Raw genomic sequence first — 57,671 nt, 5'->3', positions numbered from 1 at the left:
CAAGAAGAATGGTTACATCTACTGTAAGAGTAGAAAACGGATTTTTGGCTTTAGTTCCTGTAAAGACAGCAGAGCCAATTCCTAAAAACTTGATATTTGATGTTATGACTCAAATCAATTCTGTAGTAGTAGAAGCTCCAGTACTTTTAGGCGATGTTATAGTTAAGGATGTAGCTGGGACAGGGATAGATATAGTTGCAACTAGAGATATGCCCAAGAGCATCTAAGTAAAAAAAAGAGATAGTATAGTTCAAAACCATAAAATTTAGTATGGAATTTGAATTGATTAAGGATAATTTAAAAATAAAAAAGATAAAGATACAAAATAAAAGATAAAAAATATCAAAAGAAAATGATTATCATTTCTCTAAATGGATATCTATATTAACAGATAACAAAAAAACTTTATATATAAAATATTAGATATTTTGAGGAGAGATGAATTATGATTTTTAAATTACCTGAACTAAACTATTCTTATGATGCACTTGAGCCACATATCGATAAACAAACTATGGAAATTCACCATACTAAACATCATCAAGCTTATGTAGATAAACTAAATCAAGCTTTGGAAAAGTATCCAGAATTTCAAAATATGGATATAGAAGAGATATTAAAATCTTTAGATAAGCTTCCAGAGGATATAAAAGCAGCTGTTAGAAATAATGGTGGAGGGCACTATAATCATGATTTATTTTGGAAGATTATGTCACCAGAGGGAGAGAGAAAGCCTGTAGGAGAGCTTGCTAAGAAGATAGATGAAAAATTTGGAGATTTTGAAAGCTTTAAAGCAAAGTTTAAAGATGCTTCAGTAGGTAGATTTGGTAGTGGCTGGGGCTGGCTAGTTCTAAATTCTGATAACAGCATAGATATAGTATCTACTCCTAATCAAGATAATCCTATATCAGAAGGCAAGAAAGTTATTTTTGGATTGGATGTTTGGGAGCATGCATATTATCTTAAATATATGAACAAAAGACCAGATTATATTGATGCTTGGTGGAATGTTGTAAACTGGAGCATAATCGAAAAGAGATACCAGTCTTTAAAGTAAAATTGAATAAATTTGATTAAAAAATCAGAGTGTAATATCAAAAATAACCCCACAAAAAAGCTATACTAATGTTTGATGGGGTTATTGTTGAATTCACAATAAAAAGTGTAGATGAAGGATGCCTTATTTTTGGCCTTTTGTTTACACTTGTTTTTTGTGTAATAATATTGTTAATCATAAACTTATATTTTGTTATAATATATATAAAACTAAATCGTATATAAAACGGGAGATGAGTTATATGGGTAATAGGATTTATCGTTCAAATTCAGACAAAATATTAGGAGGAGTATGTGCTGGACTGGCTGAGTATCTAGACATAGACCCAACTATCATAAGAATTATTTGGGCAGTTTCATTTTTTTCAGGATTCGGTTTTTTAGCCTATATTATAGCATGGATTGTTATTCCGCAAAAACCATATGGAATGGAAACCTATCATAATCAAACATATCATGCGCCGAGTTATCCTAAAGAACCGCAAAGTGAAGGTGAAGAAATACCAGCTGAAGAAATAGATTACAATCAAAGCGAGGAATATACAGCCTCAAGTAAAGCAGAGCCAAACTACACCAAAGCTCGGGACTATAATAATGATAGAAGCGATAAAAGCGCAAAGGTTATAGGCATAGGACTGATAATAATCGGAGGAGGCTATCTTGCCAAGAAGCTTCTTGGCTTTATAAATATCGATGATAAATTGGTATTTAGTGCGCTTCTTATAGTAGTAGGACTATTTCTGATAAGTAAGAAAAATAAATAAAAAAAAGTAATAATTCTACACAATACTATAATCAAAGCTTGCAAATGAGTTCTATAAATCTTGTTGATTACAAAATATTTATTACAATTAAAAGCCTAGATATATCATATTAAGATTTGTATATGATGATAATCTAGGCTTATTTTTATCTTAAAATAACAGGACTACTGAAAAACATGATTAGCTTTAATACAAAAGGTTATTAATTTTCTTTGAGTTTTTTTTCTAAATCTTTAGCATATTTACTCATACTTTGGTTTATATGAGGAAGGTTTAATATTGAAAGAGGTTCATTTGCTTGCTCCATAAGAGCAAAGTTAGGAGCTAGCCTAAATCCTTTATTAAAGCAAAAGGCTGATATTATCTGGCCTGCAACCATATCGAAACCTGAGTTTGCAGATACGATAATAGCGTAGAGGTATTTATCAGAAAAATCCTTTTGCCTATAAATATATGTCATTCTGTTAATCATGGCAAAATAGTTTGCTGGCATAGAGTCGTTATAGTTTGGACAGGCAACAAGCAGAGCTTGTGATGAATCAAGAGATTTGAATATATCCTTTAGCTTATCCCCTTCGTAATAGCATACTCCATGATTAGAAAAATTCATACACTGCTCGAAGTCACAGCCTCTGCAGTCCATTATTCTTTCCTCAGCTAATGAAAATATGCTTTTTTCAATAGATAGGTTATCTAGTATCAGCTTCATAAGAGCATAGGTGTTTGACCTGTCTATGTGACTAGCATGAACTGCAGTTATTTTAGGATTTTGCTGTAATTCATGCTTGTCATTTTTTAGCCTTTTGCCTAGATTCATGCATTCTTCAAGGCATAGCTGTTTTAGAGATATATTGTTCAGCCTTTGTTTGTTTTTGAAATTGTTGTAGCTTTCTACAGCTTCTACCATTGGTTTTCCTATGAATTCTAGACCCATATTATTTGTTAGAAATGCTATATGGCTTGAAAAATATTTTGTGTAAAAAATTGTCTTGCTAAAGCATAGGATAGAGCCTTTGCAGCCACTAAAAAATTTAGGTGAGCTTAGATATGCTTTGTGAATGAGCTTTAAAATACTGGTATCAACACCACAGATATCAGCTTCCCAAGCAAATAGGACTTTGTCATTTGGCTTCAGGGAAGGAAGATTATCTAAAGTTACAAATTTAAAGTCAGAATAAGAATGACAAAAAGCATTAATCATTTCTGAGAGCTGGATTGAAGGTGAATCCGATGAAAATATATATAGCATTGTTCTATTCCCCCTAGGTTAACCAGTTGTCTATATTATAAATCAGAAAAAGTAACAGCTAGTTTGTTTATTAGCTTTTCAGGCAAAGCTAAAGCTTCTATTTGGACACCGCTTTTAGTGAGTCTATTTTTACATCCTAAGAATTTTCCATCTATAAACACTGAGCTATAATGCCAGTCACCTCTTATTGTGGCTAGGAGGCTAAGACAGCCTGAAGACAGAGCAGGTGCAATATAAGGCTTGAAGCCTGTGGCTCTTACATCTAAATTTGAGTGCAGAGCAAGCTGAGTAAGCTCCTCACTTATTTCTTCATCGTAATTATCTATGCTATTTGCTATGATTAGACCTTTTCCGTGAGGGCCATAGGCTCTTCCCTCTTCCAAGTATGAAGCTAAAGCAGGATTTCTTTTAGCGTGATATACAGCTCTTGCATGCATAACTCCAAGCCCATAGCCTTTGATTTGGTCGCTTGCAAGGCCTAAGTAATCTTTGGTTCCAGAATCATCAGTGTTGCTTTGTTCATAGGCAACCCTACATAGCTGGTCTACTGGATCAGAAAGAATAGCAAAAAGACCTTTGAACTTAGCTTCTCTAGCTTTTTTTGCATATATTTTTAGTATTTTAGAGTTTTGTTCTAGCTGAGCCATTCTCACATCCTTTATTTCACTACCAACTGGAGGAATAAAAGTAGCTACTGTAAATGCCAGCACATCACAATCAAAGATGTCATTTTCATCTAGGCGAATAACCTTTGGCATATTTAGACCGTCAAAGTGGATTTGCTCCATCTCTTGCTCATAGCGAAGCATTTTGTTTTCATCCTTATCGTAGATGCCTATAGTTGAGATATGGTTACCACCTGTAAGCTTCAGTCCTGTAAGGAGCGTTCCGCCTACATCTCCTAGACCTACTATGTTAAGGTGTATAGGTTTAGATGTTGGAAGAGGATTATTCCCTAAGCAATCTTTCCAATTTGGATGAGATAAATTAATGCTCATCACTCTTTGAGCTTTTATTAAGCTCAGAAAATTTGGATCTATATTATTTTGAATATCACCAGCTTCTTGCTGATAAAGAAGAGAAATATCTTCTTTATCAGCATTCATTAAGCCTATGCTATCTAGTAGGAATGAACGTCTAAAATCACCTTTAGGCTGAATAGTAAAATAATAGATGCTATCAGACTCCTCGATATCCTGAAATTCAATTAACTTAGAATCTGACAATAAACCTTGAACCTCTTTTTCTATGGCTTCATTTTGAATGCATAACACTTTGCTATTAGTTTTGAAATATTTCATAGGTCACCTACTTTAGTATCATTTTTTTAAGTCGTTTAAGCCTTTCTATATCATCGAGTACATATGATGACGGAGTTTGATTTTTTGAATATTCCAAGTTGTTGCCATAGTCTACTACTCTAGGGTAGACCAAAACCTCATTTAATGCAGAAACTGTGAATCTTCTCTCAAACAGCTCTTCATAAACTTCTTCTAAGCTCTTTAATATGGCATAAGCATTTTCAAGGCAAGTCATAGAGAAGTTATATAAATCATGAGCATTTGTATCTTTAATATAGTGTGGAGAGGTGTATGGAAGTATGAGGTTAATAGATGGAATCATTGAACCTATTAAGTTAGCATCCTCAATTCCATCTCCGCTAATAAACGGATAAAGGATTCCCTCGTTAAACCATACGTTTAATTTTGGAATAAAATACGCACTGTCCACATCTCTGCCTTGGATTTCCATAAGCTCTTTGCCTTTGCCTGTTAATATGCCTACAATTACTTTAGACACTTTGACATTCTGTCTTTTTAGTATTGGATCTAGAGCGTTGATTCTATATCCTTTGTTCAAAATATCATCCACAAGGATTACTTCTTTAGCAAAAGATTTGATGGTTTTTACCTGTTTATCTAGAGATAGATAAAATGGATAAGCTCTAATAGTAAAGCCACTCAAATCTTTGTTGAATATTTTTTCTGTGTGAAGCGATTTTGATACGGTATTAGGAATAATTAGCTTTGAAAGTATGTGTCCAAAAGGTACACAGATTTTTTCACCTAATTTTCTTGGTACAGTAGGTGTGTGTGGAACTTGATTTTCCTCACAAATCTTGGCAATTAATTTTTCCTTGAACATCTTATTGTCAAAAGGAATAATTAGATTTGCTGGATAGAGCTTTGCAATGGCAGTCTGAAGATTTGTTCTAGTGATTTCAATAGTAGACTGTATTTTATCGTTATTTAGAAACGGCTCTTTAATAAAGTTTTCAAGGTCCAAGTTTAAAGTACACGGGTTGCTCATATTGACATAGTAGATAGATTTTCGACTCTGAATATGAGTAAAGCCACTGAGCGTTATAATTTCTTCTAAAGTTTTATTTTCGCTAGACATTGTTTCATTTGAGTAAATCATGAAGGTGTAGTCCTTGCCTAGTGAATATGTCAGAGTTTCTGTAAATAGTATAGTCATTGTTTCTTTATTTCCAAATATTCCGCCTAGATGCACAATTCTACCTACATATACATTTCTAATAAAGTCACAGACAGTTTTATCTTCAAATCTTGAATATATGCTAGTTGATGGAAGCCACTTGAATACTGAAAAACCTAGCACTTCACTAGATTGATCATTTAGAAGCGCTATGCATCTTGTATTCTCATCATCTATGAAAGCGAAAAGCTTATCCAAATCTACATCTGTAAAGCTCTGAGCTAGCTTGGCTATTATAGTTTTAGGCGGATGCTTGTAGATTTCAACTCTTCTATTTATTTCTTTAGCATCAGATTTAAATAGAGGCTCTTTTTTGTATAATCCTTTGTCGTAGATATACTTTTCGCAAAGAGGGTCTACCATGTTTGAAATGTCTTTGTCTTGGTCTATACAGCTTCTTATAAGAGTTGAGCTAATATGAGTAAATGCATCATCTAGCTGAACATAGGTATATGGTTTCTTTAGATATTGCTTGAAATCCTCTTGTTCATTTGCATCTTTTGGAAGTTGCATGTCTTCTCTTTCAAAAACGATGTGAGGAAGCTCCCTGATTTTATAATCTCCTCTATAAGCTGAAGCATTGTAGATTACGTCTTTTCCAGTGACCATGTGAACGGATTTATGAGGGAAATTATTTACGAGATGATCTACATCCTTGTCATTAGCAATATTTACAGGCATACTGCTAGGATAAAGATAGATATCAAATTCATCAGCAACAGCCATTCTAGCTATTTCTCTTCTTATCATGTGAGGCTGAGTTCTTTTTGACCATGAAAATTCATCTACAGAAAGATAGACTTCGAGTCCCATATCTCTAATAGTTTTTGCTATGCTTTTATGACCTAGCGTAAACGGATCAAAGGTTCCAGGGAAGAATGCAATATTTTTTTTGTTTTCATACTCCACAGCTCCATTTTCAAGCTCGTACTCGCAGATATATCTATATATTCTATTCATACTGGAGCCGATGCTTAGCTGACCTATATCGTCAGTTTTTGGTGGAAGAAGGGTTAGCATTTTTTTAGCCATTTTTTTAAATATAGATGCTTTTAGGGTTTCGTCTATAGTCAAGCAATCGAAAATATCTTTTGAAATTACTTCTAAAGCAGCTCTTCTTACTTTCTTTTCATAGTGAACTAAAGCACACATAAGGATTCCTACTATACGGAATAAGCTTTTGTAATTTTTACTCTCTTGAGGATAGTTTTCATAATATCTGCTATACAAAGAAATATATCTTCCTAGAGTTTTTAAGATTAAAAATACAATGTTCGACTCTGAAGTTTTGATTTTCATTTCAAAATCATCTAAAATTTCATCAAACTCTTTTGGCGAGATGTAAAGCAGTATTTCTCCAAGATAATGAGGAATAAACTTTGCAAACTTATAGTCTTGCATCTCAAGTGAACGTATAAGCTCTATAGCTATATCGTTTCTTTGCTCAATGTTCAAGTGAGGGAAAATCTCTATAAGTGAATGACCTGCTTTTGTTCTTACTATTTCTATTTCGCTGACTTTTAAAATATTGCAAAAATGCATAGCTGTATACGCACCCATATAATTGATATTTTCTAGGGCGTTTTTTCTTAAAATATCAATGTGTACGATTTTTTGAATAAATGAAGTAGCGCTTTTTAGATTACTTAAAAATATCTCTGAAAGTCTACTTTTAGTGCTTTGCATAGCTTGTTCATAACGATATTCTAAATCATTGATTCCAAGAGCTTTAGAAAGCTCTAGAGAAAGATAATTAAATGAGATATTGTCAAGAACGTCGGCATTTTTTTGAAGACTTTCTTCTATTGTTGAGTAAAGCACACTTTCCTTTGTGATTTTATGTCTATAGCCGATTAATAGGAGCAAGGCTAGAGCTTTTATGTCTTCGTTTTCGCTTCTTATAGAATGTAGTGCTAAGAATAAAGCATCATTAAGGGTATTTTCATTTCTTAGCTCTATGCTGATAAGTGCAAGCAATAAATATTTGATTTGATTTTCTTCACCTGCGTGATTAGTTAGCAGTTTTGCACAGGAATTCTCGAAGTCAGGCCTTAGTGTTTCTGGTATATAGATTGATATTGTTTTGATGAAGTATGCAAAAGAAAGTCCAAGCCATTTTTTGTGAATAGGAATAGTCTTTATGTTGGGTTCTATCATCTTTGTTGCATACTGAGAAAATAATTCTAGAGCATTGGTTTCTGGGTTATCTATAACAGCATTTTTAGGAAGTTCTTTTCTATATTCTTCATCAAAATTCGATATGAGCTTACCGAGAAAGGTAGCTGACTCTATTCGAATATCCTCTTCATGATGAACTGTCATATCAAACAAGAATTTCATCATAAGTAGCTTTTGCTTTTGTGAAAGATGAGTAGAGTATTCCTTGAAGACATCTATATACTCTCTGAGCCTAAGAGGATTGCGCTCTGTCCTTGCGTATTCTAGCAAATGAGTTAGTGAAGCTTCACTTCTAAGCAGGTGCATTATGGTTATATTTTTGGATATTGAATAAAATTTGAGGTTATCAGTGATTTCCTGGTCAAATAATAAAGCGTAAGGCTTAGGCTTGGAACTTATTTTAGGCTTTGATTCGTCTAGGATATCTATATTTAATGATAATAAATAGTTTTCAAAGTCTTTGAGTTTTCCATAGGCCCTTTTATATCTGATAGTTTTTTGCTCGTCGACATTATCTAGTTTTTCTAGAATAACATTGAATGATTCATCTAAAGAAAAAATATTCATTTTGCCTTTTGCATCATTTTTTACTCTAAAATCGGAATAGATAAGAACTAAGGATTCTATAGGAAGATTTTCAAGTTCAATATCCCAAACAGAATGATTTGTAGCGATATGACCTATCATAGGCATAGCGTTATCCTTAAACCATTTATCAGTGTAGTAATAGTGAAGATAAGGAACTCTAGAAACCTCGTCTCCGATGCAGCCAAACTTACCTATATCATGTCCCATTGAGGCAGCTGAAACCTTCCCTAAATCTATTTCTACATGCTTTGAAGTCATTTGCTTACCTATAAAAGTGGCTAAGTGATGAATCATGATTACATGGTCAATTGTATTAAAACCCTTGAACTCAAGGCCAAGTCTCATAGCTTCATATACATATAGATTGTAGTAGGACTGTATAAAAGTAGAGTATTCTAAAGCAGATTCGTGATGAGAAAACACATCTTCATCCAAAAGCTCTACTTTGTATTTTGAAAGATTTGACTCTGAATCTAAATCTTTTTCTTGAGAATAAAGCTCTCTGAGAGTTAACATGAAAAATTTATACAGATTAAGAAATTTGCTATCATAGGAAAATTTGTCAGGAAATGACAGGGCAAGTACATACTCATACAAATCCTTTTCAAAATTTGAAGATTCAGGATAATTGTACGAATTTAACAAAGGGTTAAATAGATTTTTTAGCTTTGAGTATGAAAACTCAAGATTTTTTTCCATTTCTATCAAAGTTGTCTTATATTCTTCAGATTGAGCTATAGTTTTTAATATCTCATGATGAGAATCAAGTAGTGAAATGACATCTTGTGAATATATCAATCCCTTTATTTTATTTAGCAGGCTTTTCATAGCATGATACCTCCTTTATAATAGGAATATATAGAAAAATATATTGATGTACTTTGATTATATCAAAACTAACTATTTTAGGGGGAAAATATGTTTAAAAATGTTTTGAAAGCTGGATTTTCAGACATTACTTTAGAAGAGACTTTTATGGTATATCTGCTAGCAAAGGCTCAAGCAGATGAAGAAGTTTGTGAACTTGCTTTAATTATGAATCAACTTTTGAAAAAAGAAACAGTTTCAGATGAGTTATACGGTAAGGTTAGTGAGAAAGCGAAGAAGCTTATAGAAGAAGTATTAAAAAATAAACAAAAGCTACTTGAGATTAATACTACAGAATATTTTAATTGGATAAGGAATTTCAGAAATGATTCAATAAAATATGTGATTTGTGCAAAAGCACTTGCTAACTTGGAGCTTTATCCAGATAATATGCAAAAAAATGATTTATTTAATCTTGTAGCTGCTTTAAATATGGATAGAAGGCATATTATATATGATCATCTTTGCTGCGCTGTTGAGAAAGAATATAAAGATGTTCCGCTGTGCTATTTTTTACAGGATAAGAATATTGATGAAATCTCTGAGGCTTTTGATATTGATAAGGCTATGAACAAACAAAAAGATATAAATAAAGTTCATTGTGGTATTATTAGAGTGCTAGAGAATTTGGAAAGTGATTATCAAGAGCTTTTTAGTTTTGGAATGAAAGCTTTGTTTGAAGAATTTCATAATACCAAGGTATCAATAGATTATGATAGAGACAGTGTAAAAGTTATTTTGACAATGTTCTATCTTTTAGAGGAATATTTTATGTTTAAGTGGGAATATATAAGAGAGCAAGGCCTAGAGGGTTTTGTTGAAAAATACATATGTTTTGACAGTTAATTATTTAAGGAGAGTGAACGTACTTGGATACGATTGATTATTGGCAGGCGTTATTTTTAATTGTTTTAATTTTTTGGTTCAGCTTTTTTTTCTGCTTCAGAAACTGCTTTGCTATCGCTTAGTAAAATTAGACTTAAGCACATGGTTAAGGAAAATGTGAAAAATGCTAGAAGAATTGAAAAACTTTTAGATGACCCAAACAGATTAATAGGAACTATATTGATTGGAAATAATGTTGTTAACATAGGAGCATCGTCTATTGCTACAGCTCTTGCTATTAAGCTTTACCCTAACGGAGGAGTAGGAATAGCTACTGCAATAATGACTATTTTAGTCCTTATTTTTGGGGAAGTAACACCAAAAAATTTAGCGCTTCAGCATTCTGAAAAATTTTCGCTTAGAATTACTCCTATTATAGATTTTTTAGTTAAATTACTTTCTCCTCTAGTATTTGTACTTACTAGAATAACTAATCTAATAATAAAAATTTTAGGTGGAAAGCCTGACGATAAAAAGCCGTTTATTACAGAAGAAGAACTGAAGACCTTAGTAGATGTGTCTAGTAAGGAAGGGGTACTAGAACACGAAGAAAAAGAAATGATTTATAATATTTTTGAGTTTGGAGACCTAAGGGTAGCTGATGTAATGATCCAGAGAATGGATATAAAAGCAATATCTGTTGAGGATACTTACGATGAAATTATCCAGGTATTTAAAAATGAGAAATTCTCTAGACTACCTATTTATGAAGACACGATAGATAATATTATTGGAGTTCTTTACGCAAAGGATTTGTTCTTTTTAGATAGGGAAGCAGACAGACTTAACTTTGATGTGAGAGACTATATGAGAGCTCCGTTTAATACTTTTGAATTTATAATGATATCTGATTTTTTCAAACAGATGCAAGGTAATAAAATCCATATGGCTACTGTTCTGGATGAATACGGAGGAGTGGCAGGAATAATTACTATGGAGGATATTGTAGAAAGTATTTTCGGTGAAATAGACGATGAGTACGATGATACTGAAGAGGAAATTGAAGTTATAAAAGAAGATGAGTATGTTGTAAATGGAGCAGCAAGACTTTCTGATTTAAATGACATGCTAGGTATAAATCTAGAGTCGGAGGATTTTGAATCTGTAGGAGGCTTTATTATTGGAGAAATAGGAAGACTTCCAAAAACAGGAGAAATAATACAACATAAAAACATAAAATTTATCATAGAAAATGTGGATAAAAATAGAATTAAAAAGGTAAGAATTTTTACCTAATTGAATAACAGCAAAGCTTATAGGGAAATGTGACTATAGACAATTTTGGATATTTATGTAAGAATTATGATAGTATGACAAAAAACAAATCTAAAGAGGTGTAAAAATGAAAAGAATATCATTAGTTATGGCAGTTTTAATGATTATGCTTTCAACTATGGGATTTACTAGCGTTGAAAAAGCATATTGGGAAGAAAACAAAAAAATAATGCAGTGGGAAGGCGTAGAGTCTGAACAAGATCTTAGCCTTAATTTTAAAACTACTGATGGGTTTGCAATCAATTACAAAATGGATATTAAATCAAAAGGTATCATGAAAGATATGGTAACATATATTGAGGTAAACACAGAAGCTCTAGAAAATTCTCCAGCTATTCCTCAAATTAAAATGTATACTAAAGGCGCAGATTTATATATCAATAAAGAAGCTTTTGTTGCTTTTGTAAAGTTGGTTAGCCAAAAAGATATTGAAATTGCTGAAGATTATGTGAAAATCACAAACGAGCAAAATGTAGAAATAAGTGCTTCACTTATGGACGAAATCATGAAATTTGTGGAAGAAATCGACTTAGGAATGGACATGGGTATGGTACAAGATGGAAATAAATATACCCTTAACTTAGATTCTGATAAAATGATTGACTTATTAGATGCATACATGAGATATATCTTCAACAACATGGATAAAATGCCTTCTAGCTTAATGCCAGCAGACTTTAAAATGACTGAAGAAGAAAAGCAAGAGATGCTAGCAATGTACGATGCTTTTGTTACTCCATACAAGGATACTGCAAAAGCAGCAATCAAAGGAAGCCGTTACTACCAAGTTGATACTTTTGAAGATTCAAAATACGCTCAAGAAGCAGTTCTAGATATCAAAACTCCTATGGGAAATGGAACGCTTGCTATGAACAGCGTATCAAATAGAATAAGCGATTTAAAAATTTCTCTACCTTCATCTGTTAAAGTAGTTAATCAAGAAGAATTAAATGAAATGATGATGCCTGAAATGCCACCAATGCCGTTGTCAATTAGTCTTGATGGTTCATATGTAAATTTTAAAGGGAATGATTTTACTGAAGGAAAAATTGAAGTTAAAAATGTTAATGGAACAACATATCTAAATGTAAATCAATTATCTAAATTATTATCTACTATAATTGAAACTAAAGAAGATTATATTAGAACTACTGATTTGGCAGACCTTGGATTTGATGTACAGTGGAATGTAGAGTCAAAAACTATAGATATTTATTAAGATATGAAGTAATATAAATTCAACATGAGGGTACAAAGCAGAAGAACAATCTTTTGAATTGTACCTTTTTTTTGCTATAAATTATCTGATTATAAAAATAATTTTAAGGGTATATATCCCTAGTAGCTTTATAATGAAAAGATATGGGGTGTAGATATGACTTTTGACTTAGATACTGCGCTTAAAGATAGCTTCTATATGATTGCTTCGTTTGCTGAATCTGGAGATATTATTTATAAAAATAATAAATTTAATATGTACTTTCCTGATGTTAAGTCGAAAGATGATTTTATGGATATAACCTATGAGCAGGAAGTTTTTGGCAGAAACAGGAAAAGAATTATTGTGGAATCACCAGATATGGATGGGATAATTAAATTTGAGGTGAATTACTCAAAGGGCATAAGCTCTTATATAGGAACGAAAATTAATTATGATGAAATAATTGAACTGGGTCATTACACAGGAATACCTGTAAAAAAAGATAAAGCTAGGCATAACTCCAAAATATCGGTATCAAAAACTAAAATGAACGCTTATGCTACTATGCTGGTAGGTAAGGATGAAAAAATAAAGTATATAACTGATAACATATACGAGATTTTAGGCTCAAATATCTACCTAGATAAAACGCTTACTGAAGTTTTTGGAAATGATATAGCCTTAGAAATAAAAAATAGAATCAATTATCTAAGAGTATTTGACGATACTACTTTGGAAATAGATGGAAAACTAATCGTTCTGTCAGAAATGAACTCGAAGTACTTAGTTGTTAATATCTATCCTTATTCTGCTAATGTTATGAATAAATTTGAAGAGGTATCATATTTAAGATATAAAATAAAGAATCTAGAATCCGAGATTAGCTCTAGAGATAAATTTATTAAGGCTCAAAAGGAAGTCTACAAAAATATATCAACAGTAGACAGTCTTACTAAGCTATATACTAGACGTTATCTTATAGAAAGATACAATGAAGCTTTAAATAAATCTAAGAATTATGGGTATAAGTTCTCCCTTATAAATTTCCATATAGAAAATTTCAAAAAAATAAATTCTGATATAGGTTATGATAAAGCTGATGATTTACTGAAAAAGCTATCAATGCTTATTAGAAAAACCATGGATCATAAGCATGATTTAGCTTTTAGAGTTTCAAGCGCTGAGTTTGTAGTTTTATCTTCATTTACAACCAAGGAATTAGCCAAGGATAAATATGAGCTGATAAGAAATCAATTTCAGGAACAAACAGGATTTGAGTTGAAGATGAGGGTTATAGATTCTGAGGATGAAGTTGCTATGACTGAAAATACTGCACTTACCAATATAGAAGAATAAGAATTCGCCAATAAAACTATATGTATTGCTAATTGCTCCTAAAAACCTTGTTTTATTTAAAATTAGAAACTTGTTGTAGTGACAATAAGAACTTTATTGTATTAATAAAATATTAAAGGATTGCTGATGAATTATGTCTTCAGCAATCCTTTTTAAATTGTGATTTTTAATTAAATCAAGTGGTGTATTTTGATATAGAAGTTATTTAATGCACAGCTCGTTCAGAATATTTCCATTGTTTTCTATATCGATTAGAACTATTTTATCTGAATCTATAATAGCAACTGACCTTGAGCCATCTTTTGGGATAGAAGTGCTTCCAGGGTTTAATACTATTAAGGAGTCGTATTTTGCAAGCTCCTTTTTGTGAGTGTGTCCATATATTAAAATATCGGCTTTAAACTTTTTAGCCTCTTGAATCATATCCTCTTTTGATTTAGTATAGCCATGGGTAATCAATATATTTAGATTATCCGCATCAAGTACTGTATAAGGGCTCTGGATAGGATGATTTATAACCATCTGATCAACATCGCTATCGCAATTACCTTTTGCAAATACAATATTATCTAGTGCATTTATTTTTTCAGCAAGCTCTTTTGGATTGTATCCTCCAGGGATATCATTTCTAGGACCGTGATATAATATGTCGCCTGCATGAATTATTTTATCGCAATCTTTAAGATAATTCATAGCCATTTCAAAAAAATAAAGACTTCCATGGGTATCGCTTATTACACCTATTTTCATTTTTATCATCCTTTCTGATTACTTACAGAAACTTTTCTGTTACCTTGCTCCAAAATTCATATCCTCCAAGTCTAAGTAGCTTAATATTTATAGTAGAGGTCTGAAAGGTAAGGTCTACTATCTGATCATATCTATGCTCTATTCCGTCTGTAACAAATACCAAAGAGTCCTCGAATCTATATTCAGGGCTGATTTTTACTATTGCGTCAGAGGGGAGGATTATGCTAGAGGTAAAGGATCTATATGCATTTGTATTTATAGGAGATAAAGGTGTCACTTGTATTAGCTTCAAGCTAGGGTCAACTATACTTCCTCCTGAAGAATAATTATATGCAGTAGAGCCTGTGGGAGTAGATAAAATAACTCCATCTCCACTAAAACACTCTATGAAGTTGGTATTTACGCTGAGGTTTAAATGAATAGTTCTACTTTTGTCACCTTTGACTACGAATTCATTGATAGCCTGTAGCTCAACACAGCTGGTTCTAGTGCAGATTAATGCCTCTATAGGATGAATCTCTTGGATAGTATATCTTTTGTTTATATAGGCATCTATAAAGTTGTCTATTTGGGGAGGCATAATCTCTTGGAAAAAGCCTAAGTGACCTGTATTTATACCGATAATCGGAACTTCTGGAAAATCGTAGTCGTGAAGGGTTTTTAAAAATGATCCATCTCCTCCTATGGCTATAAATAGCTCAGCTTCAGGGTCAGGCTTTTCCAAAACCTCAAAGCCAGCAGAGGCTAGTTTGGTACGCAGTATTTTAGCTGTTCTTATAGAACGATCATATGAGTTATACGTAATAATTATTTTTCGCTTCAATCGTATCGCTCCTGTCTCAAATTTAGATATTGCGATGGAAAATTAGGTTTAAGTAAATGTCCAGTTAATATATAATAATTGTAATTACATATACATCATATTATAATTTGACTTTGTATGCAAAGCCAATTATAATGTTTAGAGTTTTACTATAAATATATAAAGAATCTCTATACATAATAACAAGCAGTGATTTAGCTAAAGAATAGAATTAATATATGAATGATAAAGGAGTTTAAATATGTGGTTTAATGACCAGCAATATAATAAATTAGTATGGAAAAATGAATCGAGAAACGACACCCTAAAGCAAATACTCCTAAATGATATGAGAATATCTCTTAGATTACTATACTCTTTGAAAAAAGATAAGCAGATATTTGTAAATAAAAAATTTTACAAAATGCATGAGATTGTAAATATAGGAGATATAATAGAAGTTAATTTGCCAGATGAAGCAAATGAGTATGATGCTGAAGACATGGATATAAAGCTGCTTTATGAAGATGCAGATTTGATGGTTATAGAAAAAGAGCCTTTTATAGTAGTTCATCCGACGAAAGGACATCAAAGAAATACTCTTGCCAATGGACTTATTAAGCTATTTAAGGATAAGTCTATAAACTCTAAGATTAGATTCGTAAATAGGCTAGATAGGGATACGTCTGGAATTCTAATAGTAGCAAAGAATAGCTATTGCCATAGTATACTTACTAAAAATGATGCAATGCACGAAATGGAAAAAAAATATTATGCTGTTGTAAGTGGACATTTAGATAAGGCAAGCGGAGTAATTGACCTTCCGATAGATAAGAGTGAAGACGGTATAAGAAGAATAGTTTCAGATAAAGGACAACGAGCAGTAACAAGATATAAGGTTATAGACAAACTAAAGTATGCAACACTACTTGAAATATCATTGGAAACAGGTAGAACGCATCAGATAAGAGTGCATTTTTCTCATATAGGGCATCCACTTTTGGGAGATGAGCTATATGGTGGAGATATGAGCTTATTAAATCGACAAGCTCTTCATTGCTTTGAGCTAGGATTTTATTCACCTAGAAAATCTGAAATTACATATATAAAATCAGAGCTCCCTCATGACATGAGAGAGCTAGTTGAAAAATTGTCGCTTGCTTATTGATGCGATTCTACATATTCTACCATTTCTCTAACTGTAGTAAATTGCTCTATAGCTTCTTCGTCTACTTCGATAGAGAATGCATCTTCAATGGCCATAATGATTTCAACAGCATCTAGAGAATCTATTTCGAGATCTTCATTAATAGATGTATCAAGTGATATCTTACTTTCATTTATACCAAGATGCTCTGCAATGATAGTTCTTATTGTTTCATAAATCATAAATTCAATCCTCCTAAATCAACACTATGAGTTCTTCGAAGATAGTTTATTATAAAGTAGCCGATTTTGCAATAAAAATATTGTTATAATATAGAGGAGGCCAATCTTGAGATATAGGAAAGCTAAAAATTACAAAGAAAAAATGTCAGTATTTGAAGGAAAAACCTATATTGATTTAAGCTTGATTACAAAGCTAGATATAAAAGAAGCGTACGCTAATAATCAGCCTTTAATGCTTGAAATAGGTTGTGGTAAAGGTGGATTTTTATTAGAATTAGCGAGGAGAAATCCTGAAGTAAATTACTTAGGAATTGAAAAAAATGATGCACTTTTGTTAGAGGCAGTAACAAAGGCATTCGAAGAAAATCTAGATAATATAAAATTTGTAAGCTTTGATGCTAGTAAAATAGAGGATTATTTTACTAAGGGAGATGTCTGCAGAATATATCTTAATTTTTCAGATCCTTGGCCCAAAGCTAGACATCATAGGAGAAGATTGACTAGCAGATGTTTTTTAAGTAAATATACTGAGGTTTTAAATGAAAGCAAAAGCTTGATATTTAAAACAGATAACAGAAATCTTTTTGAATTTACTTTACTTGAGCTAAGCGCAAGGAAAGACAGCTTGATATCAGTAGATTTGGATTTGCACTCTAAGGATTTTGAATCAGATGATGAGAGGCTTATATTAACTGAATATGAAAAAAGATTTATGGCACAAAAATTACCGATTTATCGTCTAGAGGCTCAGCTTTTGGGTAATAATAGGTTGTAAATTATTAATCGATACGATTGGGGGCGGGAAAAAATGGCAGTAACAATTAAAGATGTCGCAAAGATGGCGGGTGTTTCTATTTCTACAGTGTCTAGAGTAATTAATAATTCTAAGCCTGTAAGCAGTGACATTAGAGATCAGGTACTTAAAGTGATAAAAGAAACTGGATATGTTCCAAATCCAGTAGCAAGAAGCTTGGTTACAAAAAGAAGCAATATTATAGGAGTTATAGTTCCTGATATATCGAGCTTGTTTGTAGGAGATTTACTTAGCGGAATTGAAGAAATAGGAAGAATGTATGAATATGATATATTTCTTTGTAATACCTATGGAGAATCAGAAAGGGAGCTTAAATATATCAACCTTCTTAAATCTAAAGCAGTTGCAGGTATTATATTTGTAAGTGAAAAGCTAGAAAAGCCACAAATCGACTTGATTAAGGAGAGTCAGATTCCATCAGTCTATATTAGCAAAAATGCTAAAGATTTTGATGTATATTCGATTGGAATCGACCATAAGCAAGCTTCTTATGATATGACTAACTACTTTATAAACAAAGGAAAGAAAAAAATTGCTTTTCTAAGAGCATCAGTGGAAGATAATATTGAGGATTCAGAAAGATATAAAGGCTACAAAAGAGCTCTCGAGGATTCTGGAATTGATTTAGACAAAAGCTTGGTGCTTCAGGGTGATTCCACAAATGAATCTGGATATAGGATAGTAGAGATGCTGATAGAAAAAGGAAATATACCAGAGGCTATATTTGCATCGAGTGATGAATTAGCTGTGGGCGCCCTTAATGCTCTTCTTGACAATAGGATTAATGTGCCAAAGGACGTTTCTATAGCTGGTTATGACGACACTAGAATAGCATCTATGATTAGACCTTCGCTAACTGTTATAAAACAGCCTATTTATGATATGGGAGCAGTAGCTGCAAGAATCATTGTAAAATTAATCGATAATCAAGATGTAGAGGAAAAATATATCATTTTACCACATACATTAATTGAAAGACAAAGCTCTTAATTATTTGTATTTAACACAAACGTAATTTGTAGTATAATAATATATATAGAACCTGGGGTGTTCGTTTATCAGCTTTAAATTCAACCGACATATTTTATACGGGAACTTTATAGTTTGGTAGTGGAAGAAATGCCTGAAGAAGGACTTCGGAAATTAACAACAAAGTACCCACCTGGGTTGATCTCGGGTATTGAATTTGGGCAATGACGGCATCCTGGGTTTTGTATTCATACTTTTAGAAATTAAATTTAGATATACTCCAAACTCAACTAGAAACATAATTGAGATTTGGAGTATTTTTTATGTCAAAAAATCCTGTAAAATGCAATTTTAAAAATGAAATTTTCATAACTTCGTATTTAATTATTGCAAAAAAACATGCAAAATATCTTGAAAACGTTGAAATATAAAAGAAAAAACAGAGATGAATATTTCGAGAAAATGTTTTTAAAAACACAAAAATGATTTTGTGAATGTTAGATTATGCATTGACAGATATAAATACAAATGATATTATAGGATTATGAAATTGCAAATATATTATTTTATTATGGAGGTGCATAGCATGACAATGCAAAATAAAGTAGGTAAAACAACTGATAAAAAAGAAATTAAGGGATTTGTTTCGCAAAGAAAGTGCGGATTTATTACTTGCATTCATTGCATAAATGAAAGATGCACTACTAATAAATGCGATATGTTTGAAAGAGAGTATATCCAAGAAGGTTAATAATCATAGTATTTAAGCTTGCCTCGTAAAATGATGGCAGGCTTTTTTAATTTCGTACTGAATTTATTTTATGATAGAGATAATTTATGGCTAACTTAGCAATCTTTGATTATTTTTTTTATTTATCATATAATGTAAGCTATATTAGTTAAGAAAAATACTATGGATATATATAAAGAGGTAGCTATGGAAAAATTTAGAATTGATTTTAAGAAGGAAAATGGACCAAAGTATATCCAGCTTTATAAGCATATTAAAAATCTGATAGAGAATAGTAAGATAGAAGCTTCTGAGAAGCTTCCACCTCTAAGAGAAATGAGTGCTTTTTTAAACATTAATATATCTACATCTGTAAAAGCTTATGATTTGCTTGAAAAAGAGAAATATATATATAAAAAAGAAGGCAGCGGATCTTATATTTATCCTCAAGCTTCCGCCTCAAAGGAAGTAATAAAAGCTGTTAGATTTGATCTTGCAAATCCTCAAGCTAATATGTTTCCAGTCGATAAATTTAAAGAGGCTGTGGCTATTGCTATTGAAAAAGAGGGAGAGACTTTATTTGATTATCACGAAGGCTTAGGATATGAGCTACTTAGGATTAGTCTTTGTGATTATATGAAGAGTTTATCTATAGAAAGCGAGCCGGATAGGATACAGATTATATCTGGAGCCCAGCAAGGAATAAATATAATTGTAAATTCTATACTTAATTATGGGGATGTTGTGTTTATTGAAGAACCCAGTTATCCAGGAGCAATTGATGTATTCAAAGAGCATGGAGTAAAGGTCGTAGGGATTCCTGTACTTGACGATGGGATTGATATAGGCATTCTAAAAATGAAACTGGAAAAAATTAAACCTTCGATATTATACACTATGCCCAATTATCAAAACCCTACAGGTGTATGTTATAGTGAAAAAAAGAAAAAAGAGATACTAAATCTTGCTAGACAGTTTGACTTTATGATAATAGAAGATGATTATATGAGTGATTTTGATTTTAATAATACTAAAATAAAACCGCTTAGAGCTTATGACGAAGAAAACAGGGTAATATATATTAAGAGTTTTTCAAAAATTTTAATGCCCGGGCTTAGGATAGGTTTTATGGAAATGCCTATTCACGTTAGAAATGTAATAAGTAGAATAAAATATTCTATGGATATATCTACATCAAGTTTTACTCAGCTTTCATTATATTATTACATGACTTTTTTCGGTTGGAGAAATCATTTGGATATCATAAAAAAGGTTTATGAATCTAGATTTAAAATTGCGAAGAAGTATATTGATAGCAATTTTTCTGATATATTAACTTTTAGAAAGGCTTCAGGGGGTGTGAATTTCTTTGCGGCACTTCCAAAGGACTACAGCTCAATTGACTTAAAAATTTTCTTGGAGTCAAAAGGAGTTAAGGTTCTTGAGGGACCATTATTTTATTATAATATTAAAGCTGAAAATGAATTTCGAATAAGTATTGCACATATGCAAGAAAATGACATAGAAATCAATTTAAATACGCTTAAAAATGGTATAATAGAGTTCTTAAGTGATGAAAAAAATAAAATGAAGTATAAAATTCCAAATTAATAAATAAGAGGTGAACCATGTCGGAAGAAGAATTGGTAAAAAGAATAAACTTTCTTTCAAAGAAATCTAAGCAAGAAGGTTTGAATGACATAGAAAAGCAAGAGCAGAAAAATTTAAGGCAAGAATACGTAAATAGATTTAAGAATAATCTAAGACAACAGCTAGATAGTATTAAAATCCAAAAAAATTAAGGAGGGCTTAGGATGGCTGAAAGAAAATATGTAGTTTTTAAGCTTGACGAAGAGGAATATGGCATTGATATTATGAGAGTGAAAGAAGTAACTGAATTGGTTGAGGTGACAAAGGTTCCCAATACTCCTCACTTTGTAGAAGGAATAATAAATCTTAGAGGAGAAATTACTCCTATCATAAACCTTAAAAAAAGATTTTCAAAACCTGAGGAAACTGCTAATATAGCTCATAGAGTTTTGGTTCTTAATCTTGAGGATAAGCTTGTTGGTTTTATGGTGGACGATGCTTCTCAAGTTATAACAATGGATGATAATCAGATTCAGGAAACTCCAGCTATTATTACTGGAGATGATAAAAAATATATTGAAGGTATAGGAAAACTAGAAGAAAGAATGGTTATAATATTAGACTTATTACAAGTTCTAGACGAAACTGAGAAAAAAGAACTACTCGACATGTAAAAAATAAAGGGCTATATGCTCTTTTTTTGTAATTTAACTAAATTCTATATAGCAATTTGTAGAAAAAACTGTATATTATATTTATAATAATTTAAGGGGCTATAAGGTTATGAATGAGTCGGGGTTTTCTCCTAAGAGTCTGGACAAAGTAATAAATGATGTAATTTTATCTATTCAAAGTGGACAGGAAGAGATATTCAATATTTCTGAAAACGTTTTAAAGGAATGCGAACTAATCCTGCAAGAAATTGAAAAATTTAAACTAAAGGTTCTAGTTGTAATAAAAGAAGCGGAGAAACTCACTAAGGAAGAAAAGGAAAGTAGGCAAAAACTTTTTTTAGTGAGCAAAAACATAGGAGAATACTCTGAAAGTGATATTAGAAAAGCCTATAATGAAGCTAAAGATAAGCAGGTTCAGCTTCTTTTAAAAAGGGAAGAGGAACAAAATCTAATTAGAGAACGGAATCAGCTAGAAATCAGGCTTAAAAAAAATTATGAAATAGTGGAACAAGCTGAAAGTCTAATGTCTAAAATGAAATCGGTAATGGATTTTTTGGTATCAGATTTAATGGATTTAGGAAAAACAATAAGCAATTTAGAGGATAAAACTCAAATTGGAATGAAGATTATCAAGGCTCAAGAAGAAGAACGAAGGAGAATTGCAAGAGATGTTCACGATGGTCCTGCTCAAAATATTGCGTCTTTAGTTATCAAAACAGAGATAGTTGAAAAACTTTTAAAAAGAGGCAATATACATATAGAGGATGAACTTAAAGATATAAAGTCTCAGCTTAGAGCAGTTTTAAAGGAAATAAGAGGAATAATGTATGATTTGAGACCAATATCGCTAGATGAGGTTGGACTTATTCCTACGATTGAGCGTATGGCTGCTGATATGAGCTATGAAAAGAATATTGCAATTGAAGTAAAAAATATTTCGGATTATCCTATTATAAATTCATTGAATAAGTTAATAGTATATCGAATAGTTCAAGAGTCTCTAAATAATATAATAAAGCATTCTGGAGCTAAAAATGTTATTATTCGGATGGATATAAGAAAAAACTCTATAAATGGAAGTGTTTCTGACGATGGAAAAGGCTTTAATACTGAAAGCTTTACTGAAGCTAAAGATAAGTCTTTTGGACTTTCTTCTATGAAAGAAAGAGCAGAAATAGCGCATGGTTCAATAACAATAAAATCTGTAGTAGGAAAAGGTACTAAAGTTATGTTTAGTATACCTAATGAGGAGGAGCCAAATGAACACAGTAAAAATTATGATAGTTGATGATCATGCCCTAATGAGAGAGGGTTTGACAAAAATTCTTGAGATGGAAGACAACTTCGAAGTAGTTTTTAAAGCGGCAGACGGATATGAAGCTTTGGATTATATAGAGCAAAATCCAGTAGATATCGTACTATTAGATATTAATATGCCAAACATGAACGGTATAGAAACGCTTAAGAAAATGAAGCAATTGGACTTTGAAACTAAGATAATCATGCTTACGGTATATGATACTAGAGAGTATTTAATTGAAACTTTGAACCTCGGAGCAAATGGATATATGCTTAAGGATGCGGAAACTGATTCGCTTGTAAAAGCTATTGAAGCCGTTTATAACGGAGGTAGCTATATCCATCCAAATCTTGCAGGGGAGCTATTCAAAGAAATCAACAGACAAAGAGTCAGCAGAAATATAAAATCAGGAGTAGATTCTCTTACTAGAAGAGAGTATGAAGTTCTTCTTCTGATAGCTGAAGGTATGAGTAATAAAGATATTTCTGATCACTTGGTAATAAGTGAAAAGACAGTTAAAAATCATGTGTCAAGTATTCTTAGAAAGCTAGATCTTCAAGATAGAACTCAAGCAGCGATTTTTGCAATCAAACAAAAACTTACAAACTCCTAGTCGAATGACTAGGAGTTTTTCGTTAAAATGGATAGAAGCTTTGTGAAAACCAAGTAGATTGCATAGCATTTTTAACTTCCTCTTCAAATGAATCTCTGTGCTCTCTTTCCCATTTGGCAAGAGTACTGAGTAAATATTTTGCCTGTTCATCTTCAGTTTGCTCCAATGCTTTTTCGTAGAAAATAGCAAAATCATTTTCCATAGCATAAGCCATTCTAAGTATTGGTAAGTCAGATAAATCATATTCAAAATCAACGTGCTCTAAATCTTTAGTTTTATTTTGAATTATATTTTCACCATCTGCTTCTTTTAAATTGATTTCAGTAAAACTGTTATTTTTCTCAAGTGATTCTAATTGCCTTTCTAAAATGCTGTAATGCTCTTCTTCCATTGATGCTAGCCCTTCAAAAATCTCCTTGATTTTTTTGCTAGAAACCTTGTCTTTGTAGAAGTTATAAAATTCCTGAGCCTTTTTTTCCATATTCATTGCATATTTTAGAATTTCTGTTGCATTTTTCATAGTTTTAGCCTCCATTGAAAAATATAATTATTTAAAATAATGTTACTTAATCTATTTACCCTCAATATGATTTTGAAAACAGCCATGAAGTATTTATTTTATGAAGATATTAAAACAATATGGTTAATAATACTCCTAATGGGGTAATTTCTTTATGTAGGTTAATAGATAAAGCTTAAGAACAGGAGTGATAAAAATGCCAATTGAGAAACAGGTTATGTCAGGTAATGCTGCTATAGCAAGAGGTTTTTATGAAGCAGGTGGAAAAGTCGCAGCAAGCTACCCAGGTTCCCCTACGGTGGAATTACTAGAGCATGTTAGAGAATTTCCTGAAATCTATGCGGAGTTTTCCACTAATGAGAAGGTGGCCCTAGAAGTTGCTATAGGAAGCTCTATGGGTGGAGTGAGAAGTATGGTGTCCATGAAGCATGTAGGTGTAAATATCGCCATGGATCCACTTATGACTTTTACTCAAACTCATTTAAATGGAGGATTTTTATTAGTTACTGGAGATGATCCAGGAATGGCTAGTTCCCAAAATGAACAAGATAATCGTATACTTGGCAAATTTGCGAATATGGCTATTTTGGATCCTAGTAATTCTCAGGAAGCGAAAGATTTTACAAAGCTAGCTTTTGAGTTAAGTGAAGAATATAATTTGCCTATGATGCTTAGAATTACTAGTAGACTCTGTCACAGCAGAAGCATAGTTGAGCTAGAGGATAGAAAAGAAGTTCCAAGCAACAAATTTGAAGAAGATCCTGCAAAATACTGTATGCTTCCTCCGTATACCTTTAAAGCTCAATTTAATATGCAAGAAAGAATAGAAAAGTTATCAAAATGGGCAGATGAGGCAAACGTTAACAAATTAAATCATGTAAGTGATGATGTACTTATTATTACATCAGGATTGGCTTATGAAAACCTGATGGAAGTAACAGATAAGCTTAGCGTGCTTAAGCTTGGTATGGTTTATCCTTTACCTATGGATAAAATAAAAGAGCTTTCAAAAAAATATGCTCGTATAGTAATTATTGAAGAAATGATGCCTTTTATAGAGAATGAATTGAAAATTGAAGGCATATCTTGTGAAGGTAAAAAATGGTTCTCGTTTACAGGTGAATTGAATATAGATGTAATTGAAAAAGGACTTAAAGATGCTGGGCTTATTAATGAAACGAAATATGAGGTAGCTAAGGTGGAAGAAACAATTTCTAGAGGTCCACTTTTCTGCTCTGGATGTCCACACAGACCAGTATTTGACATACTTAAAAAAGCTAAGGCTTTAGTAGTAGGGGATATTGGATGTTATTCCATGGGTATTTTATATCCTTTTGAAGTTTTAAAAACCAACATAAGCATGGGAGCTTCTCTTGGAATGATTAAAGGCATGAGGCTTGCCATGGACAAAATAGGAGATGAAAGACCTGTAGTTGGAGTTATAGGAGATGGAACTTTCTTTCACAGTGGGCTTACAGGATTTGCAAATCTTAGATACCAGCTTAAAGGCGATGAAAATATAACTATGTTAGTGCTTGATAACGGAACAACTGCTATGACTGGTGGACAGCCTACAGCAAGTTCAAAGCATAGAGATAATGTTGGTCAAGATATAAGCATAGATGATTTATTGAAAACCATGGGTTATGAAGATATTCAAAGAATAGATCAGTTTGATTATCCTAAGGCCAAGGAAGTTATTAATGCAGCTATAAAAAGACCTGGAATTTCTATAGTTATTACATCTAGACCTTGCGCACTTAAATTTAAAATCAAAGAGCCTCATTTTTATGTGGACCCTAATATTTGTATAGGATGTAAAACTTGTATAAAAACTAACTGTCCTCCACTTAGAATGAAAAAATATGAGGGAATTGAAAAACTCAAATCATCTATAGATAAAAACCAATGCGTAGGATGTTCTATTTGTGCTCAAGTATGTCCAGTAAATGCAATAAAAAGAAGCGAAGTAGAGCAAGGAGGTAGCCATGAAAAATAAAAACTTAATCTTAGCTGGAGTAGGTGGACAAGGGCTTGTTCTAACTACTCAAATAATATCACAAGCTGCTTTTTTATCAGGACTTGATGTCAAAACAAATGACGTAATTGGCCTATCTCAAAGAGGTGGTACTATATGGGGAAGTGTTAAGATGGGCGATAAAATCCACTCTCCAAACATCGCTCCAGGAGATGCAGATATACTCATTGCTTTTGAAAAACTAGAATCTAAAAGATGGAAGCATATGCTAAAGCAAAATAATTCCATAGCAATTATAAATGAGTATGAAATAGCTCCGACTTTAGTTCAGCAAGGAGATAAAGACTATCCTGATGATGTGCTAGAAAATATGAAGCAAAACTCTGAGGTGATATCTCTTGATGCTACTGCAACAGGAGCAAAGATGGGAAATCCAGCAATAGCAAATATATTGCTTTTAGGAATTGCTGCTAGGTATATGGATATTTCTGTTGAAACTTGGTTTAAAACATTTGAACAATATCTACCGGCTAAATTTGTCGAGCTAAATAAAAAAGCTTTTATGTATGGATATGAGCAGGAATATTTAAAATAATTGACTAAGCTATGGTATAATTTAATAAATAAAAAGCGATTGCTTAGCAGATAATTTCTGTAGTATTTACTATACGAGGAGCGTTTATTATGAAAAAGAAGATATCCTTGATACTGATAATATTAGGACTGATTTTGATTTTGATTCCTATTGGAGGAAATATCTACAATAAAAATAAACAAGATGAGATGATAAGGGATTTTGAAGAGACCTTTCAGACTGTTTCCTCGACGGATGAGGGAGAGCCTCTAAAAGAAGGCGAGTTTGTAATTGTAGATATAAACTCAAATGACAATAGTAAAATCGATATAGGTTCTGTTATAGGGATAATCCATATCCCGAGGATTGAACTAACGCTCCCGTTAATGGAAGGAACTACCGAAAAGGTTTTGCTTCAGGCAATAGGACATATGAAAGAAACTCCTATGCCTGGGCAAACTGGAAATGCAGCATTTGCAGGTCATAGAAGCCATACCTTTTCAAGATTTTTTAATAGGCTAGGAGAGCTTGGACTGCTAGATGAAGTTTATATAAAGACAAAGACAACTCAGCAAAAATATGAGGTATATGACATTCTGATTGTAAAGCCAACTGATATTCACGTTCTAGAACCAGATTTGGATGTGCCTACAATTACACTTATAACATGCCATCCAATGTATTCGAATAAACAAAGATTAATAGTAAAAGCAAAGCTGATAGAGGAAAAACCACTATCGGAAATTAAATAGCAAACAAAAAACAGGACTACGCAGTCCTGTTTTTTGTTTGCATTATATTAGTGTACTGAGTTCCGAATACGCCTACCAATATCATGAGTGAACCAATTATTTGGTTAATTGAGAAACTTTCCTTTAGAAAAACTGTACCCATTATTATAGAGACAACAGTTGCTAAGTTTGCAAAAACTGATGCTTTTGATGCTTCTAGGTACGTGAGGCTATAGTTGGATAGGAAAAAAGCGATTATCGAAGATACTATTCCGAGATATAGCAAAGCTGTAACAAATGCTGGATCTGACCATGGAGTAAAATATTGATTTAGATTACCGTTATTTATGTGTGTAGCTAGGTTTATAGCATTAAATACTAAAGCACCATATAGCATCATAGAATAGGTTCGCTCTGATGAGGTAAATTCCCCAGAGATTTTTCTTGAAATAATGCTATAAACAGAAGACGAAATTACAGCTCCTAAAAGTAATATAATGCCTATAGGACTTGAGCTTTCATCAACCTGTTTTCCGTAAGCTATATATACAACACCAGCTACAGATAAAAGTATGAAGAAAATTTCCTGCTTTGTATTTTTTTCTCCAAGAAATATAGTTCCTAGAATAGCTACGCAAACTGGAATAAGCGCAATCATAATACCAGCTTGAGAGGATGCGGAATACTTTATACCATAGCTTTCAAAAATAAAATACAAGATTGGTTGAGCAAAGCTTAACAAAAATAAATTTTTCATATTTTTTCCCTTTAGGTCGATTTTTATAACCTTAAAAAGTACCAGTATACTCATAATAACAAAGGCTAGTAAAAAACGATGAGCAATTAGCTCTATGGGTGTGTGATTTGCAAGTGCTAATTTTGAAAACATAAAGCTCATACCGAAAATAGTTGCCATTAAAGTTGCTGCAATCTCTGGAAGATAACTACGTTTTTCCAATATCAAATTCCTCCTTTAGATGCTGTATCTAAGCTACAATCTAATCTGCTACATTGTTTTATAAAATCATTCATAATCTTTGCTGTTATACCCCAGATTACGTAACCGTTGTAATTATAAAAAAATATTTTATAATTTCCAGTTTTAAAATCATAGTTTTCTCCCTTAGTGATTAAGTTAAAAGGAAAGTCTTCGTCTGGGATAATAGATACTTTGGAATTGTAAATAGCGGGTTTTGTTTCAAAAAAGTAAGATAATGGAACTAAAAAAATATGGTCGACTTCATCTTCGTTTATATTAATTTTCGAAAAATCTTTGATTATGCCAAGATAAGGATGAATTATTATATTAAAAGGAGCAACAAAGGTATTCAGTTCTGCAATTATCTCTATGTCCCTATCTTCTATACCTAGCTCCTCACAGGTTTCTCTTATAGCAGTTTGCATAAAATTAATGTCAGAGAGTTCCTTTTTCCCTCCAGGAAAGGAGATTTCTCCCGGCTGGGCAGATATATTTTTTGATCTGACCTGAAAGAGCACATATACAGTATCATCGATATTGAGAAGGGGAATCAAAACTGATGATTCCAATGAGCTGTCATGGTCTATTATATTTGTCTCGAAGTTCTTAAAATGGTGTTTTATTTGCTTAAAATAATCATGCATTTTAAAGTCTCCTTAAATTTATTTTGAAAATATATTATTAAGTTTTTCTATAAGAAGTTTATTTTCCTCTGGTTTAAGTACACAAACTCTAAAATAGCTATCGTCTAATCCAGGAAAATTAGAACAATTTCTTATTATTATTTTATAAGGAAGCAGAGCCTGATATAACTCGTAAGCTGTTAGCTTTGGATTTAAAATTTTTGATAAAATGAAGTTCCCTTTCGAAGGGTATGCCTTTAGCTGATTTATTTTAGATAATTCATTAAAAATAAAGTTTCTTTCAGCTTCAATAAGCTCAAATGTTTCAGCTTGATATTGTTCGTCTAAGAACATAAGCTGTCCCATTCTATCTGCAAATATATTTATACTCCATAAATTCATATCGCTCTGAAGATATGATTTTATATTGGAATCACTCGATAATGCATATCCAAGTCTTATGCCAGGAGTAGAAAAAAACTTGCTTGTACCTCTTATGACAAATAGCTTTGAAAACTCATCAACTAGAAATCCGCTAGAGTAGATGCTTTGATCTGTAAATTCAATATAGGTTTCATCCACTAAAATGTAAGCGTCTGTACTTCGAAGAATTTGTTTTATTTCATCAGAAGTTAAGATACTTCCAGTAGGGTTATTTGGATTACAAATAACTATTAGGTCACATTTATTTGAATTTGCATAATCTATTATTGAAGTAATATCGGGCTTAAACTCATTGCTTTCAGATAAAAAAAGCTCGAAAATATTTGAGTTTATTTTTGTTAGCTCTCGCTTATATTCTGAGTAGGCAGGTGATAAAATCATAGAATTTTTAGGATGTACATATTTTATAAAGCCTGAAATTAGACCTGTAGCTCCACTGCCAAGCAGAATATTGTCTTCTGCTGCATGAGTATAAGTGCTAATAGCTTGTTTTAACTCAGTATAAGAAGGATCTGGATAAATAGAAACTAGATTTGGATTATTAGAAATTTCCCTAAGCGCACTTGGACTAGCACCAAAAGGATTGATATTTGAACTGAAATCCATAATTTCATCTATATTAAAACCATATTTCGATGCAAGCTCAAATAGATTAGCACCATGTTCGACTTTTGACATGATATAACCTCCAAATAATTTATTTTTAAAAAGAATATTTTGGATATATATAATATAAATCTTATTATACTTCATATTTGGAAAAATAATATAGCTTAGGAGGCTGGAAAATGAAAATTTATACGAAAACTGGAGATAAAGGTGAAACATCACTATATGACGGTACTAGAGTAAAGAAAAATTCTATTAGAGTAGAATCCTATGGTACTATTGATGAACTAAACTCTCATCTGGGATTTGCTAGAAATTTTATTGAAGATAAGGATGTAAGTGAAAAGATATTCAAAATTCAAAAGAAGCTTTTTTTTGTAGCGGGAGAGCTTGCAACTACAAATGGAGAAAATTTTAAAAACAGAATAACTCTTGAGCATGTAACTGCCCTAGAGGGATGGATAGATGAATATTTAAAGAAAATAGACAAAGTAGATGCATTTATAGTTCCAGGTACTTCTCATGCTTCTGCTGCGTTACATGTGGCTAGAACTGTATGTAGAAGAGCAGAGAGAAGAATTCTTGATTTAGCGCATGAAGAAGAGATTAGCCCAGATTTAATTAAATTTGTAAACAGACTTTCTGATACTATCTATACTTTTGCAAGGTATTTAGAAAGTGAAATTATACTGATGAATTTTGAAGAAATGGGAAAAGAAAAATTATAAAAGTGTTAAATATAATATTACCTCTTTAAATTAAATATTAATGTGTGCTAGAATTAATTTACAAAGCTCTGCACGTGCAGAATATAATGCTACGTGACAGAGCTTTTTTTATGGATAAGTCAATCTAGTGAGAATTATAGATAATCTTTGTTATTGAAATGGTTATAATTTCAATATTTTATCTTATAATTAAATTATTTATTAGAGTAGTATACTAATTTTGGAGGTTTTAATAATGAATGTTTCAAAGGTTATGATATCAAAGGAAGAAATTGAATTAAAGGTAAAGGAAATAGCAAGCAAAATTGAAAAAGATTATGAAGGTCAAGAACTTTTCGTTATAGGAGTGCTAAAAGGAGCTTGTGTTTTTGTATCAGATTTAATCAGGGAAATAAATCTTCCTGTGACGCTTGATTTTATGGCTGTATCAAGTTATGGAATGTCTACTGAAAGCTCTGGAATAGTTAGGATAATAAAAGATTTAGATATGGATATAACTGGGATGAATGTTCTGATTGTTGAGGATATTATAGACACAGGACTTACTCTTAATTATCTTAGAGAATACTTAGCGGCAAGACACGTAAAATCACTTAAGATATGTACTCTGCTAGATAAACCTCAAAGAAGAAAATGCGATGTTTTAGCTGATTATGTAGGGTTCAGCATAGAAGATAAATTCATAGTCGGGTATGGAATAGACTGTAAAGAGCAGTATAGAAATCTACCTTACATAGCAGCGGTTGAAGATTAATAAAATTTTTCTAGAATAGATATAAATTTAAATTATTTTAATAATAATAAAACAATAATTGTTACAATTAAACAATTGGTATAAAATAGAGTTAGCTAACAATTAATAAACAAAAAACTTTAGATATATATAAAAATTTAAAACTTGTTGAAGATTTGAGATTTAATTGAAAAATAATATTTTTTATTGTGAATACAGCAAGATTTCTTGTGAACATTAGCGAGTTTTCATTTATTGGAAAGAGTTTTTATTTTTTAATTAGAATTATAGAAAAATTTTATAAATAATGAAAAGAGATATTCATGAAGACATTAAACTATATTATTTTAGTTTTATCTATCATTTTTGTACTTTTATTTACATCTATAGAGATAGTATCCGTGCTCAAACCTCTATATGAAGGTCAGTATAAATCAAATAAAGTATATGATGTAGCTTATGTGAAGGATTATCCAGTAGCTCAGGTTACTGACGATATTATACTGTATTTATCTGACATGATAGATGATATGAATCAAAGAGGGTTTTTTAAAGATAGAGAACATGTACATATGATAGATGTAAAATTCCTCTTTGACCTTGGAAAAATTGTTAGGCTTATTAATATTATTATAATCGCTTATCTCGTTTCAAGATTATCTAGAGAAGAGGATTTTGTAAAAAAATATCGAATTAGTTATATAGGCGTAATAGGAATGATTGTTGTCGTGGCAACAATTATAAGCAAGAATTTTAGCGCTTCATTTGTAAAGTTTCATCATATATTTTTTAATAATGATTACTGGATTTTATATCCTTCAGAGAGTATCATTATAAACTTAATGCCTGAAAGATTTTTTATGAGTTTTACTGTTTATATAGGGTTAATTTTTTCAGCACTAAGCATAATATTTTATTTAGTGGTGTCAAAATTATACTGGAGAAGCGTTGACTAAGAGACAATTTTAATTCGAGCTACCATGTCTGAACTGATAGGAGGAGAGATTTTGGGGGAAAATGACTTAAGTATAAAATTAAATACCATAGTAGAAATTTCGCAGTTAGTTACATCTTCCAAAAGCTTTTATAGTATCAAGGATAAAGTTGTAGATAAGATGCTAAACGTTATATCTCCAAAGAAAGCTTGCGTAAATATATTCGACAGGTACGAATATAAATATGCATATTTAGTATGCAAAGATACTTTGGATTACATACCAAAACTGTTTGAAAAAGACCAAACGCCTCAAGGACCTAAAATACATATAGATATATATCCACCATATATTAAAGAAGCAATAGAAGCAAAAAAACCTATTTATATTAAAAGGTTAAGTGATGATCCAAGAGCCTCTGGAGAGCTTGAGATTGCGAATAAAGAAGGTTATATAGGAAGAGCTGTATTTCCTCTTATATCAAGCAACTCAGTTGTAGGCTTTATGACTTGCTTTTTAGAAGAGGGTGAAGAGCTCTCATCAACAGATGTAGATTTTATTGATTCTGTAGCGCTTTTACTTGGACTTTCAATGGAAATCACACGTTATAACGGAGACATAGATAGAATTGTAAAGAAGCTTAGAGAAGCTATAGCTTCAATAGCGAAAGCAACTGATGAGCTTTATAAAAACAAAGGAATAGATTCGTTCTTTACAATGATAAGTGAGCAAGTATGTAAGCTTACTAATAGTGAAGCTTCTCTTATTGTGGTAGAAGATCATGACATAAGAGTCAACACCATGGCGAAGTTTGGAAAAATTGAGGATTTTTCTCATATAGTTGAATTTGTTTTTAAAGAAGAGAATAAACAAAGAGATGTTAAGCTGTTCAGCAAAAAAGATTTACCAAAGCATATAGTAGACATGGGAATAACGTCACTGATTTTTGAACCTCTAAAAAAAGAAAATGATGTAATTGGACATTTAATTGCCATTAATAGTAAAAAGTACTACAATGACGACCTAAAAATTCTGGCAATTTATGCTTCACAAATTGTTTTATCATTAATTATGTACATCAATAGTAGAAGAATTTTTGACAATAAGCTTATGGAAAGAGACTTAGAGATTGTAGGCAAGCAACAAGATCTTATAATGAGTGATAAGCACATGAGATTAGATGGATGTGTAGCTATTGATTACTATTACAGTCCCTCTAGACAAATTGGAGGAGATTTTTGTAAATTGGTTAGAATGGATGATAGCAGAGCAATAGTATTTATTGCAGATGTTATGGGTCATGGCATCTTATCGAACTATTTTGTTGCTATGATGAAGGGTGTACTTAAAACATTATTGTCAGAGGAGCTAACTCCGAGCAATCTATTAAATAGAATGAACCGTATATTGTACAATGATTTAGATGCACTTAATTTATTTATCACAGCTAGAATAATGTATCTAGATTTTGATAAGAACATAGCAATATCTTCAAATGCTGGACATTTGTTTCCACTGTCATTTTTTAGAGATGAAGCAGGAAACTTGAAATATTCAGCTATGCAGACAGACGAAGGAATACCTTTAGGGGTTATGGAAGATGCTGAGTATGAACAGCATACATATGACATCTCGGATGTAGAGATGATAGCACTTTATACTGATGGAATAATAGAGGCCGGAAATATTGATGAATTAGAGTATGGAACAGAAGGATTAGCTGAGTTTTTAATTACTAATTCGGATAAAACAGGTGAAGAAATATGCGATATGATTTCTGATGAAATGCATAGGTTTACAGGAACTCAATATATGGAAGACGATGTTATGCTAGTTATTGTAAAGCGTGAGATGAAAGAGTGTGATTAATATGGATATCATTATAATAAATGCAAGCCCTAGAAAATCAGGAAACACTTCATATTTAGCTGATGAAGCGCTTAAAATTTTAAATAGACATGGCATACAGCCTACATATATTAACCTTAGGACTTTGGATTTTGAGCCTTGCATTGCTTGCGGATACTGTGATAAAACAGGAAAGTGTTTTATGAAGGATGACATGACGCCGCTTTATGAAAAAATTAACAAATCTTGTGGGACTATAGTATTATCTCCGGTTTTTTTTGATGGAGTACCAGCAAAATTAAAAGCTTTTGTAGACAGAACTCAGGCTTTTTATGCAAGTAAATATATTCTTAATGAGCCGTCTATAGACAGGTACAAAAAAAGATTTGGCTTGCTTGTGTCTCTTGGAGGGGCAAAACCCTATGAAACTCAGTTTATAGGGAATAAAGCAATCATGGAGTTTTATTTTAGATGCATAAATACGAAGCTTTTAAATCATCTTCAAATTTCTGATATTGACAATTCTCCAGTTTGGGATAGAGAAGATTTCTTAAAAAATTTTGAAAATGAAATTGAGCAACTTGTCAAAAATATGAAAGTATCAATGTGTTAAAAAATTATTTTATTGATAATTCTAATATGTAGCAAAATAAAATAAATAAGATTTGATTTACTATAACCATATACAGTATAATTAAGCTGATAGGTTTATTCTTATTATATATTATAGGAGGGCATTTGATGAAATTACCAATAGCACTATCTAATAGACATCTTCATTTAAGTCAAGAGCATATAGAAATTCTATTTGGAAAAGGTTATGAACTTACTCCATCTAAAGATTTATCTCAGCCAGGACAATATGCTTGTGAGGAAAAAGTTGATTTAGTAGGACCAAAAGGAACTCTAAAAGGAGTTAGGGTACTTGGACCAGCTAGAAAGCAAACTCAAGTAGAGGTATCACTTGCTGATGCTAGAGCACTTGGAGTAAAAGCTCCTGTCAGAGATTCTGGAGATATAGATAACAGCCCTGGTGCAAAGCTTGTGGGACCAGCTGGAGAAGTTGAGTTAGAAAAAGGAATAATCGTTGCTTCTAGACATATACATATGAATATGGAAGATGCTGAAAAATTCGGCGTAAAGGATATGGATATTGTAGATGTTGAAACTGGTGGCGAAAGAGCAGTTGTATTCAAGAACGTACTTGTAAGAGCAAACCCAAGCTACGCACTTGAAATGCACGTTGACCTTGAAGAAGGAAATGCCGCAGGAGTAGCAAATGGAGATTTAGTAGAACTTATTAAGATTGGATAATTTGGAGGCAAAACATAAATGAAAAATCTTTCTAGATATATCGATCACACACTTTTAAAAGCTGATGCAACGGAAAATGAAGTTATTAAGCTTTGCAATGAAGCCAAAGAGTATGACTTTTTTTCAGTGTGCATAAATCCTGGATTTGTGGAGCTAGCGACAAAAGAGCTAAGTGAAAGCAATGTAGCTGTATGTACAGTTATAGGATTTCCTTTAGGAGCAAGTACTCCAGAAACAAAAGCTTTCGAAACAAAGGATGCTATTCAAAAGGGAGCAGCAGAAGTAGATATGGTGATTAATATCTCTAAATTAAAAGATAAAAAAAATGATGAAGTGCTTGAGGATATAAAGGCTGTGGTTAATGCGGCTGACAAAAAAGCTCTAGTTAAGGTTATTATTGAAACTTGTCTTTTAACAGATGAAGAAAAAGAAAGAGCATGCAAACTAGCTAAAGATGCAGGAGCTGATTTTGTAAAGACATCTACTGGTTTTTCTACTGGTGGAGCAACAAAAGAAGATATTGCACTTATGAGAAAAACTGTTGGTACTGAAATGGGAGTAAAAGCATCTGGAGGTGTAAGAACCTATGAGGATGCAGTTACTATGATTGAAAGCGGAGCAACTAGGATAGGAGCAAGTGCTTCTATAGCTATTGTGACAGCTTCAAAATCTCAGTCTTCAGGCTATTAATTTGTTTAAAACGATTTTATCGTTTTATATATATTTTCAATTTCTTATTTATCTAAAGTACAAATATATGTACTAGGTTTTTATGTATACATTGTACTTAAGAGTTTTTAACTAATTACTCAAATTTCAAATAACAAGGAGGAACAAATCAATGGCTAAAATTATGAAAACCATGGATGGAAACACCGCTGCTGCTTATGTATCTTATGCATTTACTGAAGTTGCGGCTATCTATCCTATTACTCCATCATCTCCAATGGCAGAACTTACTGATGAGTGGGCAGCTAATGGTCAAAAAAATATCTTTGGACAAGAGGTTAAGGTAGTTGAGCTACAATCTGAAGGTGGAGCAGCAGGAGCTGTACACGGTTCATTATCAGCTGGAGCATTAACAACTACATACACAGCTTCTCAAGGATTACTATTAATGATTCCTAATATGTACAAAATCGCTGGTGAATTACTTCCAGGAGTACTTCATGTAACTGCTAGAGCAGTAGCAAGCCATGCGCTTTCAATATTTGGAGATCATTCAGACGTTATGGCAGCTAGACAAACTGGATTTGCATTCTTAGCATCTGGTTCAGTTCAGGAAGTCGTTGATTTGGGTGGAATTGCTCACCTTAGCGCTATCAAATCAAGAGTGCCTTTTGTACATTTCTTTGATGGATTCAGAACTTCTCATGAAGTTCAAAAAGTTGAGCTAATCGATTATGCAGAATTTGATAGATTAGTTGATAAAGATGCTGTAGCTGAATTTAGAAAAAGAGCTTTAAATCCTGAGCACCCATACACAAAAGGAACTGCTCAAAACCCAGATATATTCTTCCAAGCTAGAGAAGCATCTAATAAATTCTATGATGAAGTTCCTGGCATAGTTTATGATTATATGAAAGAAATTTCTAAAATCACTGGAAGAGAATACAAACCATTTAATTACTATGGAGCACCAGATGCAGAAAATATAGTTATAGCTATGGGCTCTGTTACTGAAGCTTTAGAAGAAACTATAGATGCTTTAATGGCAAAAGGCGAAAAAGTTGGTTTAATTAAAGTTCGTCTTTACAGACCATTTGTTGAGAAATACTTCTTTGATGTACTACCAGCTACAGTTAAGAAAATTGCTGTTCTTGATCGTACAAAAGAGCCAGGAGCAATGGGAGAACCACTATATCTTGACGTTAGAAACTTATTCTACGGAAAAGAAAATGCTCCAGTTATCGTAGGCGGAAGATATGGACTTGGATCAAAAGATACTACTCCAACTCACCTTCTAGCAGTATTTAATAACCTTAAAGCTGATGCACCAAAGAATAACTTCACTATTTCTATAGAAGATGATGTTACTAACTTATCACTTCCAGCAGGTGAAGCACTAAGAATTGCACCAGAAGGAACTGTAAGATGTAAGTTCTGGGGCCTTGGTTCAGATGGAACAGTAGGAGCTAACAAGTCTGCAATTAAGATTATCGGAGACCATACTGATATGTATGCTCAAGGATATTTCTCATATGACTCTAAAAAATCTGGTGGAGTTACAATCTCTCACTTAAGATTTGGTAAAACACCAATAAGATCAACTTACCTTATTGATGAAGCTGACTTTGTTGCCTGTCATAATCAAGCTTATGTTACTCAATATGAGCTTCTAAGAGGACTTAAAAAAGGTGGAACATTTGTACTTAACTGCAAATGGTCAGATGCTGAACTAGAAGAGAATCTTCCATCATCAATGAAAAAATATATAGCTGAAAACGAAATTAAGTTCTACACAATCAATGCTACTGATATAGCTGCTGAGATTGGACTTGGAAATAGAATAAATATGATTATGCAATCAGCATTCTTTAAGCTTGCGGATGTTATTCCTATGGCTGATGCTGAAAAATACCTTAAAGATTCAATAGTTAAAGACTATGGTAAAAAAGGACAAAAAATTCTTGATATGAACTTCTTAGCAGTTGGCAAAGGAGCGGATGCTCTTCACATGGTAGAAGTACCTGCTGCTTGGGCTAGTGTTGCGGCAGATTCTATTATAGCTAAAAACGAAGATGAGCCAGATTTCATCAAGAACATCCTTAGACCAGTTAATGCACAAGCTGGAGATGATCTTCCAGTATCAGCATTTGTTGGAGCTGAAGATGGACATATGCCTCATGGATCAGCAGCTTTCGAAAAACGTGGTATAGCTGTTAATGTTCCAGAGTGGCAAGCAGAAAACTGTATCCAATGTAACCAGTGTTCATTCGTATGTCCTCATGCTGCTATTAGACCTTTCTTAGTAGATGACAAAGAAAAAGCGGGTGCACCTGAAGGCTTCGAAACACTTCCAGCAATGGGTAAAGGCTTTGAAGGACTAGGATACAGAATTCAGGTTACTCCACTTGATTGTACTGGTTGTGGAAACTGTGCAGATATCTGTCCAGGTAAAAAAGGTGAAAAGGCTCTTCTTATGAAGCCTATAGAAACTCAAACATCACAAATAAGAAAATTTGATTATGCTCATTCAAGTGTTTCTTATAAAGAGAACTTAATGGCTAAAAACTCAATCAAAGGTAGCCAGTTTGCTCAACCACTTCTTGAGTTCTCAGGAGCTTGTGCTGGTTGTGGAGAAACTCCATATGCTAAGTTAGTTACTCAATTATTTGGAGATAGAATGATAATTGCAAATGCTACAGGTTGTTCTTCAATCTGGGGTGGATCAGCTCCATCTACACCATATACTAAGAATGCACAAGGCAAAGGACCTGCTTGGGCTAACTCATTATTTGAAGATAATGCTGAGTATGGATACGGTATGGCAATAGCTGTTAAAACAATGAGAGAAAGACTTAGAAATATAATGACTGAGCTAGTAGAAATGGATATTCCTGCTGAAGCTAAAGCTGCTTTCGAAGAGTGGATTTCTTCTATGGAAGATGCAGATGCTAGTAAAGAAGCTACATTAAAAGTTAAAGAAGCTATTCTTACTTTAACTGGAGAAGCTAAGAAACTTGGAGATGAAATCCAAGAAAAAGCTGACTTCCTAGTGAAAAAATCAGTATGGATATTCGGTGGAGACGGTTGGGCTTATGATATCGGATACGGTGGATTAGATCACGTTCTTGCATCAGGAGAAAATGTAAATGTTCTTGTAATGGATACAGAGGTTTACTCAAATACTGGTGGACAGTCTTCTAAGGCTACACCTACTGCTGCAGTTGCTAAATTTGCTGCTTCTGGTAAAAAAGTTAAGAAGAAAGACCTTGGTATGATAGCTGCAACTTATGGTTATGTATATGTAGCTCAAGTTGGTATGGGTTCTGATAAAAATCAGCTTATGAAAGCTCTTTTAGAAGCTGAGAAATACGATGGACCATCTCTAATCATAGCTTATGCTCCATGTATTAACCATGGATTAAAAGAAGGTATGGGAAGAACTCAAGAAAATACTAAACAAGCAGTAGATGCTGGATACTGGCATTTATACAGATTCAATCCAGAGCTTAAAGAGCAAGGAAAGAATCCGTTTACTCTTGATTCAAAAGAGCCAACTGCAAGCTTTAGAGAGTTCCTTGACAAACAAGTTCGTTATACTTCTTTAAAATCTACTTTCCCTGAAATAGCTGAAGAGTTATTTGATAAAGCAGAAGAAGAAGCAAAAGAAAGATATCTTGGATACAAAAGAATGGCTGAAATGCAATACTAGAATTTAATTCTGATTAGTAAAAATCGGAATACTATAAAATGACCTGAAAATATAGACCCAGAAAATACATCACAAACTAAGACCCCTAGATGAAATTCATCTAGGGGTCACTTTATTTTTTTATCTTTCTATTTCATTAAATCTTTTTAAAACTTCAAGTAGATAGCTATATGTTCTTTGGATTGAAGAGATACTAACATGCTCATTTGGAGTATGAACATCTGCCATATTTGGTCCTATTGATATCATATCTAGCTCAGGAAGCTTTTCCTTAAATAGTCCACATTCTACTCCAGCGTGAATAGCTACTACTTTGCTGTCTTTGTTGTACATATCCTTATAAACCTTTTCAAAATGAGTTCTAAGCTTTGAATCAGGATTGTATTGCCACTCAGGGTAATCAGAATCAGTTACAAGCTCTGCGCCAACTAAATAAGCTAAAGCTTTATATTGATTTCTTATAGCTTCTTTTAAGCTACCTACTGAGCTTCTAGGAGCACATTCAAAGCTCACTGAAGAATCTGTAGTAGTTAGAACTCCTAGATTAACTGAACTCTCTACAAGATTTTCGATAGCATGACTCATACTCATAATGCCATTTGGAACCATCATAAGAGTAGCAATTGCAGTCAATTTTGAGTTTTCATCAAAGACCTTAGTAGAATCTTGCTTGATTTCAGAAACAACTACTTGAACGTTATCGTCTTTGCCTCTTAATTCATTTTTTAGAATATCATTCCATTTTGAGATAAGTGCTTCAACTTTAGCTTTGTCAGATGAATTCACAGCAATTACAGCATCTGCTTCTCTTGGGATAGCATTCATTTTAGAACCGCCATTGACATTGAAAAGTTCAAAGTTAATGCCTTCAGTTATCATAGCGTCTAAAATTCTACCGACTAGCTTGTTTGCATTGCCTCTGCCTTTAATTATGTCCATGCCAGAATGTCCGCCGTATAGACCTTTTACAGATACTTTTAAATCAACTCTATTGCTATCTATATCAGTATATGATACTGGAAGAATTAATTTAATTCTTGAGCCACCCGCACAGCTTACTAAAAGCTCTCCTTCTTCTTCAGAGTCGATGTTGATTAGATATTTTCCGTCTAGTTTTGAGCCATCTAATTTTAGAGCTCCAACAAGTCCTGTTTCCTCTTCTACAGTGAAAACTGCTTCTAGTGCTGGATGTGCTACATCTGATGAAGCTAAAATTGACATAGCCATAGCAACAGCTATTCCGTTGTCTGCTCCTAGTGTAGTTTCATCTGCATAGATATCATCTCCAACTATTTTTAAAGTAAGAGGGTCTTTATCAAAATCATGAACTTTGTCATTATTTTTTTCATTTACCATATCCATATGGCCTTGAAGTATAACAGCAGGAAGAGATTCATAACCAGGGGTAGCTGGTTTTTTTATTATTACGTTCATATATTCATCTTGAATATATTCTAAATTATTAGATTTTGCAAACTCTACAAGATAGTCACTAACTTCTTTTTCGTTTCCAGAACCTCTTGGTATTCTTGTTAAATCCTCGAAATATGTGAAAACTTTTTTTGGTTCAAAATTTAATATTCTTTCCAAGATTATCACCTCTCAAATTTAATTAACTCTTACACCATTATATACTATTTATACAAAAAATTAAGTATTTTTTACAAAAGAAGTTTAGATATATAACAAAATAAATATATATAAAGAATTGAAAAGAAAAAAGTATAGAGAAAAATTTATAATAGCATATATCAAAGAATGAAGCATTATTAAGAAAGAGATTAAAAGATAAGTAATACAATTAAGCGTTATAGAAATAATAACGAATTCCTTGGATGTCTGAAGAACTTATTTTACCCATGCTTTTTAGGTGCTCTAGATGTGCCATAGCTTCAGAGCACGCAAACCATTTTTGAGCATTTGGAAACGCGTCAAAGCTCTCGGCTCTATAATCCCAGTGCATTGTAGAAGCTATTTCTATAACAGTTGCTTTTGAACCCTTTTCATCGAGCAGTCCTAGCACTTCACTTAGTCTTTCGAAGTGGTGAGCTTTAATTTCGGCTATTCTTCTTTTGTAATCCTTGATTATATTTCTGTGAGATGGAAATATTATATCTATATCTAAGGCTGAAGTTTTATCTAAGCTAGATAGATATTCTCCTAGCATATCAGGATGCTCATCACCCCAAAAAGCAATGTTTGGAGATATAGAATCTAAAATATGATCGCCTGAGAAATAAATTTTCTTATTAGGATCATATAGAGATATATGGTCAGGAGTGTGCCCAGGAACAGATATGACATTTAATTCGAAATCTGCTATTTTAATAATATCATTAGGCTTGACATAGGTGAAATCTATTGCTGAATTAGGACAATACGAAATTGCAGGATGGCTACTGAAAAATTCCTCAGATGCATCCATTCCAAAAAGTTTTAGACTCATAATAAATAAATCTGAAAAGCTGTGCTGAATCATCTTTGTGATATATGAAGCATCATTGATGCTAGAATATACTTTACCAGATGACTCTCTCTGAAACAGGCTAGCTAGGCCACTATGGTCAGCGTGAAGATGAGTCAAGAACAAGTCAGTGTTTTTAATATCTATGCCTAGCTCTTTAATTCCACTAAAAAAATCCTCGCTTGAAATTTGGGTATTAAACCCAGAATCTATTATCAATGCGCGATTAGCATCTGTTATAATATAACTATTGAGAGACTTAAGAGGGGTATTTGGCAATCTTACACTGTTTAGATAGATATTTTCATATACTTTTTGAATCACGATAGTACCTCCTTTTGCTATAATTATGAGTCTATATTAAAAATATAAAAACTACAATAAGGTTAATTGAGAGGATGATTTAATGAATCCTGTAAAATATATTGAAAGATTAAATAAAGAGCAAAAGACAGCTTACGATAAGGTTTTTGGACCACTTATTGTAATGGCTCCAGCTGGTACAGGCAAAACAGATGTAATAGCACTTAGGGCATATAATGCATACATCTCTGGAGTAAAGCCCGAAGACATGCTATTACTTACCTTTACAAACAGAGCCGCTAAATCCATGAAGAAGCGCTTAGAAATTGTAATTGGAGATATTGCAAATAAAATTAGAATATCTACATTTCATGGGCTTTGTGGCTTTATCTTAAGGCAAGAGGCTGTTAATCTTTTTTTGAGTCCAGATTTTATTGTTATTGACGAAGACGATTCTAGACAAATTATAAGAGATATAATAGTAAATAGAGGATATAAAAGTCATTTGTATTTCAAAGAAGAGCAGCTGTTTGTAGATTATATTAGACAAGCTAGAGAATTTCCATATATAAATGAAAAGAAGTTTGATGCAAAAGCATATTTTGAAGAGTTAATAAAAGAGAGAGGATTAGCATATTCTCTAGGCAGCCTAGCTGACTCTATCTCAGAAATATTAAACTTGTATGTTGCTCAGTTAAAAGCCTATAATCTTATGGATTTTACATCTTTAGTTGTTAGAGTTTCTGGGGCTTTTAAACAGGACTCGATTAGACAGCGCTGGGAAAGCTATTTTGAATGGATAGAGCTGGATGAAGTTCAAGATACAAATATGATAGAATACAAAATAATTAAAACGCTGTTTCAGAAACACGGCAATATAGCTTTGTTTGGTGATATTCATCAGACAATATACGAATGGAGAGGCTCGCAGCCAAATGAGATTTTAAGGGATTTTAAAATTAATAACCCAGGTTATGACACGGTGAGGTTTGAAGAGAATTATCGCTCTACAAAGCTCATATTAGAAGCGGCAGAATCTTTCTTAGGAAATAACATAGATAATCAAAATGTATATGAAGATACAGAAAAAATAAAGGTTAGAGGATTTAAGAATTTAAATGCTGAGCATGCGTATATATTATCAAAAATAATAGAAAATCAAAAGATGGATAAGGCATATTCAAATCAAGCTGTTTTAGCTAGGACAAATAAAGATGCTAAAACTATAGGAGATTATTTAGAATCAAATAACATACCTGTGTTTGTGATGGACAAAACTAGATTTTTCAGTAGAGAAGAAATAAAAAATGCTTTAGCCTATATTAAGTTGATGTTGAACCCCAAGGATATTTTGAGCCTGAAAAGAATAAATTCCGATTTAGTTGAAAAATTTTCAAAAGAGCAGGAAAAAGCATACCTTGAAATAGGACAATTTTTAAATGAGAAGGTATATAAAACAAAGGATCCATACCTAGAACTACTAGAGGCATTTGAATCAAATGAAGTAGTGGTATTTGACGTAGAAACTACAGGCCTAGATATAAAAAAAGATAAAATAATTCAAATAGCTGCTTTAAAAGGTGGGAAAAATGGAGTCCTACAAAAATTTGAGAGATTTATAAAAATTGATTATAGTGTTGGAGATTCATTTAAGATTCACAATATATCAGATGAGTTTCTATTTCAAAATGGAGTAGATGCTAAGAGCGCTATTGATGATTTCCTTTTATTTTCTCAGGACTCTGTAATAGTTGGTCATAATGTCAGCTATGACATAAATATCCTAAAAGAAAATATGAAGGCTATCGATTTAAATATAGACAAGCTATCGAGTAAAATATTTGATACTCTAATACTTACAAGAAAAACCTACCCAGGATTTTTTAGCTATAAGTTAGGAAATTTATTTAAAGAATTTTCATTAAACCATACACCTACGCACAATGCTATGGACGATGTGATATGTACCTTAGAGGTACTTGAAAAAGTAGTTGCTAAACTATTAGAAAAACAAGCAAAAAGGCAGGCTGTATTCACAAAGTATCAAGATTATTTTTATCCTATTGCTAGAAACTTAGGGATATTAGCCGAGCTAAGCAAAGAGAAACGACCTCAAGATATACTGCATGAGGCTCTTATAAGAGCTGGGCTTATTGAAAAATACAGCAAAACATCAGTAGAACTGCTTAAATTAAGAGAATTATATAGGATATTTAGAGAATACGATAAAACTGAAAAGCCCACATTAGAATCCCTGGCTGAGCTACTAGAAATTGCTTCACTAGGCAATGATACAGATAGATTTTTGAATATAAAAGACCAAGTACCTGTTATTACTGTTCATCAAGCAAAAGGACTAGAATTCAATACAGTATACCTTTACAATGCCACTGATGAAAATTTCCCATCCTCTAGAAATCAATCTGGAGAAGGGCTAAAAGAAGAAAAAAGGCTTTTTTATGTGGCGATTACAAGGCCAAAATCAAATCTTTATATCACCTATAGTGTTGGAGAGGAACAAGCTAAAGAGCTAAATAAACCAAGTAGATTTATACATCAGATTGAAAGAAAATATATTGATTTTAGGTAAAATTAGTATTAACGGAGGATAGCATGGAAAGAAAAATCATATCTTTGCCCTGTGGAGCAAGTGTAGGCGGGGATTCGTTTGTTCAGGTAATGGCAGCTGAAGTATCTGGAATAAAAAGCAACTTGAAATTAGAGATGGAAGTTATGAATCTTCATTCTAGAGCATTAGTTGCACTAGATTATGAGGTTGTATTTTATAATTCAATTTTAGAAAAATTAAATAACGACACATATAGCATAAGCCAAAAGGACTTTTTTATTCCAAGTGGGGCTATAGGAAACATTGGCAATTTTTTTATACCAGGTGAATTTTCAGATGCAAGAAAAGTAGATATATTTCTTGTGAGAGGATTTTTTGAAGATGGAAATGCACTTGATTTAAAATATGAAGACTCCGAAATTGTTGTTTTGGAAGCTTTAGATAGTAAGCAAAAAAACTTGCTTAAGGATAAAGTAGGAGAAGATGCAATATCTCTTGCTCAAAACAATGATTTAAGCTGGCGATGTGTATGTGGATATTTTAATGATAAAAATTCTAATGTTTGTGGGAATTGTGAACGAAACAAAACTGAAGTGTTAGAAAAATATTCTTCCATAGATATTTTTATTCAAGATGATGAAAAATCAGATGTAATCGAAGAAGAAATAGCAGATGATTTTTTTGAAAGTGACAATGAAAAAGAAAAATCAAATCAGACAGAAAGTAAGCTGAAGGAAATCATCCAAAAGTTTAACTCTCTTGAAAAGAAACCTAAGATATTATTATCTGCTTCTTTAGTATTTTTGCTGATGTCTATCTTCATAGGACTTTTATTTAGATAAGCAAGAATGAAACTAAAAAATACCACCTAATTGGCAATATAGTTAAGTTAAGATAAAATATGCGGTAAGAATCTACCGCTATTTAGTTTTGAAACAATTATTATGTATTAGCAATCTATTAATTTTAGATTGCTAATATTTTGGACTAAATGCAATATATACTTGACATTTAGAAATATATAAATTACTATATGCAATATAGGAGGGTTGTATGAAGAATAAACGAATGAAAATCGCTCGTATTGAATGTGATATGAACCAAGCAGATTTAGCAAAATTAGTTGGAGTGACAAGACAAACTATAGGACTTATTGAAGCTGGTGATTATAACCCTACATTAAATCTATGCATAGCAATCTGCAAAGCACTCAATAAAACATTAAATGATTTATTCTGGGAGGAGCCATATGAAAAGTAATAAAATTCAAGATGAAAGAATACTTATGGTAAGAAGAAAAATCCAAAGCGATGCGTATGTTTGCATTGTGTGTGTGTTAATTATTTCTATTATTGTACAGCAATTTTTTATGAACTCTCCCTTTGCACAATATGCAGTTGAATTTTTTGTATTAATAGGGTGTGGCTTATATATTTCAATACGCCATTTTAAAGAAGGAATTGATATTTTTAGCCCAAAAGTTGATGGAAAGAAAAAATTGTTATTAACCACAATTATAACAGGTGTCATTTCCTTAATCATTTTTGCGTTGTTAAGTGGTAAATATGATATCAAAACTTTAACATTATACTTTGTGAACTTTGTTATTATTTTCTTTGTATTGAACTCAGGGATAATATATATAAACAAGAAAAAACAGCAAACTATTGAAAATAAATTAAATGAAGATGAAATGGACGAATAAAATAGGAATACTAACTCGTAAATTTTTCATCGTTATTTCTACTCGAATTTATTTGTGAGTTTAACAAAAAGAGTTGAACAAAAGGGCCATCTTAAAAAGGATGACTTCGTTCAACTCTTTGCTGTATCTACGAATTTATCTTCTAATTGCACACACGCTCATTAATAGTTCAAATAAAATACTCTCTGACCCAGTTGGGTGTTTTTCTACACGTTAAATCTAAATAGTACAACGTCTCCGTCTTTCATTACATACTCTTTACCTTCTGATCTCACTAGCCCTTTTTCTTTAGCTGATGCCATATTTCCGCCATGAACTACTAAATCATCAAAAGATATAGTCTCCGCTCTTATAAATCCTCTTTCGATATCAGAGTGAATTTTTCCTCCAGCTTGTGGAGCTTTAGTTCCGTCTTTGATAGTCCACGCTCTTGACTCCATTGGTCCAGCAGTTAAGAAGCTGATTAAACCAAGTAGCTTATAGCTAGCTTGAATTAGCTTATCAAGACCAGATTTATCTAGCCCCATATCCTTAAGGAATTCAATTTTTTCTTCTTTATCGAACTGAGATATTTCCTCTTCTATTTTTGCACTGACAACAACTACTTCAGCATCCTCAGTTTGTGCAAATTCACGAACCTGCTTTACATATGGGTTGTCCTTAGCATCGTCAGCTACTTCCTCTTCAGATACGTTGGCTACGTATATTATAGGCTTTGAGCTAAGTAAATTGAATGATTTTACTACTGCCTTTTCATCATCAGATAAATCAAGTGTTCTAGCTGATTTTCCACTTTCTAAAGTATCTAACACTGTTTTGATTAGGTCTACTTCAGCAGCCAGTGCTTTATCTGATTTTGCAGCCTTTTGAGATTTTGCTAGTCTTCTTTCTAGCATTTCCATATCTGAGAATATAAGCTCTAAGTTTATAGTTTCAATATCTCTTATTGGATTTACATCACCATCTACGTGAACTACATTGCTATCTTCGAAACATCTTACAACGTGCACGATAGCTTCTACTTCTCTGATATGAGATAAAAATTTGTTTCCTAGTCCCTCGCCTTTGCTAGCACCTTTTACTAATCCAGCAATATCGTAAAATTCAATTGCAGTTGGAACTAATTTTTTTGATTCGTAAAGCTCTGCTAATTTTTCAAGTCTGTCATCTGGTACAGCAACTACACCTACATTTGGCTCAATAGTACAAAATGGGTAGTTAGCTGATTCAGCTCCTGCCTGAGTTATTGCATTAAATAAAGTACTTTTTCCTACGTTAGGAAGCCCAACAATTCCAAGTTTCATATAATCTTTCCTTCCTTACTCTCTTAAGTTTATTATCGTGAAAACATCTTAATATAATAATTAAATTTTTAAAATATCAACACAAGCACATTATTTTGATTATATTATAGAAGAACGATAAATTTCAATACATTATTATACTTATTAATTCGTTTCTTTGCTATAATAATAAAATGAGACTTTAATAAAAGGTATAATATTAAAAATAAAATTAACATTTTGCGTATTTTAAGGAGGCAAAAACTTGAAAGGCTATGAAAAAATAAATATTAATAATGGGATAAATTTAATGCTCATTCCTAGAGATAATTATAAAACTAATATAGTAACAGTATATCTTAAAAGACCTCTAAATAGAGAAGAGGTTACAAAGAACTCTCTTATTCCATCAGTGCTAAAATCTGCAACAGTTGGATATCCAAACCCTATAGCAATAGCAAAGAAATTGCAGGATTTGTACGGAAGTACAATAGGGGTATCCGTTGATAAAATGGGAGAAAGGCAAGTGCTTTCTTTTAGAATGTACTGCGTAGGAGATATGTATTTGCCTGAGCCTGTGTTTGAAGATTCTTTGGCAATGTTAAAAGAGATAATTCTTCATCCACTTACAAAGGACGGCGGATTTATAAAAGAATATGTAGATATAGAAAAAACAATCCTAGAAGAGGATATAAAATCAAAAATAAATAACAAAGGGCATTATGCTGTAGAAAAATGTATAGAGAATATGTGCAAGCAAGAGCCTTTTAGTATATCTGAGGATGGATATATTGAGGATTTGGGAGAAATAGATGAAAAGAGCTTGTATTCTCACTATAAAGAAATAATTGAAACCTCACCTATAGATATTGTAATCGCAGGAAGCTTTGACAGAGATGAAATTATAGAGACAGTAAAATCTAAATTTAATTTTGAAAGAAAAGAATTGGTAAAAATAGATAATGAACAGATTTATAAAAAGCCTGAAGCTTCATATATTACTGAGGAGATGGATATAAATCAAGGGAAGCTAGTTTTAGGACTCAGAACCAACATGGACTACAAAGATGAAAAATACTATAATCTTATGATGTTTTCTGCAGTTCTAGGAAGTGGAGCTCATTCAAAGCTATTTTTAAATGTGAGAGAAAAGCATAGCTTATGCTACTCGATATATTCTTCATTAGAAAAGCTTAAGGGACTTATGTTTATATCTGCTGGGATAGAAATTTCAGATTACGATAAAGCTCTTGAGTTAATATCGAAGGAACTTGACGATATGAAGCAGGGAAATATTACAAGTGAAGAGCTTACAAATAGCAAGAAGTTCATAATAAATAACCTTAAATCCTTAAATGATAATTTATCAGCTTTTACTGATTACTACTACAGCATGAGCATCCAAGACTCAAATAGAACCATAGATGATGTAATTAACCTTGTTAGTAAAGTAGAAATAAGCGATATTGTAGAAGTAGGTAAAGAAATATATCTTGATACAGTATATTTCTTGACAGGAAAATCAAATAATTAAATTTAAACCTAAGTAGGAGACTATATATGCAAATAATAAAAAATGAACTTTTGAATGAATATGTATACCATGAAAAACTTCATAACAATATGGATGTATTTTTCATGCCAAAACGTGGCTTTACAAAAAAATACGCTGTACTAGCGACAAATTACGGCTCAAACGACCTTGAATTTATAAGCCCACATACAAATGAAAAAATAAAAGTGAATGAAGGAATAGCACATTTTTTAGAGCATAAAATGTTTGAACAGCCAGATGGAAGCAATGCTTTTGATGATTTTGCCAAAATTGGTGCAAATGCAAATGCATTTACGAACTTTAATATGACGGCCTATCTTTTTTCTTCAACTGAAAATTTTGAAGAAGGACTTAGACATTTGATTTCATATGTTCAGGAACCATATTTTACGGAAGAAAATGTGGAAAAAGAAAAAGGCATAATAGCTCAGGAAATTAAAATGTATGACGATAATCCAGATTGGAAGCTGTTTTTTAACACGCTAAAAGCCATGTATAAAGTACATGCCAATAGTATAGATATAGCAGGAACTGTTGAAAGCATCTATAAAATTACTCCAGATGAGCTTTACAGCTGCTATAAGACTTTCTACAGCCCGTCCAACATGGCTTTATTTGTCATAGGAGAGCTAGATAAAGATGAAGTTATGAACATTGTAAAATCTACAGTAAAAGACGAATTTATGTTTGACGGTGAGATAAAAAGAATTGAGCCTTTAGAAACTGATGAGATAAGACAAAAAGAGATTATTGAGCAGCTTGATGTATCTGTTCCTATGTTTTCTATTGGTTATAAAGATAGGGCAGCAGTTTTAGGTTCAAAGGAGCTTATGAAAAAATCAATAGTAACTGAGCTGATTTTGGATATACTATTCAAAAAAGGAAGCCAGTTGTACGATAAACTTTACAGAGAAGGATTGGTCTTTGGAGGAATAAGCTGTGATTACACAGAGCACATAGACTATGGCTATACAATAATATCTGGAGAAACTAGAGATATAGAAGCAGTTAAGCATGAAATATTTTCAGCTATAGAAAGTGCAAAAATAGCAGGAATTGATGAAGCAGATTTTGAAAGAGCTAAAAAGAAAAAAATAGGAAGCTTTATAAAATCCTTTGACTCAATTGAGTTTATTGCCAATAACTATCTGTCATATTATTTTAAGGGCATGGATATACTAGAATATTATGAGGTACTAAAATCTATTGAAATTGAAGCTTTAAATGAAAGACTTAAAGAACATTTTGACAATGATATGAGCGTAATTTCAATTATTATGCCAAAAGAAGATAAGTAAGGGAGGATATTATGGATCCCGTAGCATTTAATTTATTTGGAATGGAAGTTCGCTGGTATGGTGTCATCATATCAGCGGCTATGATAATTGGTGTACTGTTAGCAATTAGAAATGGTAAAAAAGAGGGTTTCGTAGAAGACCATATTTTAGACGTGAGCCTACTAGCCTTACCTCTTGCTGTTATTGGAGCTAGACTTTATTATGTAATATTCAATCTAGAGCTTTATCAAGACAACTGGTTATCGATGTTCAATACAAGAATGGGAGGTATGGCCATTCATGGAGGACTTATAGGAGGAATCTTAGGGGGCCTAATCATTTGTTTTAAGCGAAAGATGAATGTGCTTAAGGTGGCAGATATAGTTACTCCTTCAGTGATTTTAGGTCAAGCTATAGGCCGATGGGGCAATTTTATCAATCAGGAAGCCCACGGAGGACCTACTAATTTACCTTGGGGTATAATGGTAGACGGAGTAAAAGTACACCCCACATTTTTATATGAATCAATTTGGAATTTAATAATCTTTGTTTTTCTTATGAAGATTTTTAAAAACAAAAAATTCGATGGACAAATGGCAAGCATATACCTTATAGGGTATTCTATAGGAAGATTTTTTATAGAGGGCTTGAGAACAGATAGTTTGATGTTTGGGTCGTTTAGAGTGGCTCAGCTTATAAGCGCATTGATGATAGCTTCGGGAATTTTATTATATAATTTACTAAAAAATAAAAAAATTAGCCCAGCTTATCGTGAAAATTAATAGAGTGTAGGAGAGGAAGCTTGTGGAATTTAAACATGTAACTGTGTTACTAAATGAAGCTGTTGACATATTAGATATAAAGCCAGATGGAATATATGTCGATGGAACCTTGGGAGGAGCAGGTCATTCTCTTGAAATCGTAAAAAAGCTTACTTCAGGAAAGCTTATTTGTTTTGATCAAGACATCAACGCTATTTCTGCGGCAAAGGAAAAGCTAAAGGATTTTATGGATAAGACAATACTTGTTCATAGCAATTTTGAAAATTTAAGAGAAGAGCTTAATAAATTAGGAATCGAAACAATTGATGGGTTTTTAGTGGATTTAGGAGTATCATCTCATCAGCTAGATGTTCCAGAAAGAGGCTTTTCTTATATGCAAGATGCACCACTAGATATGAGAATGGACAATAATGCAGAGCTTTCTGCATACGATGTTGTTAACACTTACTCTGAGGCCGAACTTAAGCGTGTTATTAAGGATTATGGCGAAGAGAATTGGTCGGCTAGAATTGCAAAGATTATTGTTGAAAGAAGAACTACTATGCCAATAAGAACGACCTTTGAGCTAGTAGATGCTATAAAAGCGGCTATACCAAAGAAGATGAGGGATGAAAACCAGCACCCTGCGAAAAGAACCTTCCAAGCTATTAGGATTGAAGTTAATAGAGAGCTAGATGTAATAGAAAAGACATTGCTTGCAGCTGTGGACATGATGAATGAGGGCGGTGTTTTAGCAGTAATTACATTTCACTCTCTTGAAGATAGAATAGTTAAAAATGTGTTTAAAAAATTACAATATAGCTGCACTTGTCCACCTGAGTTTCCAGTATGCATATGTAATTCGAAACAAGTAGTTGAGATTATAACAAGAAAACCTATACTTCCTAGCGAAAATGAAGTGGAAATGAATCCTAGGTCAAGAAGTGCAAAGTTAAGAGCGGCAAGAAAGCTCTAAGGCTGGGAGGATTGTATGAAAAAAGATACGGACTCAAATTATAAAAGCCGAAGTTTACAAAAATACTCAGGTTCACAATCTACAAGAAAAGATAATCATAGAAAGGATTTTCCTAAGAAAGAATCATCAAACACTTCATATGAGAGAAAAGAGCGAGTAAGTTATGGCTCTCACTACGAATCAGTCAGAGAAAGAAATAATATTGATAAACCTAAGGTAAGGGAAAGCGCTCCAAAGAAAAAAATTGTAAAGAAAAGAAAAAAATTAGATAAAAAAACTGTAAGAACTAGAATCTTAATTTCTGTTTTAGGACTTTCATTGTGTTTTGTAGGCGTTTTGTTTGGCTCGCTTATGTTTAGATATTCTATCATATCGGAACTAAAATATGAAATTAATACCTTAACTCGTGATTTGGATGAGATAAAGAACCAGAAAAAGGAAATAGAAGTACAGCTAGAGCACTCGAACAGAAGTGATGTAATTGAAAAGATAGCAATGGAACAGCTTCAGATGCAGTATCCTAGCGATGACCAAATCGTATATATAGAGATAGATTAGAAAGAGTGAGATAATTGGCTAAAAAAGTAGTTGATATAAAAAAAACAAGAATTAAAATTTCAGCATTTCTTTTTCTTACAGCTATCTTTGCTTTGATAGTTAGATTAGGGTATATACAAATAGTGGCAGGACCTACATATTCTCAGGAAGCTATGAAGCAGCAATATAAGGACACTGTAATTTATCCCATGAGAGGGATAATATACGACAGAACTGGTAAAGAACTAGCAGTAAGTGTTCCCAAAAATGATTTGTGGATTGAGCCTGACAATGTTAAGGACTCTGAAAAAGATGCTACGATAGAAACTTTGTCTAAAATACTTGAAATTGATAAAGAAGAAATTAAAAAAAGCTTGAGTTCTGGCAAAAAAAGGTTTGCTCTTGCAAAAAATATAGATTCAGATAAAGTAAAAAAAATAAGGGAAGCCAAGATATCAGGTATTTGGTTTGAACAGTCAAGTAGAAGGTACTACCCTTATGGGAAATTTGCTTCGTACGTAATAGGCCATGTATCTAACGAAAATGTTGGTCTTGCAGGAGTAGAGGCATCCTTTAATACTTACTTAAAGGGTATTCCAGGAAGAGAGATTTTCATCAAGGATGCAAGAAATAGAGAGATATCGACAAATAGCTTAAGCTATAATGAACCAGTGAATGGAAGAAATCTAATCTTGACAATTGATGAGGTAATTCAGCATCACATGGAAAGAGCTGTGGAGCAGGCTCTTGTAGATAACAATGCCAAGAGAGTTATTGCAATTGCAATGGATCCACAAACAGGAGACATCCTAGGCATGGTATCAAAGCCTGATTACGACCCGAATGATTCGAGAACTCCACTTTATCCATTGTTTCAAGAAAAAATTGATGCAGCTCTAAGCGATGAGGAAAAGCTCAAAGAGCTGTACACTATGTGGAGAAATCCTGCAGTAAATGACATATATGAACCAGGGTCTCCATTTAAAGTTGTAACTGCATCTGCAGCATTAGAAGAAGGGCTTGTGTATCCAGAAGAGTGGTTTAACGATATAGGTTACACAGAGGTTGCTGGAAGAAAGATAAAAAACTGGACTAGTAAGCCATTTGGTAGCATAACTTTTACTAAAGCAGTAGAGCAGTCCGTAAACTCAACTTTTATACAGATTGCACAAAGATTAGGAGCCCAAAAATTCACTGAATATATCACAGCTTTTGGGTTTGGAAAGCCTACTGGAATAGCACTTCCAGGCGAAGGAGTTGGAATGCAGTATACAGTTTCTAAGATGGGGCCTGTAGAGCTAGCTACTACTTCTTTTGGACAGAGTATATCTGTCACACCAATCCAAATGGTAAGTGCAATTTCTGCAGTTGCAAATGATGGAAAGCTTATGAAGCCTAGAATTGTAAAAGAGGTTACAGATGAAAACGGTGAAATAGTTGAGTCATTTGAGCCTGAGGTAGTTAAAAGAGCTGTATCTAAAACCACTGCAGATCAAATGCTTGCAATTATGGAATCTGTTGTAGCCAACGGTTCTGGATCGGCTACAAAAATAGATGGATATAGAATTGGCGGAAAAACTGGAACAGCTCAAAAGGTTATAGATGGAAAATATCAAAGCGGATATTATATAGCTTCTTTTTCTGCTGTTGCTCCGATTGAAGACCCTCAGGTGGCTTTGCTAGTAATAGTGGATGAGCCTAAAGGAGCTTCTTATTTTGGAAGTACGGTTTCGGGTCCTGTAGTTCGTCAAATAATGCAGGATATACTTAGGTATTTAGGAGTAAAGCCAAATGCCCAAGCAGTAATTGAAAATAATGACTCAAAAGTTGTAATACCTGAAATTAGAAATAGAAAATACTCTGAGGTAGCAATTGAACTTGAGAAGCTAGGAATAGGGCATGTTCTAGATGCTCAGCAAGAGATTGACACATCTGGAATAGTAATCGATTCCTTCCCAAAACCTGGAGATAAAGTTCCACAAGGCTCATCGGTTATGCTATATATTGGGTCATCGACAGATGAGACGATTATTATGCCTGATTTGAGTGGGAAAACTGTAAAAGAAGTCACTGAGCTTCTAAAAAATATGGGTCTTGAATTTACACCTGTAGGTTCAGGAAAAGCTGTAAAGCAAATGCCAAGTGCAGGTACTATGGTTAAAAAAGGCAACATGGCTAGTGTGGAGTTTGAATAGGCAATGCCCTTGGCATTGCCTTTAGAAGTTTTATAGATTAGTCGAATAGGAGAGTATTATGATTAAGCTTACAAAAAATCAAATTTTATCGTGGACTAGTGGAGAAAATAATTTCAAGGATTATAATCCAAAGATTGCTAATGTGGTAACAGATAGCAGAAAAATTCAAGAAAATGACTGCTACATAGCAATAAAAGGTGAAAATTTTGATGGGAATGATTTTATAGAGCAAGCAATAAATAATAAAGCTAGTGTTATTTTATCAAATAGACAGTCTTCAAATAAAGAAGTAATAACAGTTGAGGATACTGTAATTGCACTGGGAAGTATAGCAAAAAATTATTTGATGCAATTTGACATAAAGAAACTAGCAGTTACTGGAAGTAGTGGAAAAACTACAACTAAGGATATGTTATACTACGTGTTTAACGAGCATTTTTCTACACATAGAACAGATGGAAACTATAACAATGAGATAGGGCTTCCTCTTACAGCACTGAATATAGATAAAGGGTATGAGGCAGCTATTTTTGAAATGGGAATGTCGGCTCTTGGAGAGATTGACTATTTAGCTCAGATTGTAAGGCCGAATATAGCAATAATAACAAATATTGGTTCTTGTCACATTGAGATATTGAAGAGCCAAGAAAATATTTTTAAGGCTAAAATGGAAATTTCAAATTACTTGAACAATGATGACTACTTGATAGTAAATGGCGATGACAAATATCTGACTTCTCTATCAGAAAATGAATATAAATTTAATTTAATTAAATATGGGTTCGGTGAAGAGTGTCAGCTAAGAGCAAGTGACTATAAGGCAGTAGATGGGCAAAGTGAATTTTGGGTTACTGGTATGGGAATAAATAGAAGGTTTACCCTTCCTGCAATAGGCCTACATAATGTAAGCAATGCTCTAAGCGCTATAGCAGCTGGATTGATTTATAAAATTCCTACTGAAAAAATTCAAGCTGGACTTATGAAATTTCAGCCTTCAAAGCTTAGAATGCAAATTTTAGAAAAAAATAATATTAAATATATCAATGATTCATATAACGCTAATCCAGAATCTATGGAAGCAGTTATAACATCTTTTGAGAGCTATGCTAGAGGTAGAAAAATTGCAATTCTTGGAGATATGCTCGAGCTTGGTGAATTTTCAGTAGCCGCGCATGAAAGAATAGGAAGACTTGCAAGTGAAAAATTTGATTTAGTATTTTTTATTGGAAGCCAGATGAAGCATGCTTTTGATAATTTTAGTACAGATGAAAATACCGATAAAAGAAAATATCATTTTATTGATAATAATATAGCAATTGAGGAAATAAAGCGTATAATAAAATACGGTGACACAATACTGTTAAAAGGGTCAAGAGGCATGAAGCTTGACGAAATATTTTCTGCCTTAACTGATGATAATATGGAGGGTTAAATTTTGAGTTATTTCTTTGATTTTAAGATTATTTTAGCATTTATTATTTCATTTGGAATAGCATATATTATAGGGCCAATGCTGCTTCCGATGTTAAAAAAATTAAAATTTGGACAAACCATACGTGAGGATGGTCCAGCATCTCACCTAGTTAAAAATGGTACTCCAACAATGGGTGGAATTATTTTTATTATTTCTGTTGTGCTTACTGTGATAATATCCGGTAGATATAGCAATGAAATTTGGTTTGCTCTAAGCTTTATGCTTTTATTTGGATTAGTTGGTTTTTTAGATGATTATATTAAGGTTGTACTTAAACGTTCGCTAGGACTTAGAGCATATCAAAAAATAATACTTCAGTTTTTATTTGCACTTATTTTAGCGATTTACCAAAAAAATACAAGCCCTATGGGAACACAGCTTATAGTTCCATTTTTTAGGGACATTACTTTAGATTTAGGGATATTATATGTGCCTTTTCTTGTATTTGTAATAATAGCTATCACAAATAGTGTAAACTTAACTGACGGGTTAGATGGACTAGCAAGTAGTATAACCTTTGTAGTTGCAACCTTTTTTACTTTGATGGCTATTTATACAGGATATGGTCATTTGGCAATTTTTATGGCTGCCGTTTCAGGAGGCTGTGTAGGCTTTTTAAGAGTTAATAG

52 protein-coding genes and 1 other RNA gene (2 of these 53 cut by a window edge) are annotated in these 57,671 nt (G+C 32.6%); 40 read left to right on the top strand and 13 right to left on the bottom strand.

Annotated elements, in window-relative coordinates; all coding sequences use genetic code 11:
• From CLOST_RS09835 to CLOST_RS09825, 3 genes are all read left to right on the top strand, one after another.
• Positions 1 to 227, top strand: partial view of a DUF1667 domain-containing protein gene (locus CLOST_RS09835; RefSeq protein WP_041487185.1) — the 3' portion only. 136 nt of this gene lie to the left of the window's left edge; the window shows 227 of its 363 coding nt (coding positions 137-363); the start codon falls outside the window, past its left edge; the stop codon is at positions 225 to 227.
• A 218-nt stretch (positions 228 to 445) separates the two neighbouring features.
• Positions 446 to 1,057, top strand: coding sequence for a superoxide dismutase (locus CLOST_RS09830; protein ID WP_013362160.1), 612 nt, complete (start codon positions 446 to 448; stop codon positions 1,055 to 1,057).
• 241 nt (positions 1,058 to 1,298) lie between these two features.
• Positions 1,299 to 1,820 carry a PspC domain-containing protein gene (locus CLOST_RS09825; protein ID WP_013362159.1) on the top strand — a complete coding sequence of 174 codons (522 nt, stop codon included), beginning with the start codon at positions 1,299 to 1,301 and terminating at the stop codon, positions 1,818 to 1,820.
• 202 nt (positions 1,821 to 2,022) lie between these two features.
• Here the strand turns inward: CLOST_RS09825 and CLOST_RS09820 are convergent, their stop codons facing one another.
• Genes CLOST_RS09820 through CLOST_RS09810 form a run of 3 tightly spaced genes read right to left on the bottom strand, consistent with a single transcriptional unit; the run spans position 2,023 to position 9,162 of the window.
• Positions 2,023 to 3,069: a flavodoxin family protein gene (locus CLOST_RS09820; protein ID WP_013362158.1), complete on the bottom strand. Its 1,047-nt coding sequence runs from the start codon at positions 3,067 to 3,069 to the stop codon at positions 2,023 to 2,025.
• 35 nt (positions 3,070 to 3,104) lie between these two features.
• Positions 3,105 to 4,370: a Rossmann-fold NAD(P)-binding domain-containing protein gene (locus tag CLOST_RS09815; protein WP_013362157.1), complete on the bottom strand. Its 1,266-nt coding sequence runs from the start codon at positions 4,368 to 4,370 to the stop codon at positions 3,105 to 3,107.
• 7 nt (positions 4,371 to 4,377) lie between these two features.
• Complete coding sequence (locus tag CLOST_RS09810) at positions 4,378 to 9,162, bottom strand: adenylyltransferase/cytidyltransferase family protein (protein ID WP_013362156.1); 4,785 nt, start codon at positions 9,160 to 9,162, stop codon at positions 4,378 to 4,380.
• 90 nt (positions 9,163 to 9,252) lie between these two features.
• Here CLOST_RS09810 and CLOST_RS09805 point away from each other — a divergent pair, with 90 nt between their 5' ends.
• The 4 genes from CLOST_RS09805 to CLOST_RS09790 all read left to right on the top strand — a co-directional run bounded on the left by CLOST_RS09805 (position 9,253) and on the right by CLOST_RS09790 (position 13,918).
• The gene (locus CLOST_RS09805; protein ID WP_013362155.1) at positions 9,253 to 10,047 is read left to right on the top strand and encodes a hypothetical protein; all 795 of its coding nucleotides are present in this window, start codon (positions 9,253 to 9,255) and stop codon (positions 10,045 to 10,047) included.
• 108 nt (positions 10,048 to 10,155) lie between these two features.
• Positions 10,156 to 11,322, top strand: coding sequence for an HlyC/CorC family transporter (locus CLOST_RS14305; protein ID WP_231853129.1), 1,167 nt, complete (start codon positions 10,156 to 10,158; stop codon positions 11,320 to 11,322).
• 106 nt (positions 11,323 to 11,428) lie between these two features.
• Positions 11,429 to 12,580 carry a hypothetical protein gene (locus tag CLOST_RS09795; protein WP_013362153.1) on the top strand — a complete coding sequence of 384 codons (1,152 nt, stop codon included), beginning with the start codon at positions 11,429 to 11,431 and terminating at the stop codon, positions 12,578 to 12,580.
• A gap of 156 nt (positions 12,581 to 12,736) precedes the next feature.
• Positions 12,737 to 13,918, top strand: coding sequence for a GGDEF domain-containing protein (locus CLOST_RS09790; protein ID WP_013362152.1), 1,182 nt, complete (start codon positions 12,737 to 12,739; stop codon positions 13,916 to 13,918).
• A 201-nt stretch (positions 13,919 to 14,119) separates the two neighbouring features.
• Here the strand turns inward: CLOST_RS09790 and yfcE are convergent, their stop codons facing one another.
• Positions 14,120 to 14,668, bottom strand: coding sequence for a phosphodiesterase (yfcE, locus tag CLOST_RS09785; RefSeq protein WP_013362151.1), 549 nt, complete (start codon positions 14,666 to 14,668; stop codon positions 14,120 to 14,122).
• 22 nt (positions 14,669 to 14,690) lie between these two features.
• Positions 14,691 to 15,491 carry an NAD(+)/NADH kinase gene (locus CLOST_RS09780; protein WP_013362150.1) on the bottom strand — a complete coding sequence of 267 codons (801 nt, stop codon included), beginning with the start codon at positions 15,489 to 15,491 and terminating at the stop codon, positions 14,691 to 14,693.
• Positions 15,492 to 15,732: 241 nt separating this feature from the next.
• On the opposite strand from CLOST_RS09780, the gene CLOST_RS09775 reads away from it, so the two are divergent.
• Entirely contained in the window at positions 15,733 to 16,638 is a 906-nt protein-coding gene (locus CLOST_RS09775; RefSeq protein ID WP_013362149.1) for an RluA family pseudouridine synthase, read from the top strand.
• Here CLOST_RS09775 and acpP read toward each other — a convergent pair.
• Positions 16,632 to 16,859 carry an acyl carrier protein gene (gene acpP / locus CLOST_RS09770; protein ID WP_013362148.1) on the bottom strand — a complete coding sequence of 76 codons (228 nt, stop codon included), beginning with the start codon at positions 16,857 to 16,859 and terminating at the stop codon, positions 16,632 to 16,634. The genes CLOST_RS09775 and acpP overlap by 7 nt on opposite strands.
• Before the next feature lie 106 nt (positions 16,860 to 16,965).
• On the opposite strand from acpP, the gene trmB reads away from it, so the two are divergent.
• The 9 genes from trmB to CLOST_RS09740 all read left to right on the top strand — a co-directional run bounded on the left by trmB (position 16,966) and on the right by CLOST_RS09740 (position 23,549).
• On the top strand, positions 16,966 to 17,634 hold the full coding sequence (gene trmB / locus CLOST_RS09765) for a tRNA (guanosine(46)-N7)-methyltransferase TrmB (RefSeq protein WP_013362147.1): 669 nt from the start codon (positions 16,966 to 16,968) through the stop codon (positions 17,632 to 17,634).
• A gap of 33 nt (positions 17,635 to 17,667) precedes the next feature.
• Entirely contained in the window at positions 17,668 to 18,663 is a 996-nt protein-coding gene (locus CLOST_RS09760; RefSeq protein ID WP_013362146.1) for a LacI family DNA-binding transcriptional regulator, read from the top strand.
• Between the two features lie 46 nt (positions 18,664 to 18,709).
• A non-coding RNA gene (ssrS, locus tag CLOST_RS13795) (6S RNA) lies at positions 18,710 to 18,888 on the top strand.
• Positions 18,889 to 19,228: 340 nt separating this feature from the next.
• Positions 19,229 to 19,393 carry a hypothetical protein gene (locus CLOST_RS13925; RefSeq protein ID WP_013362145.1) on the top strand — a complete coding sequence of 55 codons (165 nt, stop codon included), beginning with the start codon at positions 19,229 to 19,231 and terminating at the stop codon, positions 19,391 to 19,393.
• A 186-nt stretch (positions 19,394 to 19,579) separates the two neighbouring features.
• Entirely contained in the window at positions 19,580 to 20,983 is a 1,404-nt protein-coding gene (locus CLOST_RS09755; protein ID WP_041487184.1) for an aminotransferase-like domain-containing protein, read from the top strand.
• 17 nt (positions 20,984 to 21,000) lie between these two features.
• Complete coding sequence (locus CLOST_RS13790; RefSeq protein WP_013362143.1) at positions 21,001 to 21,174, top strand: DUF896 domain-containing protein; 174 nt, start codon at positions 21,001 to 21,003, stop codon at positions 21,172 to 21,174.
• Between the two features lie 12 nt (positions 21,175 to 21,186).
• Positions 21,187 to 21,636: a chemotaxis protein CheW gene (locus tag CLOST_RS09750; protein WP_013362142.1), complete on the top strand. Its 450-nt coding sequence runs from the start codon at positions 21,187 to 21,189 to the stop codon at positions 21,634 to 21,636.
• A gap of 109 nt (positions 21,637 to 21,745) precedes the next feature.
• A complete protein-coding gene (locus CLOST_RS09745) occupies positions 21,746 to 22,924 on the top strand; it encodes a sensor histidine kinase (RefSeq protein ID WP_013362141.1) in 1,179 nt (392 codons plus the stop codon).
• Entirely contained in the window at positions 22,896 to 23,549 is a 654-nt protein-coding gene (locus CLOST_RS09740) for a response regulator (RefSeq protein ID WP_041487183.1), read from the top strand. The genes CLOST_RS09745 and CLOST_RS09740 overlap by 29 nt, the downstream gene beginning before the upstream one ends.
• Positions 23,550 to 23,571: 22 nt before the next feature.
• On the opposite strand, the gene CLOST_RS09735 is transcribed toward CLOST_RS09740, so the two are convergent.
• A complete protein-coding gene (locus tag CLOST_RS09735; protein WP_013362139.1) occupies positions 23,572 to 24,069 on the bottom strand; it encodes a ferritin family protein in 498 nt (165 codons plus the stop codon).
• A 196-nt stretch (positions 24,070 to 24,265) separates the two neighbouring features.
• On the opposite strand from CLOST_RS09735, the gene CLOST_RS09730 reads away from it, so the two are divergent.
• The 3 genes from CLOST_RS09730 to CLOST_RS09720 all read left to right on the top strand — a co-directional run bounded on the left by CLOST_RS09730 (position 24,266) and on the right by CLOST_RS09720 (position 27,373).
• Entirely contained in the window at positions 24,266 to 26,068 is a 1,803-nt protein-coding gene (locus tag CLOST_RS09730; protein ID WP_013362138.1) for a thiamine pyrophosphate-dependent enzyme, read from the top strand.
• A complete protein-coding gene (locus CLOST_RS09725; protein WP_013362137.1) occupies positions 26,058 to 26,642 on the top strand; it encodes an indolepyruvate oxidoreductase subunit beta in 585 nt (194 codons plus the stop codon). The genes CLOST_RS09730 and CLOST_RS09725 overlap by 11 nt, the downstream gene beginning before the upstream one ends.
• A gap of 89 nt (positions 26,643 to 26,731) precedes the next feature.
• Positions 26,732 to 27,373, top strand: coding sequence for a class D sortase (locus CLOST_RS09720; RefSeq protein WP_013362136.1), 642 nt, complete (start codon positions 26,732 to 26,734; stop codon positions 27,371 to 27,373).
• Between the two features lie 16 nt (positions 27,374 to 27,389).
• On the opposite strand, the gene CLOST_RS09715 is transcribed toward CLOST_RS09720, so the two are convergent.
• The 3 genes from CLOST_RS09715 to CLOST_RS09705 are packed head-to-tail and all read right to left on the bottom strand — an operon-like array spanning position 27,390 to position 30,076.
• Entirely contained in the window at positions 27,390 to 28,310 is a 921-nt protein-coding gene (locus tag CLOST_RS09715; protein WP_013362135.1) for a DMT family transporter, read from the bottom strand.
• A gap of 2 nt (positions 28,311 to 28,312) precedes the next feature.
• The gene (locus CLOST_RS09710; protein WP_013362134.1) at positions 28,313 to 28,975 is read right to left on the bottom strand and encodes an NUDIX hydrolase; all 663 of its coding nucleotides are present in this window, start codon (positions 28,973 to 28,975) and stop codon (positions 28,313 to 28,315) included.
• Positions 28,976 to 28,993: 18 nt separating this feature from the next.
• Positions 28,994 to 30,076: a pyridoxal phosphate-dependent aminotransferase gene (locus CLOST_RS09705; RefSeq protein WP_013362133.1), complete on the bottom strand. Its 1,083-nt coding sequence runs from the start codon at positions 30,074 to 30,076 to the stop codon at positions 28,994 to 28,996.
• A 110-nt stretch (positions 30,077 to 30,186) separates the two neighbouring features.
• Here CLOST_RS09705 and CLOST_RS09700 point away from each other — a divergent pair, with 110 nt between their 5' ends.
• The 8 genes from CLOST_RS09700 (at position 30,187) to nifJ (ending at position 39,943) form a co-directional block, all read left to right on the top strand.
• Positions 30,187 to 30,735, top strand: a complete 549-nt coding sequence (locus CLOST_RS09700) for a cob(I)yrinic acid a,c-diamide adenosyltransferase (protein WP_013362132.1) — start codon at positions 30,187 to 30,189, stop codon at positions 30,733 to 30,735.
• 235 nt (positions 30,736 to 30,970) lie between these two features.
• A complete protein-coding gene (hpt, locus tag CLOST_RS09695; protein WP_013362131.1) occupies positions 30,971 to 31,489 on the top strand; it encodes a hypoxanthine phosphoribosyltransferase in 519 nt (172 codons plus the stop codon).
• Between the two features lie 302 nt (positions 31,490 to 31,791).
• Entirely contained in the window at positions 31,792 to 32,424 is a 633-nt protein-coding gene (locus tag CLOST_RS09690; RefSeq protein WP_013362130.1) for a TIGR01906 family membrane protein, read from the top strand.
• A gap of 51 nt (positions 32,425 to 32,475) precedes the next feature.
• Positions 32,476 to 34,272, top strand: coding sequence for a GAF domain-containing SpoIIE family protein phosphatase (locus tag CLOST_RS09685; RefSeq protein WP_013362129.1), 1,797 nt, complete (start codon positions 32,476 to 32,478; stop codon positions 34,270 to 34,272).
• A gap of 1 nt (position 34,273) precedes the next feature.
• The gene (locus tag CLOST_RS09680) at positions 34,274 to 34,864 is read left to right on the top strand and encodes a flavodoxin family protein (protein WP_013362128.1); all 591 of its coding nucleotides are present in this window, start codon (positions 34,274 to 34,276) and stop codon (positions 34,862 to 34,864) included.
• A 128-nt stretch (positions 34,865 to 34,992) separates the two neighbouring features.
• The gene (gene pduL, locus CLOST_RS09675; protein ID WP_013362127.1) at positions 34,993 to 35,565 is read left to right on the top strand and encodes a phosphate propanoyltransferase; all 573 of its coding nucleotides are present in this window, start codon (positions 34,993 to 34,995) and stop codon (positions 35,563 to 35,565) included.
• Positions 35,566 to 35,583: 18 nt separating this feature from the next.
• Positions 35,584 to 36,255, top strand: coding sequence for a deoxyribose-phosphate aldolase (gene deoC, locus CLOST_RS09670; protein WP_013362126.1), 672 nt, complete (start codon positions 35,584 to 35,586; stop codon positions 36,253 to 36,255).
• Between the two features lie 151 nt (positions 36,256 to 36,406).
• Positions 36,407 to 39,943, top strand: coding sequence for a pyruvate:ferredoxin (flavodoxin) oxidoreductase (gene nifJ, locus CLOST_RS09665; RefSeq protein ID WP_013362125.1), 3,537 nt, complete (start codon positions 36,407 to 36,409; stop codon positions 39,941 to 39,943).
• Between the two features lie 120 nt (positions 39,944 to 40,063).
• Here nifJ and CLOST_RS09660 read toward each other — a convergent pair whose 3' ends face one another.
• Positions 40,064 to 41,542 carry an aminoacyl-histidine dipeptidase gene (locus CLOST_RS09660; protein WP_417201885.1) on the bottom strand — a complete coding sequence of 493 codons (1,479 nt, stop codon included), beginning with the start codon at positions 41,540 to 41,542 and terminating at the stop codon, positions 40,064 to 40,066.
• Positions 41,543 to 41,744: 202 nt separating this feature from the next.
• On the bottom strand, positions 41,745 to 42,731 hold the full coding sequence (locus CLOST_RS09655; protein WP_013362123.1) for an MBL fold metallo-hydrolase: 987 nt from the start codon (positions 42,729 to 42,731) through the stop codon (positions 41,745 to 41,747).
• An 82-nt stretch (positions 42,732 to 42,813) separates the two neighbouring features.
• On the opposite strand from CLOST_RS09655, the gene CLOST_RS09650 reads away from it, so the two are divergent.
• The 4 genes from CLOST_RS09650 to CLOST_RS09635 all read left to right on the top strand — a co-directional run bounded on the left by CLOST_RS09650 (position 42,814) and on the right by CLOST_RS09635 (position 46,984).
• Positions 42,814 to 45,300 carry a 3'-5' exonuclease gene (locus CLOST_RS09650; protein WP_013362122.1) on the top strand — a complete coding sequence of 829 codons (2,487 nt, stop codon included), beginning with the start codon at positions 42,814 to 42,816 and terminating at the stop codon, positions 45,298 to 45,300.
• A gap of 23 nt (positions 45,301 to 45,323) precedes the next feature.
• A complete protein-coding gene (locus CLOST_RS09645) occupies positions 45,324 to 46,121 on the top strand; it encodes a hypothetical protein (RefSeq protein ID WP_013362121.1) in 798 nt (265 codons plus the stop codon).
• A gap of 211 nt (positions 46,122 to 46,332) precedes the next feature.
• On the top strand, positions 46,333 to 46,539 hold the full coding sequence (locus tag CLOST_RS09640; RefSeq protein WP_041487181.1) for a helix-turn-helix transcriptional regulator: 207 nt from the start codon (positions 46,333 to 46,335) through the stop codon (positions 46,537 to 46,539).
• Complete coding sequence (locus tag CLOST_RS09635; protein WP_041487180.1) at positions 46,529 to 46,984, top strand: DUF6773 family protein; 456 nt, start codon at positions 46,529 to 46,531, stop codon at positions 46,982 to 46,984. Before CLOST_RS09640 ends, CLOST_RS09635 begins: the two co-directional genes overlap by 11 nt.
• Positions 46,985 to 47,190: 206 nt before the next feature.
• Here CLOST_RS09635 and ychF read toward each other — a convergent pair whose 3' ends face one another.
• Positions 47,191 to 48,288 (bottom strand): redox-regulated ATPase YchF, encoded by a 1,098-nt coding sequence (ychF, locus tag CLOST_RS09630; protein WP_013362118.1) that lies wholly within the window; start codon positions 48,286 to 48,288, stop codon positions 47,191 to 47,193.
• A 244-nt stretch (positions 48,289 to 48,532) separates the two neighbouring features.
• Between ychF and yfmF the strand changes: the two genes are divergently transcribed.
• The 8 genes in view from yfmF to mraY are tightly spaced (at most 58 nt apart) and all read left to right on the top strand, a layout consistent with a single transcriptional unit that may run on beyond the window.
• Positions 48,533 to 49,801 carry an EF-P 5-aminopentanol modification-associated protein YfmF gene (gene yfmF / locus CLOST_RS09625; protein WP_013362117.1) on the top strand — a complete coding sequence of 423 codons (1,269 nt, stop codon included), beginning with the start codon at positions 48,533 to 48,535 and terminating at the stop codon, positions 49,799 to 49,801.
• A 26-nt stretch (positions 49,802 to 49,827) separates the two neighbouring features.
• On the top strand, positions 49,828 to 51,120 hold the full coding sequence (yfmH, locus tag CLOST_RS09620) for an EF-P 5-aminopentanol modification-associated protein YfmH (RefSeq protein WP_013362116.1): 1,293 nt from the start codon (positions 49,828 to 49,830) through the stop codon (positions 51,118 to 51,120).
• Between the two features lie 11 nt (positions 51,121 to 51,131).
• Complete coding sequence (gene lgt, locus CLOST_RS09615; RefSeq protein ID WP_013362115.1) at positions 51,132 to 51,881, top strand: prolipoprotein diacylglyceryl transferase; 750 nt, start codon at positions 51,132 to 51,134, stop codon at positions 51,879 to 51,881.
• Positions 51,882 to 51,903: 22 nt separating this feature from the next.
• Positions 51,904 to 52,836, top strand: coding sequence for a 16S rRNA (cytosine(1402)-N(4))-methyltransferase RsmH (gene rsmH, locus CLOST_RS09610; protein ID WP_013362114.1), 933 nt, complete (start codon positions 51,904 to 51,906; stop codon positions 52,834 to 52,836).
• Positions 52,837 to 52,851: 15 nt separating this feature from the next.
• Positions 52,852 to 53,394 (top strand): FtsB/FtsL family cell division protein, encoded by a 543-nt coding sequence (locus CLOST_RS13595; RefSeq protein ID WP_013362113.1) that lies wholly within the window; start codon positions 52,852 to 52,854, stop codon positions 53,392 to 53,394.
• Positions 53,395 to 53,408: 14 nt separating this feature from the next.
• Positions 53,409 to 55,568, top strand: a complete 2,160-nt coding sequence (locus CLOST_RS09600) for a PASTA domain-containing penicillin-binding protein (protein WP_013362112.1) — start codon at positions 53,409 to 53,411, stop codon at positions 55,566 to 55,568.
• A 58-nt stretch (positions 55,569 to 55,626) separates the two neighbouring features.
• Positions 55,627 to 57,000 carry a UDP-N-acetylmuramoyl-tripeptide--D-alanyl-D-alanine ligase gene (locus CLOST_RS09595; RefSeq protein ID WP_013362111.1) on the top strand — a complete coding sequence of 458 codons (1,374 nt, stop codon included), beginning with the start codon at positions 55,627 to 55,629 and terminating at the stop codon, positions 56,998 to 57,000.
• Positions 57,001 to 57,003: 3 nt separating this feature from the next.
• Positions 57,004 to 57,671, top strand: the 5' portion of a protein-coding gene (gene mraY, locus CLOST_RS09590) for a phospho-N-acetylmuramoyl-pentapeptide-transferase (RefSeq protein ID WP_013362110.1). The gene runs 301 nt beyond the window's last position; only the first 668 of its 969 coding nucleotides appear in the window; it begins with the start codon at positions 57,004 to 57,006; its stop codon lies beyond the right edge, outside the window.

This window comes from Acetoanaerobium sticklandii, from assembly GCF_000196455.1.
Taxonomy (GTDB): Bacteria; Bacillota; Clostridia; order Peptostreptococcales; family Filifactoraceae; genus Acetoanaerobium; species Acetoanaerobium sticklandii.
The sequence above is the reverse complement of the archived record's forward strand: the minus strand, read 5'-3'. Positions and strand labels throughout refer to the sequence as shown.

What these genes read in the sequence shown, in the direction of transcription:
- CLOST_RS09830 (WP_013362160.1), top strand. Translation starts at nt 446, where the DNA reads ATGATTTTTAAATTACCTGAACTAAACTATTCTTATGATGCACTTGAG.
- CLOST_RS09825 (WP_013362159.1), top strand. Translation starts at nt 1,299, where the DNA reads ATGGGTAATAGGATTTATCGTTCAAATTCAGACAAAATATTAGGAGGA.
- CLOST_RS09820 (WP_013362158.1), bottom strand. Translation starts at nt 3,069, where the DNA reads ATGCTATATATATTTTCATCGGATTCACCTTCAATCCAGCTCTCAGAA.
- CLOST_RS09815 (WP_013362157.1), bottom strand. Translation starts at nt 4,370, where the DNA reads ATGAAATATTTCAAAACTAATAGCAAAGTGTTATGCATTCAAAATGAA.
- CLOST_RS09810 (WP_013362156.1), bottom strand. Translation starts at nt 9,162, where the DNA reads ATGAAAAGCCTGCTAAATAAAATAAAGGGATTGATATATTCACAAGAT.
- CLOST_RS09805 (WP_013362155.1), top strand. Translation starts at nt 9,253, where the DNA reads ATGTTTAAAAATGTTTTGAAAGCTGGATTTTCAGACATTACTTTAGAA.
- CLOST_RS09795 (WP_013362153.1), top strand. Translation starts at nt 11,429, where the DNA reads ATGAAAAGAATATCATTAGTTATGGCAGTTTTAATGATTATGCTTTCA.
- CLOST_RS09790 (WP_013362152.1), top strand. Translation starts at nt 12,737, where the DNA reads ATGACTTTTGACTTAGATACTGCGCTTAAAGATAGCTTCTATATGATT.
- yfcE (WP_013362151.1), bottom strand. Translation starts at nt 14,668, where the DNA reads ATGAAAATAGGTGTAATAAGCGATACCCATGGAAGTCTTTATTTTTTT.
- CLOST_RS09775 (WP_013362149.1), top strand. Translation starts at nt 15,733, where the DNA reads ATGTGGTTTAATGACCAGCAATATAATAAATTAGTATGGAAAAATGAA.
- acpP (WP_013362148.1), bottom strand. Translation starts at nt 16,859, where the DNA reads ATGATTTATGAAACAATAAGAACTATCATTGCAGAGCATCTTGGTATA.
- CLOST_RS09760 (WP_013362146.1), top strand. Translation starts at nt 17,668, where the DNA reads ATGGCAGTAACAATTAAAGATGTCGCAAAGATGGCGGGTGTTTCTATT.
- CLOST_RS13925 (WP_013362145.1), top strand. Translation starts at nt 19,229, where the DNA reads ATGACAATGCAAAATAAAGTAGGTAAAACAACTGATAAAAAAGAAATT.
- CLOST_RS09755 (WP_041487184.1), top strand. Translation starts at nt 19,580, where the DNA reads ATGGAAAAATTTAGAATTGATTTTAAGAAGGAAAATGGACCAAAGTAT.
- CLOST_RS13790 (WP_013362143.1), top strand. Translation starts at nt 21,001, where the DNA reads ATGTCGGAAGAAGAATTGGTAAAAAGAATAAACTTTCTTTCAAAGAAA.
- CLOST_RS09750 (WP_013362142.1), top strand. Translation starts at nt 21,187, where the DNA reads ATGGCTGAAAGAAAATATGTAGTTTTTAAGCTTGACGAAGAGGAATAT.
- CLOST_RS09745 (WP_013362141.1), top strand. Translation starts at nt 21,746, where the DNA reads ATGAATGAGTCGGGGTTTTCTCCTAAGAGTCTGGACAAAGTAATAAAT.
- CLOST_RS09740 (WP_041487183.1), top strand. Translation starts at nt 22,896, where the DNA reads ATGAACACAGTAAAAATTATGATAGTTGATGATCATGCCCTAATGAGA.
- CLOST_RS09735 (WP_013362139.1), bottom strand. Translation starts at nt 24,069, where the DNA reads ATGAAAAATGCAACAGAAATTCTAAAATATGCAATGAATATGGAAAAA.
- CLOST_RS09730 (WP_013362138.1), top strand. Translation starts at nt 24,266, where the DNA reads ATGCCAATTGAGAAACAGGTTATGTCAGGTAATGCTGCTATAGCAAGA.
- CLOST_RS09725 (WP_013362137.1), top strand. Translation starts at nt 26,058, where the DNA reads ATGAAAAATAAAAACTTAATCTTAGCTGGAGTAGGTGGACAAGGGCTT.
- CLOST_RS09720 (WP_013362136.1), top strand. Translation starts at nt 26,732, where the DNA reads ATGAAAAAGAAGATATCCTTGATACTGATAATATTAGGACTGATTTTG.
- CLOST_RS09710 (WP_013362134.1), bottom strand. Translation starts at nt 28,975, where the DNA reads ATGCATGATTATTTTAAGCAAATAAAACACCATTTTAAGAACTTCGAG.
- CLOST_RS09705 (WP_013362133.1), bottom strand. Translation starts at nt 30,076, where the DNA reads ATGTCAAAAGTCGAACATGGTGCTAATCTATTTGAGCTTGCATCGAAA.
- CLOST_RS09700 (WP_013362132.1), top strand. Translation starts at nt 30,187, where the DNA reads ATGAAAATTTATACGAAAACTGGAGATAAAGGTGAAACATCACTATAT.
- hpt (WP_013362131.1), top strand. Translation starts at nt 30,971, where the DNA reads ATGAATGTTTCAAAGGTTATGATATCAAAGGAAGAAATTGAATTAAAG.
- CLOST_RS09690 (WP_013362130.1), top strand. Translation starts at nt 31,792, where the DNA reads ATGAAGACATTAAACTATATTATTTTAGTTTTATCTATCATTTTTGTA.
- CLOST_RS09680 (WP_013362128.1), top strand. Translation starts at nt 34,274, where the DNA reads ATGGATATCATTATAATAAATGCAAGCCCTAGAAAATCAGGAAACACT.
- pduL (WP_013362127.1), top strand. Translation starts at nt 34,993, where the DNA reads ATGAAATTACCAATAGCACTATCTAATAGACATCTTCATTTAAGTCAA.
- deoC (WP_013362126.1), top strand. Translation starts at nt 35,584, where the DNA reads ATGAAAAATCTTTCTAGATATATCGATCACACACTTTTAAAAGCTGAT.
- nifJ (WP_013362125.1), top strand. Translation starts at nt 36,407, where the DNA reads ATGGCTAAAATTATGAAAACCATGGATGGAAACACCGCTGCTGCTTAT.
- CLOST_RS09650 (WP_013362122.1), top strand. Translation starts at nt 42,814, where the DNA reads ATGAATCCTGTAAAATATATTGAAAGATTAAATAAAGAGCAAAAGACA.
- CLOST_RS09645 (WP_013362121.1), top strand. Translation starts at nt 45,324, where the DNA reads ATGGAAAGAAAAATCATATCTTTGCCCTGTGGAGCAAGTGTAGGCGGG.
- CLOST_RS09640 (WP_041487181.1), top strand. Translation starts at nt 46,333, where the DNA reads ATGAAGAATAAACGAATGAAAATCGCTCGTATTGAATGTGATATGAAC.
- CLOST_RS09635 (WP_041487180.1), top strand. Translation starts at nt 46,529, where the DNA reads ATGAAAAGTAATAAAATTCAAGATGAAAGAATACTTATGGTAAGAAGA.
- ychF (WP_013362118.1), bottom strand. Translation starts at nt 48,288, where the DNA reads ATGAAACTTGGAATTGTTGGGCTTCCTAACGTAGGAAAAAGTACTTTA.
- yfmH (WP_013362116.1), top strand. Translation starts at nt 49,828, where the DNA reads ATGCAAATAATAAAAAATGAACTTTTGAATGAATATGTATACCATGAA.
- lgt (WP_013362115.1), top strand. Translation starts at nt 51,132, where the DNA reads ATGGATCCCGTAGCATTTAATTTATTTGGAATGGAAGTTCGCTGGTAT.
- CLOST_RS13595 (WP_013362113.1), top strand. Translation starts at nt 52,852, where the DNA reads ATGAAAAAAGATACGGACTCAAATTATAAAAGCCGAAGTTTACAAAAA.
- CLOST_RS09595 (WP_013362111.1), top strand. Translation starts at nt 55,627, where the DNA reads ATGATTAAGCTTACAAAAAATCAAATTTTATCGTGGACTAGTGGAGAA.